This window comes from Pseudomonas sp. 21, assembly GCF_000955805.1.
GTDB lineage: Bacteria > Pseudomonadota > Gammaproteobacteria > Pseudomonadales > Pseudomonadaceae > Pseudomonas.
In genome coordinates this window covers 1-54,764 of record NZ_JYOA01000004.1, presented here as the reverse complement: position 1 = coordinate 54,764, position 54,764 = coordinate 1, and the positions used below count along the sequence as shown (strand labels likewise).

Here is a 54,764-nt window from a genome sequence, read left to right as displayed (position 1 = left end):
CAGGGTCAGCGGGTTGGCGTGGCGAGCCTGGCGGATCTTCTGCTCGGTGATCAGCTTGAGTACGTCGATCACCCGGCCCAGGCCAAGGTAGCGGCCGTTCAGGGTGATGATGAAATCTTCCTCGATGCGCTGCCGCGCGCGGCTGGTGAGCAGGCGGCTGACCTGTTGCAGCGTCTGGCTGCGCTCCACCGCGAGGAAGTCATCGCTCATCAACCGGCTGATCGGCTTGCGCGCATACAGCTCCGGCGCGAAGGGCTTGAGCAGGGCGTCGGACAGTGCGTGCCGGTGGACGATACCCACCGGCTGGTCGTCGCGGTCCAGCACTGCCAGGGAGTTGAGGTTGGCCTGGGCACGGAAGGCTTCCAGCACATCGCCGATAGGCGTGCTGTCGCGCACGGCCGGTTGTTCCAGCAGTAGCGGTTCGAGGTCGGATTGATCCTCGGCGAGCAGCGTGCCGGCGTTGTCGACTTCCGGCAGCAGGGCGCGGGCGTCACGCGGAGGCGTCTCGTTGGGGCGGCCGAGCAGGTAGCCCTGCACCAGGTCCACGCCCATCTCCGAGAGCACGGCCAGCTCTTCCGGAATCTCGATGCCTTCGGCGATCACCTGGGCGCGGGAGGCGTGGGCCATCTTCAGGATCGAGCCGACGAACTCGCGCTTCACCGCGTCCAGGTGGATACCTTCGATGAAGTGGCGGTCGATCTTCACGTAGTCGGGGCGTAGCTCGGACCACAGGCGCAGGCTGGAATAGCCGGCTCCCAGATCGTCCAGCGCGATGGAGAAGCCCATGGCACGGTAGTGGTGCAGCGCGGTGTCGAGGAGGGTGAAGTCCTCGATGGGCGTCTGCTCGGTCAGTTCGATCACCACGTCGCTGGGCGAGATGCCGAAGGTCTGCAGCAACTGCAACGTGCGGCCGGGCTGGTGGGTCGGCTCCAGGAGGGATTCCGGGGACACGTTAAGGAACAGCTTGCCCTCGAGTTTCAGGTCGCGGAAGCGTGCGCAGGCCTTGCGCCGACACAGCAATTCGAGCTGGCTGAGACGGCCGCTGCTGCGGGCGATGCTGAACAGCGGCAGGGGCGAGTGCAGGGGGCCATTGGACGGGCCGCGGGTGAGGGCTTCGTAGCCCACCAGACGCCTTTCCGAAAGCGACAGGATGGGCTGGAACAGGCAGTGCAGGTCGCCGTGAGCGAGGATCTGATCCAGTGCGCTCAACTGCTCGGTGACGGTCATGACGGTTCTCGGTGGCTGTAAAAAGCAAAAGGGCCGGTTTCCCGGCCCTGTGCATTTCACGACAGCGTCATGACTGTTTGATTACATCCGATCAGTGTTTGGCGACCTGGGAGTCCAGATTCAGGTAGTCGATCAGGATGTGCCCGGACTCGGTGAGGTAGGCGTCGTCCTGCGGCTTGGTCTTGTCCTCTTCCGGCAGGGCGTTCTCGTCTTCCTTCTTCAGCTCCTTGAGCGGCTCCTGGCCCTTGGATTTGCGCAGGGCATTCTCCATGGCCAGCTGGCGGTTCTCGATGCTGGTCTGCTGGGCGCGACGCTTGGCTTCGTTGAGGCTGACGGTCTTTTCCTTCATCAGCTCCTGGGCCAGGGCGAGACGCTCGCGGGCATAGACGAAGTCCGCGTTGTGCTCGGTGCGCGCGTCATGACGGGTGCGCAACTGGTCGAGGAACGGCTTGAACGGATCGGCCTGGGCCTTCAGCGCGGGCTTGATGGTGTCCCACGGCATGGAGTCGGGCAGGGCGCTCTCGCCGATTTCCTTGTCGTCGACGATGGACGGGTAGGCGATGTCCGGGATCACGCCCTGGTGCTGGGTGCTCTGGCCGGATACGCGGTAGAACTTGGCCAGGGTCAGCTTCAGCTCGCCGTGGTTGAGCGGCTGGATGGTCTGCACGGTGCCCTTGCCGAAGGTCTGGCCGCCGACGATGAGCGCGCGGTGGTAGTCCTGCATGGCGCCAGCGAAGATCTCCGAAGCCGAGGCGGACAGGCGGTTGACCAGCACGGTCATCGGGCCGGTGTAGAACGCCTTGCCTTCGTCATCGTTGAGCACGTCGACACGGCCGTCGCTGTTGCGTACCAGCACGGTCGGGCCCTGGTCGATGAACAGGCCGGTCAGCTCGGTGGCTTCCTGGAGGGAGCCGCCGCCGTTGTTGCGCAGGTCGATGACGATGCCGTCGACCTTGTCCTTCTGCAGCTCGGCGATGAGCTTCTTCACGTCGCGGGTGGTGGACTTGTAGTCCGGGTCGCCAGCGCGATAGGCCTTGAAGTCGAGGTAGAACGCGGGCACGTCGATGATGCCCAGCTTGTAGTTCTTGCCTTCGTGGTCGATGGTGATTTCCGACTTCTTCGCTGCCTGGTCTTCCAGCTTCACCGCCTCACGGGTGATGGTGACGATCTTGCTGGTCTGGTCGTTTGGCGCGTTGGTCGACGGGATCACTTCCAGGCGGACCTGCGAGCCTTTCGGGCCGCGGATCAGCTTGACCACTTCATCCAGGCGCCAGCCGACCACGTCGACCATCTCGCCCTTGCCCTGGGCGACGCCGATGATCTTGTCGGAGGTGGCGATCTGCTTGCTCTTCTCGGCGGGGCCGGCCGGTACCAGGCGCACGACCTTCACGTAGTCGTTGTCGCTCTGCAGTACGGCGCCGATGCCTTCCAGCGAGAGGCTCATGTTGATGTCGAAGTTTTCCGCGCTGTCCGGCGACAGGTACTGGGTGTGCGGGTCGTAGGTCTGGGCGAAGGCGTTGATGTAGGCCTGGAAGATGTCTTCGCTGCGGGTCTGCTCCAGGCGCATCAGCTGGTTCTTGTAGCGCTTGGTCAGCTGTTCCTGGATGGCCTTGTTGTCCTTGCCGGCGATCTTCAGGCGCAGGACTTCGTCCTTCACCTTCTTGCGCCACAGGTCGTCGAGTGCGGCGCTGTCCTTGGCCCAGGGCGATTTCTCGCGGTCGATCTCCAGCGATTCGTCGGTCTTGAAGTCCATCTTGTCGACGCCCTTGTTCAGGGTGGCCAGGGCGAAGTCCAGGCGTTCCTTCAGGCGGTCGAGGTGACGCTTGTAGATGGTGAAGCCGGGCTCCAGTTCGCCGCTTTTCAGGAAGTCGTCGAACTGGGTGCGCCAGGGCGCGAACTGGTCGATGTCGGCGGCGGTGAAGTACATGCGCGCCGGGTCGAGAGTCTTCAGGTAGCTGTCATAGATTTTCGCCGAGCGCTCGTCGTTCAGCGGCGGCTTGTTGTAGTGATGGCGCTTGAGCAACTCAACGATGTTGAGGCTGGCGATCACCTGATCCCGGTCGGGTTGCAGGCCGTCCCAGACGTTCGGGCTGGTGGTCGCCGCGAACGAGGAAAAGGCAGTTGCGCCGAGGATGAACAACAGGGCGGTACGGGGCAAAAATCGCTTCATGCTGATTCGACTGATCGCGGAGTTATGACGCATATTAGGCCTTAATTGGCGGCGCCGGGTTCAATCGCAGGTGAATTCGGCGCGAAGAAAGGGCCCGACCTTACGGATCGGGCCCTGCGAAGTCACTATGGAGGCAGCGTGAACGCATTGCAAGGCATCGAAGGGCGAGTGGAGTGGGCTGAGCGTCCGAACCCGACTTGCACACAGGGACAGATCCGCATCCAGGTCGCCGCCGCGGGACTCAACCGCGCCGACCTGTTGCAGGTGGCCGGTCTCTACCCGCCGCCGCCGGGGGCGAGCGACATCATCGGCCTGGAGTGTTCCGGCGTGGTGACCGAGGTCGGCGCCGGCAGCACCTGGCAGGTGGGCGACCGCGTCTGCGCGCTGCTGGCCGGTGGCGGCATGGCAGAGGAAGTGGTGGTGGACGAGCGCCATGCGCTGCCGGTGCCCGCCGGCCTGAGCCTTGCTGAAGCCGCCGCGCTGCCCGAGGTTTACGCCACCGCGTGGCTGAACCTGTTCATGCTCGGCGCGCTGCAGCCGGGGGAGAAGGTGCTGCTGCACGCGGGCGCCAGCGGCGTCGGCTCGGCCGGTATCCAGCTGTGCAAGGCCTTCGGCAGCCCTTGCTGGGTCAGCGTCGGCTCCGCTGATCGCCTGGCCTACTGCGAGGCTTTGGGCGCCGAGGGCGGCGCGCTGCGTGGCGAGAGCCTCGAATCGCTTCGGGATTTCGCTCCCTTCGATGTGATCCTCGACCCGGTGGGCGCCAACTACGCCAAGCTGGACCTGGAAATCCTCGGCCGTGACGGTCGATGGGTGGTTATCGGCCTGATGGGCGGTCGCAAGGCCGAACTGGACCTGGCCCTGCTGCTGGGCAAGCGCATCCAGCTGATCGGCTCGACCCTGCGTTCGCGGGATGCCGACTTCAAGGCGCAGCTGATCGCCGAGCTCGGGCAGAAGGTCTGGCCATTGTTCGAAACCGGCAAGCTGAGCCCGCAACTGGAGCGCACCTTCCCGGTCCGCGATGCGCAGAGCGCATTCGATGCCCTGGCGAGCAACCAGGTGCAGGGCAAGGTGGTGGTGCTGATCGACGAAAGCCTGAGCTGATCAGGCGCTGGGCGCAGGGAGCGGCCATGAGCGAGACAGGGATGTCGCAAGGCAGAATCGGCAATGCTGCCGGCCTCTGGTCACTGCCCGAGTGGCTCAACACGCCACTACGAATGCTGATGATCGTCCTCGGCGGCGCGACGGGCGCACTGGGCATGGCCCTGAGCATGCTCGCGATGCCCGCCGAACCGGTGTGGATCGTCCCCGGTCTGTTGCTGGGCTTCGTGGCCATCTACCAGTCCATTTTCGTGCATGAGTTCGGGCATCTCCTGGGCGCGCGCCTGGGGGGCATGACGGTGATGCGCCTGCGCGTCGGCCGCTGGGATTTCCGCATGCGGCGCCGAGGCTGGACATTCAGCCGCCAGCCGAAGCACCCGCAGAAGCTCGCTGGCTATGTAATGGCGTTCGCCGACCCGAGAGGTCCCTGGCGGCGCCAGCATGTCTGGTTCAATGCCGGCGGGCCGCTGACGAACCTGGTCGTGGCAGGGCTCGCGGGGCTGGTTTCGCTGGCGCTGGAGGACGGCCCTGGGCAGGGCCTCCTGCTCGCGGTGGCGGCGACCAATGCCTGCATGGGCGTCGCCAACCTGTTGCCGGTGCAGGGCAAGCTCAAGCAGGTCAGCGACGGCCTGTGGATGCTGCGCTGGTGGCGTGGGATGGATGCTGGGCATCCGCAACTGGCCTTCGCCCGCCTGATGGGGCTGTCCTGCTCGGGGCTGTGTGCGGACCAGGTGCCCGAGGCGGACCTGTTGCTGCTGGAGTCCCAGGAGTCACCGATGCCGCTGGTGGCACTGTACATCCGCTTGCGTGCGCTGCAGGTCCAGGGCCGCTGGCAGGAGGCCGCCGCGCTGGACTCATCCTTCCAGGTGCAGCGCAACGCACTTCCTGAAGCCCTGCAGAAGGTGCTGTACGACATGCTCCGGTTGATCGGCGCCGAGCTGGCGTTCGCTCAGGCGGTGGCGTCCCGAAGTGCGCTCGGGCTGTTCGACGAGCTGTTGCCGCAGCGCCTGCAGCGCGAGTACACGAGCATCTGGGCGCGCTGTCTGGCGATGCGTGCGGCAGCGGCGGGGGATCAACAGGAATGTCGCCGCCAGCTCGATCGAGCGGTGGCTTTTGCCCGGCTATCACCGGACCTCTCCCAGGAGACGGAAGAGCTGCGCATGCAGAAGCATCTGCTGGAGCGGTTGCCGGCCTGACGGTTCAGGCAGACCGGCACGCGGGGCTTACTTCCAGTTCAGCACGTCCCAGCCCATCTTCTGTGCATGCTCCAGCAGCACCGGATCGGCGTTCACCACGTGCGGCTCGCCCACCAGCTTGAGCAGCGGCAGGTCGTTGCGCGAGTCGGAGTAGAAGTGCGCGTCAGCCAGCGGGCTGTCATTGCCTTCCAGCAGGTCGAGCAGGCGCAGGACCTTGCCTTCGCGGTAGGTCAGCACGCCCACGGTGCGACCGGTGTAGTGGCCGTTGACGACTTCCAGGTCGATGGCCAGCACTTCGTCGATGCCGATGCGTTCAGCGATGGGCTTCACGAGGTGCACGCCCGAGGCGGAGATCACCAGCGGGCGGTCGCCGGCTTCGCGGTGGCGGGCGAGGGTGGCGCACGCGTCGCTGTGGATCAGCGGCTCGATCACGTCCTCGACGAAGGCTTCCACGTCGCGTTCGATTTCTTCCACGCTGCGCCCGGCCATCGGTTCCAGGGCGAAGGCCATGTAGTCCTCCATGGGCAGCTTGCCCTGCGCGTAGAGCGCCATCAGTTCGGCGTCGCGCTTGAGGAACGACTCCGCGTCGACCCAGCCGAGATCGGCCATGCGCTTGCTCCACAGGCTTGCGCAGTCGCCGTCGATCAGGGTGTCGTCGAGGTCGAATATCACCAGGGCCATCAGGCCACCTCCCGAATGCTTTCAAGGTCGATTTGCAGGCCGAGCTGGGTGCCGGCCGGGTACAGGCGCTCGGCGCTGCGATTGAGGACGTCCACGGTCAGCTCGACGCCGCTGGCGTCGACCCGGTAGCGGATCACGTTGCCCAGCAGGCTGTGGGAGAGTACCCGAACCGGGATGCCTTCGCCCGGCTCCACGCTCAGGCGCAGGGATTCGGGGCGGATCGCCACCTGCTGGCGGAACGGGCGATCCAGCAGGCGGGTCGCCTGGGCCGCGTCGAGGAGGTTGTAGTTGCCGATGAAGCCGGCGGCGAAGGCGTTCTCCGGCGCGGTGTAGAGCGTCTCGGCGTCGCCGCTCTGGACGATGCGCCCGGCGTTCATCAGCACGATGCGATCGGACAGCGTCAGTGCCTCTTCCTGGTCATGGGTGACGAAGACCGTGGTCAGTTTCAGTTCCTGCTGGATGCGGCGGATCTGCTCGCGCAGGTGCTTGCGGATGCGCGCGTCCAGCGCCGACAGCGGCTCGTCGAGCAGCAGCAGGCGCGGGCGGGTGACCAGCGAGCGGGCGAGGGCGACGCGCTGGCACTGGCCGCCGGACAGCTGGTGCGGATAGCGTGCGGCGAGCGGGCCGAGTTCGACCATTTCCAGCACTTCGGCCACGCGCTGGGCGGATTCCGCTGCCGGCACCTTGTGCATGCGCAAACCGAAGCCGACGTTCTGCTCAACGGTCATGTTGGGGAACAGCGCGTAGCTCTGGAACACCATGGCGATGCCGCGCTTTTGCGGGCTCCTGGGCACGATGTCCTCGCCATCCAGCAGGATGCGCCCGCTGTCCACCGCGGTCAGGCCGGCGATGCAACGCAGCAGGGTGGATTTGCCGCAGCCGCTGGGGCCGAGCAGGGTGACGAACTCGCCGCGCTCGGCGGCGAAGTCGATGTCCTGGAATACCGTGGTGCTGCCGTAGCTCTTGTTCAGTGTCTCGACGCTGAGGAAGCTCATGTCAGGTCTTGTCCTTGTTCAAGCGATTTGCCGCCCAGGTGAGCAGCAGGACGAAGAGGAAGTAGGAGACCACCACTGCGCTGGTGTAGTGGCCGCTGCTGTTGCGCATGTTGTTGAGGAACACCTGCAGCGTCTCGTAGCGGGTGCCCACCAGCAGGTTGGCGAAGACGAATTCGCCGATGAGGAAGCTGAAGGACAGGAACAGCGCCACCATCAGGCCCTTGCGCAGGTTCGGCAGCACCACCAGCAGCGCGGCCTGCCAGGTGCTGGCGCCGAGCAGGTGGGCGGCGTCCATCAGGTCGTGCAGGTTGATGGCCTGCAGGTTGTTGCTGATCGCCCGGTACATGAAGGGCAGGGCGATGGTGAAGTAGCAGCCGATCAGGATCCACGGCGTACCGACGATGGGCACCGGGCCCGAGGCGTAGAGCTGCAGCAGGCCGACCGACGACACCACCGGCGGCACCGCGAAGGGCAGCAGGATCAGCACGTTCATCAGCGCATCCAGGCGCGGGAAGTAGTAGTGGATGACGAACATCAGCGGCAGCACCAGCACCACGCTGAGGATCAGCGCGCCGAAACACACCAGCAGCGACTGGCCGAAGGCGACGAGGAAACGCGGATCGCTCCACAGGGTCAGGAACCACTTCAGGGTCAGGCCGTCCGGCAGCACGCTGGCGCTCCACGAGGTGGCCAGCGAGTAGAGAAGGGTGGCGGCCAGCGGCACCAGCAGGATCAGGAACAGCGCATAGACCACCACGCGGTGGTACAGCGGACTAGCGTTTCTCGACATGGTAGCTCCGGCGCAGCAGCCACTGGTGGGCCAGGGTAATGATGCTCATCAGGCCGACCAGCACCATCGCCAGGGCGCTGGCCATGTTCGGGTCGAGGAACACGTCGCCCGAGACCAGCCCGGCGATGCGGATCGGCACCACGTTGAAGTTGCCGGTGGTCAGCGAGTAGACCGTGGCGTAGGCGCCCAGCGCGTTGGCCAGCAGGATGACGAAGGTGCCCAGCAGCGCGGGTGTCAGCACCGGGATGCCGATGTGCCGCCAGAACGCCCACTGGCTGGCGCCCAGCAGCGCGGCGGATTCGCGCCAGTCTTCGCGCAGGGCGTCGAAGGCCGGGTAGAGCAGCATCACGCCCAGCGGAATCTGGAAGTAGGTGTAGAGGATGATCAGGCCGGTCTTCGAATAGAGGTTGAAGTCCTCGATGATCCCCGCCTGTTTCAGCAGCAGCGTGATGGCGCCGTTGAAGCCCAGGATGATGATGAAGGCGAAGGCCAGCGGCACCCCGGCGAAGTTGCTGGTCATGTTGGCGAAGGCCATCACGAAGTCGCGCAGCTTGCTGTCCACCTGGCGCAGCGAGTAGCTGCCGAGGATGGCGATGGCCAGCCCGATCAGGCTCGACCACAGCGAGATTTCCAGGCTGTAGCGGATCGCCTGCAGGTAGAAGGGCGAGCCGAAGATTTCGCTGAAATTGCCCAGGCCCCAGCCGTCGCCGGTGCGCACGCTGTTGATCATCACCCACAGCAGTGGGGCGAGCTGGAAGGCGAAGAAGAACAGTGCGAAGGGCAGCAGGCAGAGCAGGGCGAAGAGTTTTCCGGTGTTCGATCTCATGCCTTGAGCAACTCCCGGCAGAGCGGTTTGTCGTGGGCGGCGCCGAGGATCTCGCACAGCGTGCCGCAGAGTTCGACCTGGCGCGGGCGCGCCTGGTCATCGAGGCTGAACGCCTCGCCGAAGACGAACAGCGGCACTTCGCGCTCCTCCGGGAGGATGCCGCCGTGGCTGCGGTCGTCATTCATGCCGTGGTCGGCGGTGACCATCACCTGGTAGCCGGCGGCCAGCCACTGGTGCAGGTACTCGGAAAGGATGATGTCGACGTGCCGCGCGCTGTTGCGGTACTGCGGCGTGCCCAGGCCGTGCTTGTGACCGGTGTCGTCGATGTTCATCGGGTGCACCAGCAGGCAGTTGGGCGCGTGCCGGCGGCGCAGCGACTCGGCGTCGGTGAACAGGTGCGAGTCGGGGTAGTGGTCCGTCCAGTAGAAGTGGCCGTGCTGGATCGGCAGGGATTCGTCGTCGGTATGACGATCGCGCGCCGGGTCGAAGGGCGTGCGGTTGTACAGCTCGCTGACCCAGTTGTACGCCGCTGCGGCGGTCGTCAGGCCGGCATCGCGGGCGTAGTGGAACAGGCTGCGCTGGTTGGACAGGCGCGACACGTCGTTGTGCAGGATGCCGCTGTCGATGGGGCGCACGCCGGTGAGGATGCATTCGTAAAGCGGGCGCGACAGCGACGGCAGCTCGCATTCGAGCCGGTACAACTGGCCGCGGCCGGCGTTGCACAGCGCTTGCAGGTGGCCCATGCAGTCGTGGGCGACGCTGTAGTTGAGGCCGTCGAGGACGACCAGGATGACGTCGTGGCGCATGGGCTGGGGCCTTCGTCGAAACGCGGCCGCCCCGGCGCGAACCGGGGCGGCTGGGCGTCATTGCATGTTGATGATGACGTTTTCCTGCCACAGGCGCGGCAGGCGCTTGGAGGTCTCTTCCCAGGCCTTGGGGTCCTTGATCGGCTGGGCCTTGGCGTACTGCTCGTTGGGCAGCAGCTTGGCCTTCACCTCGGCCGGCAGGGTCAGGTGCTCGGCGCGGATCGGGCGGGCGTTGCCCTTGGCCAGGTTGATCTGTCCGGCATCGCTGAAGATGTACTCGCGGGCCAGCTTGGCGGCGTTCGGGTTCTTCGCGTACTTGTTGATGATGGTGGTGTAGCCGGAGATCACCGAGCCGTCGGAGGGGATCAGCACCTCGAAGCGCGACGGGTCGATCTGGTCGCGGTAGCTCAGGCCGTTGAAGTCCCAGACGATGCCGACTTCCACTTCACCCTTCTCCAGGGTGTTGATCACCGGGTTGGTCAGCGACAGGCGACCCTGCTTGGCCAGTTGGGCGAAGAACTCCAGGCCCGGCTTGATGTTCTTCTCGTCGCCGCCGTTGGCAATGCTGGCGGCCAGCACGCCGTTGACGGCCTGGGCAGCGGCGCTGACGTCACCGATGGTGACCTTGTACTTGCCCTTGAGCAGGTCGGCCCAGCTGTGCGGAACGTCCTTCACCAGCTGCTTGTTGACGATGAAGGCGATGGTGCCGGTGTAGGCGAGCGCCCAGTGGCCGTCCTTGTCCTTGGCCCATTCCGGGACCTGGTCCCAGGTGCTGGGCTTGTAGGGCTGGCTGACGTCCATCTGCAGCGCGATGGGTCCGAAGGCGGCGCCGACGTCGCCGATGTCGGCGCTGGCGTTTTCCTTCTCGGCCTTGAACTTGGCCAGCTCCTGGGCCGAGCTCATGTCGGTGTCCATGTGCTTGAGGCCGTACTTGCTCTCCAGGTCCTTCCAGGTGTCTTTCCAGTTCGCCCAGCTGTCGGGCATGCCCACGCTGTTGACCTGGCCCTCCTTGCGGGCGGCGGCTTCCAGCGATTGCAGATCGGCGTTGGCCGCCATGGCGAGGCCGCTGCCCAAGGCAATGGCCGATCCCAGCAGTGAAGCAAGCAAGCGTTTCATTCGGTGCTCCTTCGGTTCAGTGTTTTCAAGCGTGGTCTAGATCAGCAAGACGCAGGCCAATCTAAGCGGGACGGATGACAGTTTGATGTAAGCCCCAGGTGCGCCGGCCCGGCCTTGAGCGCCCTGCGGGTCGTAGGGGAAAAGCGTAGACCATCGCCAATGCCCTGATCCGCCTGGTCTACGCTGGTGTCGTTAACTGGCATGGGCGCTGCTTGCAAAGGCATTGTCACGGGACGGTCATGGGGCTTTCCTAGGATGACCGCACCCCGTCGAGGGAAAGAAATGCCCTGTTCTGGGGCTGGACTAGTCCAAAAGAGGGAATCGAATGCGCGATACGGCGCTACCCACGGTCACGGCGATCTGCCGCGCACTCATCGAGCAGATCGACAGCGGCCTGCTCAGCCCCGGCGGCAAGCTGCCGGCCGAACGCAAGCTGAGCGAGCTGTTCGACACCACGCGGATCACCCTGCGCGAGGCGTTGGGGCAACTGGAAGCCCAGGGGCTGATCTACCGCGAGGAGCGCCGCGGCTGGTTCGTCTCGCCGCCGCGCCTGCTGTACAACCCTCTGGTGCGCAGCCACTACCACGCCATGGTGGAAGGGCAGGGCCGGGCGCCGGCAACCGAGGTGCTGTCGGCCCGGCAGATTCCCGCCAGTGCGGCGATCTGCGAGCTGCTGGAGCTGCCGGCGCTGTCCAGCGTCTACCAGATCCGCCGGGTGCGGCGGGTCGACGGGCGGCTGGTGCTCTACGTCGAGCACTACCTCAACCCGGCGTACTTCCCCGGCATTCTCGACAGCGACCTGACCTGCTCACTCACCGAGCTGTATGCCAGCCGCTATGACATCCGCTACGGCCGCGTGCGCTTCGACATGGTGCCCACGGCCCTGCACGGCGAGGCGGCCAGCGTGCTGCGTGTCGCCGAGGGCAGCCCGGCGCTGCGCATCACCCGCATCAACGGCGACCAGCATGGGCGCATCATCGATTGCGACCTGGAGTTCTGGCGGCACGATGCCATCCACGTGAGCGTGGAAGTGCCGGATTGATCGCCTGCCGCCGTGCCTGCCTTGTGGGAGCGAGCTTGCTCGCGAACGGAGTCAGCCAATGGCACCGGGATTGGGTGGTTCGCGAGCAAGCTCGCTCCTACGAAAAACAGGCCGAGGTGACGGGCCTCAGCGGTCCGGGTTCCACTCCGGATAGGCTGGAATCCCATCCTGCGCCAGCCAGGGGCGGTCGTGGGACACCCAGATATGTCGCGCCGGACGTGATCCTGGATCGTCGTCCAGGCTGGCAACGCGGACGATGACGTGAGGCTGGCCGTCGCGTTCGGCAATCAGCTGCGTCCCACAGCGCGGGCAGAACTTGCGCAGCTTGCCGGGCGAGGATTCATACGCGGCAACCCTCTCTGCGCCACGGGTCCAGCGGAAGTGTTCGCGCATCACCCCGGCGGTACTGGCGAAGGCCGCAGCGTGTGCCTTCTGGCAGGTCCGGCAGTGGCAATGGCCGATAGGCATGTCCAGGCCGTCGATCTCGTAGGCAATGTCGCCGCAAAGGCAGCTTCCGTTGAAGGACATGGCTGGCTCTCCTCGAAGACTCTTCATACAAAAACGCCCGGCAGGTGCCGGGCGTTCGGGTCAGGGCAGGTCGGCGCTGTCGTAGAAGGCGCTGAGGACCTTGGCCAGGTAGTGCAGGTCTTGGCTGCCGGCCAGCTCGCGGATGGAGTGCATGGCGAAGGTCGGCAGGCCGATGTCCACGGTGCGCACGCCGATCTGGCTGGCGGTGATCGGGCCGATGGTGGAGCCGCAACCCATGTCGCTGCGGGTCACGAAGCTCTGTACCGGCACTTCGTTCTCCAGGCACAGGTGGCGGAAGAAACCGGCGGTCTCGCTGTTGGTGGCGTAGCGCTGGTTGCTGTTGATCTTGATCACCGGGCCGCCGTTGAGCTTCGGGCCGTGGTTGCCGTCGTGCTTGTCGGCGTAGTTGGGGTGTACGCCGTGGGCGTTGTCGGCGGAGACCAGCAGCGAGCGCTGTACGGTACGGGTGAAGGCGTCCCCGTCGGGCATCAGTCGGCGCAGTACCTGCTCCAGGAACGGGCCGTCGGCGCCGCAGGCGGAGCAGGAGCCCACTTCTTCATGATCGGTGCAGACCAGCACGCCGCTCTGCTCGTCACTGCTGCCCAGCAGCGCCTGCAGGCCGGCGTAGCAGGACAGCAGGTTGTCCAGGCGGGCACCGGCGATGAAGGCCTGGTCGAGGCCGATCACGGCTGCGCGCTGGGTATCGTAGAAGCTCAGCTCGTAGTCGAGGATGGCGTCGGCAGTGATGCCGTGCTCCAGCTGCAGCTGTTCGCCGAGCAGGTCGCGGAAGTCGCGGGTCTCGCCGGCGGCGACCTGGGCGAGGATCGGCGGCAGTTCGGTCTGCGCGTTGATCGACCAGCCGAGGTTGGCTTCGCGGTTGAGGTGGATCGCCAGGTTGGGGATTACGGCGATGGGCGCCCTGAAGTCGATCAGCTTGCTTTCCACCTTGCCGGCCAGGCGGAAGGTGACGCGGCCGGCCAGGGACAGGTCGCGGTCGAACCAGGGCGCGAACAGCGCGCCGCCGTAGACCTCGACGCCCAGCTGCCAGTAGCCGTTGCGCACCAGCTCGGGGTTCGGCTTGACGCGCAGGCAGGGGCTGTCGGTGTGGGCGCCCACCAGACGCAGGCCGTTTTCCAGCAGCGGCACGGTGCCGAGCTTGAAGGCGATCAGCGAGGAGTCGTTGCGGGTGACGTAATAGCGGCCACCAGCCTCGGTGCGCCAGGCGTCGCGCTCGTCCAGGCGCTGGTAGCCGGCTTCTTCAAGACGAAGGGCAAGGGCCTGGGTGGCGTGGAAGGGGGTGGGGGAGGCCGCGAGGAAATCGATCAGGCCCTGGTTGAGTTCTGTACGCATGGGTAACTCCGGACAGCGAATGGCCGGAAGTTTAACGTAAATGGGCAAATCTGCGGCCTGGGGCGCGGGTTCTTCGTAGGAGCGAGCTTGCTCGCGAATCGCCCATCATCGGTGTCGCCAGCTGAATCCGTTCGCGAGCAAGCTCGCTCCTACAGGTGCAGGCCTGCAAAACGGAGTCCGCTCCTACGAAAAAGGACTCAGAACGGCGCGGGCGACTCGAAGCGCAGGCGCTCGCCGGTCTGCGGGTGGGTCAGGGCCAGCATGCTGGCGTGCAGGCACAGGCGGTCGCGCAGTTCCAGGGCCTCGCCCTCGGCATACAGGCGGTCGCCGAGCAGCGGGTGGCCGATGGTCAGCATGTGTACTCGCAACTGGTGCGAGCGGCCGGTGATCGGCGTGAGTTCGACGCGGCTCCAGTTGCCGTGGCGCTCCTTGACGCTCCAGAAGGTCAGCGCATGGCGTCCCTGCTCGAAATCCACCACGTGGCGCGGCTTGGTCGGCGGGTCGTAGCGCAGCGGCGCTTCGATGCGGCCGCTGTCCAGTTCCGGCTCGCCCCAGCAAAGCGCGGTGTAGGCCTTCTCGGTCTCGCGGTCGTGGAACTGGCGGGACAGCTCGCGGTGGCTGTCGGCGTCACGGGCCAGCACGATCAGGCCGGAGGTTTCCCAGTCCAGGCGGTGGACGATGCGCGCCTCCGGGTAGCCGTTCTCCTGCAGGCGGGTGATCAGGCAGTCCTTGTTGTCGTCCGCGCGGCCGGGCACGGAGAGCAGCAGGGTGGGCTTGTTCACCACCAGGAGGGCGGCGTCCTCATGGACGAATTCGATCTGGGAAAGCGGCATGGAAGCTCTTGCGCGAATAAGAATGACGAAAACGACTGCGGCGGCCGAAGCCGCCGCAGGTTCACCAAAGCCGGATCAACGCTCCGGCAGGGTGATGTTGAGTTCCAGGATCGAACAGCTGCCCTGGTTGGCCAGCTCGACCTGGACTTGTTCCTGGTCGATGGGCACGTATTTGCGGATCACTTCCAGCAGGTCTTTCTGCAGCTGCGGGAGGTAGTCCGGTTGCGAACGGTTGCCGCGCTCGTGGGCGACGATGATCTGGAGTCTTTCTTTCGCGATGGATGCGCTGTTTTGCGCCTTCCGGCTGCGGAAGAAATCTAAAAGGCTCATTCACGTCCTCCGAACAGTCGTTGCAGGAATCCTTTCTTCTGCACGTCGAGGAAACGGTGGGGCATTTCTTTGCCCAGCAGTCGCTCGACGGCGTCGCTGTACGCCTGGCCGGCATCGCTTTCTTCGTCGAGGATGACCGGTACGCCCTGGTTGGATGCCTTGAGCACCGCCTGGGATTCCGGGATCACGCCGAGCAGACGGATGGCCAGGATTTCCTCGACGTCTTCGACGCCGAGCATTTCGCCCTTGGTGACGCGCTCGGGGTTGTAGCGGGTCAGCAGCAGGTGTTCCTTGATCGCGTCCTCGCCTTTCTCGGCGCGGGCGGATTTGCTGGCAAGCAGGCCGAGCATGCGGTCGGAGTCACGGACCGAGGAAACTTCCGGGTTGGTCACGACAATCGCCTCGTCGGCGTAGTACATGGCCAGGTGGGCACCTTTCTCGATGCCGGCCGGGGAGTCGCAGATCACATAGTCGAAGGACTGCTTGAGTTCTTCGATGACCTTGCCGACGCCTTCCTGGGTGAGTGCGTCCTTGTCGCGGGTCTGGCTGGCGGCCAGCACGAACAGGTTCTCGAGGCGCTTGTCCTTGATCAGGGCCTGGGTGAGGGTCGCTTCGCCGTTGATGACGTTGACGAAGTCGTAAACCACGCGGCGTTCGCAGCCCATGATCAGGTCGAGGTTACGCAGGCCTACGTCGAAGTCGACGATGACGGTCTTGTGGCCGCGCAGGGCCAGGCCGGTGCCGATGGCTGCGCTGGTGGTGGTTTTACCGACGCCACCCTTACCGGAAGTGACTACGAGGATCTTGGCCAAGGTGATTCACCCCAAAGAAAAAACGAAGAATTCTGGTCCCTGAAAGTCGCGGCAGTATCCGTTAAAGGCGGGTGATGTTCAACACGTCACCCGACAGGCTGACGTGCACCGCCTGCCCCCATTGCGGACTGCGTCGAAGGTCTTCGGCGACCTTGTAATTACCAGCGATGGACACGAGTTCCGCGGCCAGTTGCTGGCAGAAAATCCGCGCGCTGGTGTCGCCCTTGACACCGGCCAGGGCACGACCGCGCATCGGACCGTACACATGGATATTTCCGTCGGCGAGAAGTTCCGCACCCGGGCTGACGGGAGCGAGCACGATCAAGTCGCCGCCGGCTGCATAGATCTGCACGCCGCCGCGTACCGGGGTGGTCACCAGCTTGGTCGGTCGGACGACCGGCGCCGGCGGCTCGGCAGGCTTTTCCGCAGCCGCTTCCGGAGCGGCTTCCTGGGCGTCGGCGGTAGCCTCGGCGGCGACTTCGGCCGGTTTTCCCGGTTGGCTTTCAGCGGGCTGCTCGGCCGGCTTCTCCACGCTGTTGTCGGCCTGCACGCCAGCGCCGGCGGCCTGCTCGACCACCTTCTCGGAGAGCTTCTCGCCACGCGGGCGACGTACCGGCACGGCGCCAGTCACCTGCGGGACAGCGTCCCTGGGCTCGACCGCGCGCTCGCGGGAGGAGCCCGACGGTGGCAGCACGGGAATGTCGAACATGGTGGCCAGGCGGATGTCTTCCTCGCGGCTGGCGCGAATGGCCAGGGTACGCAGGCCATGGCGGCGGCAGATGTCCAGCACGCCTTGCAGGTCGAGCTGGCCTTCGCCGTCGGGCAGCTTGTCCAGCGCCAGCACCAGCGGGGTGTCGCGGAAGAAGTTGGGGGCCTGGGCGACCTTGTCGGCGAGCTGGCGATCCAGGCGCGGCAGGTCATTGTGGGCCAGTTCCAGAACGGTGACGGCCAGCATGCTGCCCTTGAGCTGGAATACGGGATCGTGGTCGAGAAGGTCGGCTTGGCTCATGGTCAGGCTGCATCACTAAATGGTGTGGACTTATAACGGAGCGCCCCGGCAGCCGCAAGCGTGGCGCACGGCCAGGGCGTGAAGGCGGGCGCGGTGTGCGCCGGCAAGGTAGAATGTCGGGCTTTGACCTTGCCGGAAAGTTCCATGGACCGCCCCACCTTTCGCCGTGAGTTCCTCCATCCCCGCCACTGGCCGCTCTGGCTCGGCCTCGGTGTGCTGTGGCTGGTGGTGCAGCTGCCGTACCCGGCGCTGCTGGGCCTGGGCCGCGGACTGGGGGCGCTGATGTACCGCGTGGTCGGCAGCCGCCGGGCGATTGCCGCGCGCAACCTGGAATTGTGCTTCCCCGAATTGTCCGCCGCCGAGCGCAAGCGCCTGCTCAAGGAAAACTTCGCCTCCACCGGCATCGCCTTCTTCGAGATGGCCATGAGTTGGTGGTGGCCCAAGGCCCGCCTGGCCAGGCTGGCCCACATCGAAGGTATCGAGCACCTGAAGAAGGCCGAGGCCGAAGGCAAGGGCGTGATCCTCATGGCCATGCACTTCACCACCCTGGAAATCGGCGCGGCGCTGCTGGGCCAGGTGCAGACCATCGACGGCATGTACCGCGAGCACGACAACCCGGTGTTCGACTTCGTCCAGCGTACCGGCCGCGAGCGGCACAACGCCGACGCGACCGCCATCGAGCGCGAGGACGTGCGCGCCATGCTCAAGGTGCTGCGCGCCGGCCGCGCCATCTGGTACGCGCCGGACCAGGACTATGGCGCCAAGCAGAGCCTGTTCGTGCCGCTGTTCGGCATCCAGGCCGCTACCGTCACTGCCACCACCAAGTTCGCTCGCCTGGGTCGTGCGCTGGTACTGCCCTTTACCCAGTCGCGCCTGGCTGATGGCTCCGGCTATCGACTGACCATCCACCCGCCGCTGGAGGATTTCCCCGGCGAGAGCGAAGAGGCCGACTGCATTCGCATCAACCAGTGGGTGGAGAGCGAGATTCGCCGCCAGCCCGAGCAGTACCTCTGGGCGCATCGGCGCTTCAAGAGCCGCCCCGAGGGCGAGCCCAAGCTCTACGACAAGAAGTAGGCCGGGGCGGTCTACGCTGGTAACGACGCGACAAGGACTTCAGCTGTGACCGACTCCGCCACTGCACCGACTTCCCCGGCCGTCACCGGCCTCATACTTTCCGGCGGCGGCGCGCGGGCGGCCTACCAGGTCGGCGTGCTGGCCGCCATCGCCGAGCTGCTGCCCGAGGGTGCAGAGAATCCCTTTCCGGTCATCGTCGGCACCTCCGCCGGCGCCATCAATGCCGTCGGGCTGGCCTGCGGGGCGTTGTCCTTCACCGGCGCGGTGGAACGCCTGACCAAGGTCTGGAAGGGTTTTCGCACCGGGCAGGTATATCGCGCCGACTGGCCCGGCGTGTGCAGCCAGGCCTTCAAGTTCCTCGGCCACAGCCTGTTGGGGCTGGGCAAGCGCGAGCCGGTGGCGCTGCTGGACAGCACGCCGCTGCGCTATCTCCTCGAACGTGAGCTGGACCTCTCCGGTATCGCCGCCGCCGTACGCCGGCGCAACCTTCGCGCGGTGGCGGTCACTGCGTTCGGCTATGAATCCGGGCAGGCGGTGACCTTCTACCAGGGCCGCGCGACCATCGATCCCTGGCTGCGCCACCGCCGCATCGGCGTGCCGACGCGCCTGCAGATCGAGCACCTGCTGGCCAGCTCGGCGATCCCGCTGCTGTTTCGCCCGGTGAAGATTCTCCGCGAGTTTTTCGGCGACGGTGCGGTGCGCCAGCAGGCGCCGATCAGCCCGGCGCTGCACCTGGGCGCCAACCGGGTGCTGGTGATCGGTGTCAGCGGCAACCCCACGGTGGGCAGCGCCAACGAGCAGGTGGCCAATTACCGCACAGGGCAACCACCGAGCCTGGCGCAGGTGGGTATCCACCTGTTGAACAGCACTTTCATCGACAGCCTCGAAGGCGACATTGAGCTGCTGCACCGCATCAACTTCCTCAGCTCGCTGGTGCCCGAACAGGCACGCCGCGCCACGCTGGGGCTGGCGCCGGTGGATGTGCTGCTGATTTCACCCAGTCGTCCGCTGGACGAAATCGCCGCGCAGTACCGCCACGAACTGCCCAAGCCGCTGCGCCTGTTCCTGCGCGGACCGGGGGCGACCAAGGCGAGCGGAGCGGGCGTGCTCAGCTACCTGCTGTTCGAGCCGGGCTACTGCAATGCGCTGATCGATCTGGGGTATCGCGATGCCATGGAAAAGCGCGCGGAGATCGCGCGCTTTCTGGGGATGGAGGATTGGTCGCTGTAGGCCCGCGGCGGTGTTTCCATGAGCGTAGGAGCGGACTCCGTCCGCGATTGGCATCAGGCGCGTGGGGAAACCATCGCGGACGGAGTCCGCTCCTACGTGTAGCCAGCCCTGTGCGTCTCGGTCAGACCGCGAAAACGCCGTCGCGGTAATCGCGCAGGGCCTGCTCGATCTCCTCGCGGCTGTTCATCACGAATGGGCCGTACTGCACGATGGGCTCATTGAGCGGCTTGCCGGCCAGCAGCAGGACGCGCGCGCCCTGGTCGCTGGACAGCCGGATCTCGTCGCCCTGGTCCAGGCGCACCAGGCGGTTGGTGGCGACGGTCTCGTCAGCACGTTCGCCCGGCACCTGCAGCGAACCTTCGTAGACGTACAGCATCACCCGATGGCCTGCCGGAATGCGCGGAGCCACGGAGGCGCCCGCCGGCAGCACCAGGTCGTAATAGTGCGGCTCGGTGCCCGGACGCTGCACGGCACCATCGATAGCGGTCTCGCCGTCGTCGAAGCGCCCGGCGATCACCGTCACGCCCACACCTTGCCCGGTGGTCACGCGCGGCACGTCTTTCGGCTCGATATCGCGGTAGCCGGCCGGGGACAGCTTGTCCTTCGCCGGCAGGTTCAGCCATAGCTGGAAGCCGCGCATGGCGCCTTCCACCTGCTCGGGCATCTCGCTGTGGATGATGCCGTGGGCCGCCGTCATCCACTGCACGCCGCCGGGTTTGAGCAGGCCGGTGTTGCCCAGGTGGTCTTCGTGGCGCATGCGCCCTTCGAGCATGTAGGTGACGGTCTCGAAGCCACGGTGCGGGTGGGCCGGGAAGCCGGCGATGTAGTCGTCGGGGTTCTGCGTGTCGAACTGGTCGAGCATCAGGAACGGATCGAATCGTTCGATGCCGGGGCCGCCGATCACGCGGGTCAGGCGCACGCCGGCGCCGTCGGAGGCCGGGTGGCCGATGTGCTGGTCGATCACGGTACGTAAGCGGGTCATGGGGACCTCCTTGATCTGTGAATGGAGATCATCCTAGTCCCAATTGATGGATGAATGGTTGCGAGTTTTTCAGTTTAACTATCGATGAATTCGATGTTTGTGTCGAAAGAAAACCGCCGCCCGAAGGCGGCGGTTCCGGCTCACTCCTGGATCTGCAGGCGCCGGGCTTCGGTGTAGAAGTAGCGCAGCTTCTCGTACTCGAAGGGCGTGTTCATCTGCCCGTAGCGGAAGCTGTTGCTGTAGCGCTTGTTGACGATCTCCAGCACCGGCAGCTCCCAGTACTCGCGACTGATGTCGGAGTAGTCCAGGTAATTCACTTCGCGGGCAGCGATGAAGTCGGTGACCAGGCCGCCGGTGTCGCGCAGGTTGGACGGGCCGAGGATCGGCAGCATCAGGTACGGGCCGTCCGGCACGCCCCAGTAGCCCAGGGTCTGGCCGAAATCCTCGCTGAGCCTGGGCAGGCCCATGGCGGTGGCCGGGTCCCACAGGCCGCCGATGCCGAAGATGGTGTTGAACAGCAGCCGCGCGGTGCTGTTCGCCGCGCGCTGGGGCTTGAGCTGGGCAACGCTGTTGAGCAGCGTCGGCACTTCGCCCAGGTTGCTGAAGAAGTTGCTTACGCCAGTACGCACGAAGTGCGGGGTGACGTATTCGTAGCCGTGCACCACGGGCAGGAAGACCCACTCGTCGAAGCGGTAGTTGAAGTGATAGACCCGGCGGTTCCACGACTCCCAGGGGTCGTAGACATTGAGGGCGTCGAAGGTGGCGCGCTCGAACTCGCGCTGGTCCAGGCCGGGGTTGAACTTCAGCGCGTCCAGCGGGTGCTTGAAGCCGTCTTCGTCCGGGACCATGTCGAACTTGGTGGTGATGGGCGTCTGTACCGGTTGTGCGGTCTCGGCCTGGGCGATGCCGCAGGCCAGCAGCAGGGCAAGAGTCCAGGAATGGCGGAATGGCATGGAGTCAGTTCCCTGTCTGCGCGGTGGCCAGGCCGTCGGCCGGGGCACCCTGTCCCTTGAAGAAGCCCAGCATGTCCTGGGCGTTCACGCGGTAGTTGAGGTTGCCGCAGTGGCCGCCGCGCGGGTAGAGCGTCAGGCGGTCGCCGAAGGTGCGGCGCAGGAAGCCGATGTCGCCCGGGCCGAGGATGACATCGTCGGCGTTGTGCATGACGGCGATCTTCGGGCTTTCCTTCAGGTAATCCTGAATGCCGTACAGGCTGACCTGGTCGATCAGCTGCGGCAGGCTGCCGCCGTCGTACTTGGCGCGCCATAGCGGCATCAGCTGGTCGGTCATGTAGCACTCGAAGTCGCATTGCATGGCGCGCTTGAAGAACGGCGTCAGGCTGGTGCCTTCGGTGATCGGGTACTTGGGCGGGGTGATCAGGCCGCGGCGGTTGATCAGGTCGGAGGTGAAGGCGATGTCGGCGGAGGAGAAGCGGAACACCGCGCCGATCAGCATGGCCATCTCTTCATTGGAGAGGTGCTGCTTGGATTGCTGCAGGTCGAAGAGGAAGGCGTCGTTGAGGTCGACATAGCCTTTCTGCTCGAAGTAGCGCGTCAGTTTGGCCAGCACCACCTGGTAGAAGGTGTTGGTGTCGTTGATGCCCTTGACGTGGGTCTGCACCAGCTTGTCGAGGTTGCTCACCGAGGTGTAGAGGTTCACTGGCGGGTTGAGCAGCAGCACGCGCTTGAAGTTGAAGCTGCGGCGGGATTCGTCGAGCTTGCTGACGAAGGCCGCGTGCAGCGCGCCGAGGCTGTAGCCGGTCAGGTAGTAGTCGCTGACGGGCAGGTCCGGATGCTGCGCGCGTACGGCCTGCATCACCCGGTACAGGTCATCGGCGTCGTCGGGGGTGTAGCCGGGCGTGGCGACGCGGGATGCGCCGACCATGAAGTCCCAGCTGGTGGGCGAGGACAGTTGCACCACGTGGTAGCCGGCGTTGTAGAACAGGCGCTTGAGGTACTCCGGCGTGGTGCTGGCGTAGTTGGCGCCGGTGCCGGCGATGATGAAGACCAGCGGCGCCTTGTGCTTCTGCCAGGCCAGGCGGTAGTGCAGCTTCTTCACCGGCCAGAAGTTGCTCGGCAGTTCGTGCTCGCGCTCCGGGCGCAGCTTGAGCGCGTAGTCCGACTGGCGGATGTCGTCGTCCGACGGCAGCTGGGGGCGCAGCTCCGGCGGGGTGGTGGCGATGGTCGCCTCGAACGGGTTGATCAATGGGTAGCCGTAACTGGCCTGATCCACATCGCGGGCAAATGCCGACCCGCCGAGTCCCAGTGCGAGGCAACCGATCAGGGCTGCCACGCGGTCAAGAAATGTCATGCTTCGGAGTCCTTTCAAGAGGAGGCCAACTCTAGGGTGACCGGCGATTAAGACCAGCACATTTCCGACAAGTGCAACTCGCTTGTCAGCCTTTGCGCGCGAGGTCCCTGAGTGCGTCACCGGTTAGACGATAGACGGTCCATTCGTCCTGTGGGCGCGCGCCCAGGCTGCGATAGAAGCCAATGGCCGGTTCGTTCCAGTCCAGCACCGACCATTCCAGTCGGCCACAGCCACGCTCCACTGCCAGTCGCGCCAGCTCCGTGAGCAACGCCTTGCCCAGGCCGGCGCCGCGCGCGGCGGGGCGTACGTAGAGGTCTTCGAGGTAGATGCCGGGCTGGCTCAGCCAGGTGGAGTAGTTGTGGAAGAACAGCGCAAACCCCTGGGGCACGCCGTCCACCTCGCCGATCAGCACCTCGGCATAGGGGCGCGGGCCGAACAGGTGATCGTGCATGCGCTGGGCGTCGGCCTTCACTTCGTGGACCAGCTTTTCGTAGTCGGCCAGTTCGCGGATCAGCTCGAGGATCAGCGGGATGTCGTCGGGGGCGGCGGGGCGCAGGGTAACGCGGGGCATGAAGATATCCTTGTGCTGCGAATGCTCCGGAGCATGCCCAAAGCCCCGCGCCGCTGGCAACAGGGCGCTTCAGTAACGCTCCAGGCTTTCCAGCCAGACCAGCTCGCAGGCGCCGGCGCCGGTGTCCTCGCGGGTCAGCGAGCTGACCCAGCGCCAGCCGTCGTCGCCTTCCACGCGCACCAGCTTGCCGGACAGGCGCACATGTTCCCCGGCGCTGACCTGGGCCAGGGCGCGCGCCACGTCGTCATTGGCGGGGATCATGTGCATGTTGGCGGCATGGGTCTCCAGCTCGCGGCGAGGGATCGGCAACTGGTCGGCGTGCCAGTAGAACCAGCGGTTGCCCTGGCTGATGCGGATATCGGCGAGCACGCGCGGGTCATCCATCGGACCCCAGCCCAGCGCGAGGTCGGTGGGCGAGAGTTCGGTCTCGCGCCCCAGACGGTAATCCTCGCGGCCCAGCACACGGGCCTCGATGCTGAAGTCCTGCAGTGGATAGATGGAATAGCGCTCCAGGCGGAAGCCGCCATTGGCCAGTGTCTGGCTGTGTTGCTGCGGCGCCTGGGGACGCTCGGTCGGCCATAGCCACCAGAAGCTGCCTGCCAGGCAGGCCAGCAGGAACAGGGTCGATCGTTTCATCGAAGGCTCCATTGCTGGGCGAAGTCTAGGCTGCAACCGGCCCCGCTTGCATCGGCCCTGGCGCTGGTTATGCTGGGCGCCGATTTCCCGCCTCCCGGAGTAGTGGCGCCATGTCCCGTCGTTTGCCCCTGATCTTCCTGCTGCTCGCCCTGGCGCTCTGGCTGGCCGCCAGCTACGGCTTGCGTTTCGGGCTGATGGAGGACAGTCGCTGGGTGGGTATCTGCGCCGACGAGGCCACGCGCTGGGAGTGCAGCGCGCGCTCGCAACTGGGCTGGGCAATTCATTTCGGCGTGTTCGGCAAGCTGGCGCTGGGGCTTTCGCTGCTGGCCTTCTTCGTGCCGCGCCGGGCGGGCTGGTGGCTGGCGGTGCTGGCAATGCTGGTCACGCTGCCGGCGCTGGTGCTCTACAACGCCGGGCTCGCCGTCTTCGCCGTGGTGCTGGCCGGGCTTCGCCTGGTACGCGCGCCGGCCCGCTGAGTCAGGCCTTTCGTTCTGCCGGGCGCAGCCCGCGCACCAGCGCACCCAGCAGGAGCAGGCTTACCGCCGCCCACCCCAGTGCCTGAAGATTGCTCAGGCCTTCCATTGCCAGCTGTGCGGGAATCCCGACGGCGATGATCAGTGCCAGCAGCAGCGCTTCGCGGCGCGGTGCATCAACCGGTCGGCACAGGTAGACCAGCGCCGGGAACAGCAGGGCCGCGCTGGGGAAGCTGCGGTAGCGCGCATCGAAGACCATCCCGAGCATCAGCACCGCGCCAGCGAAGCCGGCGGCTGCCAGCCACAGGCCGGCGTGGCGCTGCAGCCAATCGAATGCCTTCGCGCGCCAGCCGGCCCGAGCCGACAGCGCCAGGCTGATGTGCAGCAGTACCAGCAGATTCAAGCCAACCAGTGCCGCCGCCCAGAGCCACTCGCCCCAGAAGCGGCTGGTGATCACTGACAGCTCCAGCCACAGGCCGATGCAGCCGGCGCCGAGGGCGCCAACCAGCGGCAACAGGAAGGCACTGCGGGCAGCGGCGGGGCGGCCGGCGACCAGCAATCCACCGAGCAGGATCACGCCGGAAAGTCCCAGCCACAGCGGCCAGCCCGGCAGGTTGCTGACCGGCCCGGCGAGCACGCCTTTTTCCTCGCGGTCGGCGCTGAACAGGCCCCAGTAACCCCCCACCGCGCCTTCGCTCTGGCGCTTCCAGGGCTGGTCGAAGGCTTCGATCAGGTTGTAGTGCCAGCCTTTCTCCTCGGCCATGTGCACGAAGCCACGGATGAAGCGCGCCTCGTTGACCCGGCTGGGCAGGGCGGTTTCGCGCTGGCGGCCCTCGCTGGGCCAGCCGGTCTCGCCAATGAGGATGTCCTTGGGGGCGAACTCGCGACCGAAGTCCTCGCGGATCTTCGCCACGTGGGCGAGGGCATCGTCGATGCCGCTGGGGTTGTCTTCCCAGTAGGGCAGCAGGTGGATGGTGATGAAGTCCACCGCTGGGGCGATTTCCGGGTGCTGGTGCCAGAACTCCCAGACATCGGCGTAGGTCACCGGCTGGCGCACCTGGGCTTTCACCCTGTGGATAAGTCCGGCCAGGTAGCGCCCGGTGACTTCCTTGCGCAGCAGGGTCTCGTTGCCGACGATCACCGCCTGCACCACGTCCGGGTACTGGTTGGCGGCTTGGATCAGCGCCTCCAGTTCACGCTCGGTGTCCGCCGGGTTGGCGTTGACCCAGGCGCCGAGTATCAGCTTCAGGCCGTGCTTGCGCGCCAGCGCCGGGATGCCTTCCAGGCCGGTCATGGAATAGGTGCGCACGCACTCGAAGCGCGTCGCCAGCAGCGCCAGGTCGGCGTCCATCTGTTCCGGGCGCAGGACGAAGGGCTGGTCGAAGGGCGACTGGTCCTTGGCGAAAGGGCTGTAGGACGCGCACTGAAGTTTGTGCGTGGGCGTCGCTGCGTCGGGCAGGACCACCGGTTTTCCCAGGCCGTACCAGAGCCCGCAGAGGGCGATCAGGGCAAGCAGCAGCGCGAGGCAATAAGGGAGGAGAGGAAAGCGCGAGGACTGGGGCATGAGGGCACGCGAACCGTGGCGAGGCGCGCATCTTAGCAACGCCGCTCGCCGCCGTCAGTGCCCGCGCGGGACGCTCACGCGTGACGGTGAATCCAGTTGTGCGTCGGCTGGGCCGCGTTGCCCTCCAGGCGCTTCCAGAACTTCTCGTGGAAGTGGAAGCCCACCGCGTTGCACAGCGGCTCGACGATCGCCACCAGGCCGCCCACGGTGATGCTGCCGGTCAGCGCGTAGGCGACGCTGAAGGCGATCATGAAGTGCATCAGGGTGAAGGTGACGGTCTTGAGCATGGTGGCGATCCTCCAGTCGAGAATGATTCTCCGTTGCTGAAAGACTACTGCGGGGGAACCCCTGCGGGTAATCGAGCCTCTGTATGGAGGCGATAGGCCGGCAGCGGGGTCGTGGTTGGAATGGCGCGGTCGTGGATGGACGGGTTCTGTCGCGGATCGGACCGTTTGGCGTCGTTCTCAGAGCAGTTCGCCAGCAGCGGGCGCCGATCATGAAAGGGCGGCCAAGACCGCGAATGGCGCCGGGTCCACCGGACGCCGCAACGAAAAATCACGGGGAGAAAACCATGTCTATGATGCGACGCCTGTTGGGCCTGGGCGCAGGGCTGGTGCTGTCGGCTGCGGCCGGGCTGGCCGGTGCGGCGGCCAAGCCGGAAATCACCATCGGTTACGTGGACGGCTGGTCGGACAGCGTGGCCACCACGCACGTCGCCGCCGAGATCATGCGCGAGAAGCTCGGCTACCAGGTCAAGCTGATGCCGGTCGCCGCCGGGATCATGTGGCAGGGGGTGGCGCGCGGCAAGCTTGACGCCATGCTCTCGGCCTGGCTGCCGGTAACCCACGGCGCCTACTACGAGAAGATGAAGGACAAGGTGGTCAACCTGGGCGTGAACTACCCGGGCGCGAAGATCGGCCTGATCGTGCCGGAGTACGTGAAAGCCAACAGCATCGAAGACCTCAATGCGCAGAAGGATGACTTCGGCGGCCGCATCGTCGGCATCGACGCCGGCGCCGGGGTGATGCTCAAGACCGACCAGGCGATCAAGGACTACGGCCTGGACTACAAGCTGGTGGCCAGCTCCGGCAGCGGCATGATCTCCGAGCTGACCCGCGCGGAGAACGACAAGAAGGCCGTTGCGGTGACCGGCTGGATTCCGCACTGGATGTTCGCCAAGTGGAAACTGAAATTCCTCGAAGACCCGAAAAAGGTCTACGGCGACGAGGAACACGTGGACAGCGTGGCGAACCCGGCACTGGAGAAGAAGGCACCGGAAGTCTGGGCCTTCCTGAAGAAATTCCAGTGGAAGGACGGCCAGGAAATCGGCGAGGTGATGCTCGCCGTGCAGAACGGCGAGAAGCCGGAAGTGGCTGCCAAAAAGTGGGTCGAGGCGCATCCTGATCGGGTGAAGGAATGGCTGTAAGCAGCTAGACCGAACTCACACGCGATACAGAAAAATCCCCCGCGAACTGAACAGTTCGCGGGGGATTTTTTTATGCCGAAGCGTCTATTCCGGGCTTGTTCGCAAGAGAGGGCAAATCGCTACGACTAAAGTCGTCTGGAGCCCTTGCAGCGCTCCAATAAATTAGGGATCGACGACATCCGCGTCATCCCCGCTGTGAGGACAAGAACAAAATGAACGACAGCATCTACCAGCGGATTGATACCAATCCGCGCTTCAAAGAGCTGGTGGCCAAGCGCGAGCGATTCGCCTGGCTGCTCTCCCTGATCATGTTGGGCCTGTACGTGCTCTTCATCCTGCTCATCGCCTTCCAGCCGCAACTGCTCGGCGCGAAGATCAGTGCCGATTCGTCCGTCACCTGGGGCATCCCCATGGGTGTCGGGCTGATTCTCTCGGCCTTCGTGCTCACCGGCATCTACGTGCGCCGCGCGAACGGCGAATTCGACCGCATGAATCAGGAAATCCTCAAGGAGGCCCAGCAATGAAAGGCCGAAATTCTGCGGCCCTCGCGCTGGCCGCCCTCGTTCCCGCGCTCTGGGCCCCCGCACTCTGGGCTGACGCCCTCACCGGCGAGGTGCAGCGCCAGCCGCTGAACGTCTCCGCCATCGTCATGTTCGTCGCCTTCGTCGGCCTGACCCTGTGCATCACCTACTGGGCCTCCAAGCGCAGCAAATCCGCCGCCGACTTCTACACCGCCGGTGGCAGCATCACTGGCTTCCAGAATGGTCTGGCGATCGCCGGCGACTACATGTCCGCCGCGTCCTTCCTGGGTATTTCCGCGCTGGTGTTCACCTCCGGCTACGACGGCCTGATCTACTCCATCGGCTTCCTGGTCGGCTGGCCGATCATCCTCTTCCTGATCGCCGAACGCCTGCGCAACCTGGGCAAGTACACCTTCGCCGACGTGGCGTCCTACCGCCTCAAGCAGAAGGACATCCGCACCTTGTCCGCCTGCGGGTCGCTGGTGGTCGTGGCCTTCTACCTGATCGCGCAGATGGTCGGCGCCGGCAAGCTGATCGAGCTGCTGTTCGGCCTGAACTACCACGTCGCGGTTGTGCTGGTCGGCATCCTGATGGTGCTGTACGTGCTGTTCGGCGGCATGCTCGCCACCACCTGGGTACAGATCATCAAGGCCGTGCTGCTGCTCTCGGGCGCCACCTTCATGGCGATCATGGTGCTCAAGCACGTCAACTTCGACATCAGCACCCTGTTCTCCGAAGCCATCAAGGTCCACCCCAAGGGCGAGGCCATCATGAGCCCCGGCGGCCTGGTGAAGGACCCGATCTCGGCGTTCTCCCTGGGCTTCGCGCTGATGTTCGGCACCGCTGGCCTGCCGCACATCCTGATGCGCTTCTTCACCGTCAGTGACGCCAAGGAAGCCCGCAAGTCGGTGTTCTTCGCCACTGGCTTCATCGGCTACTTCTACATCCTGACCTTCATCATCGGCTTTGGCGCGATCCTGCTGGTCAGCACCAACCCGGACTTCAAGGACGCCACCGGCGCGCTGCTGGGCGGCAACAACATGGCCGCCGTGCACCTGGCCGACGCCGTGGGCGGCAGCCTGTTCCTGGGCTTCATCTCCGCCGTGGCCTTCGCCACCATCCTTGCGGTGGTTGCCGGCCTGACCCTGGCCGGTGCCTCGGCCGTCTCCCATGACCTGTATGCCAGCGTGCTGAAGGGCGGCAAGGCCAACGAGAAGGATGAACTGCGCGTCTCGAAGATCACCACCGTCTGCCTCGGCGTGGTCGCGATCGTGCTCGGCATCCTGTTCGAGAAGCAGAACATCGCCTTCATGGTCGGCCTGGCCTTCTCCATCGCCGCCAGCTGCAACTTCCCGGTACTGCTGCTCTCCATGTACTGGAAGAAGCTGACCACCCGTGGCGCGAAGATCGGCGGCTGGCTCGGCCTGATCACCGCGGTGACCCTGATGATCCTCGGCCCGACCATCTGGGTACAGATCCTCGGCCACGAGAAAGCCATCTACCCGTACGAGTACCCGGCGCTGTTCTCCATGGCCGTGGCCTTCATCGGCATCTGGTTCTTCTCCATCACCGACAAGTCGACCGCTGCCGACGAAGAGCGCGCGCGTTTCTTCCCGCAGTTCATCCGTTCGCAGACCGGCCTGGGTGCCAGTGGCGCAGCTGCCCACTGATAGCCTGAGCTAACCTGCCGGGGCCGGAGATGGAAACACCTCCGGCCCCGCTTTTTTGACAGGGAAGGATTACGGATGTCCGACGATTTCAATTTCGCCTCGCCTCCCTTCGACCAGTTGCGCCCGCTGGAGCGCGAGCAACTGCGCGACGCGCTGAGCGTGGGTTACTACACCGTCGACGAAGTGCTGCTCGAAGCCGGGGCGCCGGTGCCTTGCCTGTTCGTGCTGATGAAGGGCGTGATCGAGGAGTGCGGCGAGGACGGCAAGCTGTTCGCCCAGTACGGCGCCGAGGACCTGTTCGACGTGCGCGGGCTGTTCTCCGGCAGCAGCAAGCACCGCTACCGGGCGGTGGAGGAGAGCATCGTCTACGAACTGCCGGCGGCGGTGTTCCACCAGCTGTGCACGGATAACCCGCAGTTCGCCCGCTTCTTCCGCGCGGACCTGGCCAGCAAGCGCCAGCTGGAACGCCGCGACGGGCAGAACCTTGCCGAATTCATCCTGACCCGCATTGCCATCGAGCACCTGCTGCCCGCCATCGAAGTCGAGCCCGGCCTGTCGCTGGGTGACGCGGCGCGCCTGCAACTCAGCCGCGGCGCGGACGCGCTGCTGGTGCGCGAGGACGGCGCGCTGGGCATCGTCACCCGCACCGACCTGATGACCGCGCACTTCCGCGACGGCTTCAGCGAGGCGCAACCCATCGGCCCGCTGGCGCACCGGCCGCTGAGCCACGTCGAGCTGGGCGATTTTCTTTTCGACGCGATGATCCTCATGACCCGCCAGCGCATCGAACGCGTGGCGGTGTGCGAAGAGGGCAGGGTGGTCGGCCTGCTGCACCTGACCCAGGTGCTCAGCCTGTTCTCCACGCACTCCCACGTGCTGGCGTTGCGCATTGCCCGCGCCGAAAGCGAGGCCGAGCTGCGCGCCGCCGCCGAGACCCTGCACACGCTGATCGCGACCCTGGCGGGTAATGGCATCCGCCTGCGCTTCATCATGCAACTGGTCAGCGCACTCAACGAGCAACTGCTCGAGCGCCTCTTCGAACTGCAGGTCCCGCCGGTGTTGCGCGGCCGCTGCTGCCTGCTGGTGATGGGCAGCGAAGGACGCGCGGAGCAACTGCTCAAGACCGACCAGGACAACGCGCTGATCCTCGACGACGGCCTGCCGGTGGAGCAGGGCCTGTTGCTGATGCAGCGCTTCTCCGCCGCGTTGCTGGAGTTCGGCTACCCGACGTGTCCCGGCGGCGTGATGGCCAGCCGGCCGGAGTGGTGCAAACCCTTGTCGGAATGGCAGCGCGAGTTGCGCGAGCTGCCGCTGCAGGGGCGCCCCGAACAACTGATGCGCCTGTCGATCCTCGCCGATGCCTGGCCGGTGGCGGGCAACCGGAGGCTGTTCGACAGCCTGCGCGAATGCCAGTACGAGCTGGCCGGCGACAGTAGCCGCTGGATGAGCGACCTGGCGCTGCCGGCCCTGCAGTTCGACACGCCGCTGACCTTCCTCGGCCAACTGAAAACCCAGGACGCGCAGCTGGACGTGAAGCGTGGCGGCATCTTTCCCATCGTCCACGGCGCCCGCGTGCTGGCCGTGCGCGAAGGGCTGGACGAGCGCGGCACACTTGGCCGCCTCGCCGCCCTGAAGGCGCTTGGCGTGCTGGATGAGTCGCTGGTCGACAACCTGGTCGAAGCCTTCGAGCTGTTTCTCCAGCTGCGCCTGCGTCAGCAACTGGACGGCCAGCGCGACGGCCGCGAACAGGGGCTCGATGTTTCCCGTCTCAGCCGCCACGAGCGCGACCTGCTGCGCTTCGGGCTGCACACCGTGAAGAAGTTCAAGCAGAGCCTGAGCCGCCAATTCCACCTGGAGACCCGATGAACGCCTGCGTCGTTGCCCCCGATCCGCACTGGTCCGCCTGGCGTCGCCGCCTCTATTGGTGGCGGCATGATCCGGCGGAAGCGGAAGAGCTGGTGTCGCTGGACCTGGAAACCACCAGCCTCGACCCGCGCAAGGCCGACATCCTCAGCATCGGCGCGGTGGTGATCCGCCGTGGCAAGCTGATCCTCGGCGAGCGCCTGGAACTGCTGGTGGAGCCGCCGTCGTCGCTGGACGGCGAGTCGATCCGCATCCACAAGCTGCGCCGCGCCGACCTCGAAGGCCAGCTGCCGCTGGTGGAGGCGCTGCGCCGGGTGCAGGCCTTCATCGGCGAACGTCCGCTGCTGGGTTACTACCTGTCCTTCGACGTCGCCGTGCTGCGCCGGCACCTGCGTGAGCAACTCGCTGCACGGCTGGACAACCCCCGCGTGGAGGTCTCGGAGATCTACCACCGCAAGATGAGCCGGCGCTTTCCCGACCTGCACCTGGACCTGCGCTTCGACACCCTGGCGCGCAATCTGGATATCCCCATCGAAGGCCGTCACACCGCTATCGGTGATGCGCGCACCGCCGCGCTGATGTTCCTGCGCCTGCGCAAGGGCTCATTACCCCGCGATTTGAGCTGATCCCGAGTCCGTGCAGATTCTTTGAATCTTCCGCGCGTCCTCCCAGTCGGAAACCATAAGCGCTGGCCTATCGCACCACCGCGAGCCATCGCCCCTCGTCGACTGAAAGAGGAGAGACGATATGGGACTCGGGACCATTCTGTTGATCATCCTGATCTTGATGCTGATCGGTGGCCTGCCGGTCTTCCCCCACTCGCGCAACTGGGGTTACGGCCCCTCGGGCGTCATCGGTGTCGTACTGGTCGTCCTGCTGGTGCTGTTGTTGCTCGGACATATCTGACCGGGCACTGGCAAGAGCGTCGCGGACGGAGTCCGCTCCTACGTCGGCCACGGACCTCATCGCCGCGCAGGAGCGGACTCCGTCCGCGATGATTCGATCCTCGCTCCATTGGCAATGCCCGCTCCATTGCCAATGGCTGTCCTCGCTGCAACTGTCAGCGCGCCGATACGTCACAGGGTGATTCGTCGCACAGCCCTCGCGGGGCTCCTGTACTAACATACTGGGCCTTTGCCATCAGGGAGTTGTAGGGATGCTGGGCGTCGTACTGGTTGTGCTCGGCGTGGTGTGGTTGCTCGTCCAGTGCGGGCTGGGCCTGCCGCCGTTGGCCGAAGCCATGACCCTGGACCCGGTGGTCAACCCGGACCGCTATTGGCAATTCGCCTTCCTCGGCCCGGCGCTTCCCGTGGCGCTGGGCAGCTTCCTGTTGCGCTACCGCATCCGGCAATTCGCCCAGCTCAAGCGCGAGCGCATCAACTGCGCCGCCCACCTCCTTGTCTCCGCCGGTATCGCCCTGGTACTGGGCAAGCTCTGCGTGCTCCTCCAGGCCTGACCGCGCAACCCGCGAAGCGCTAGTGCGCCGGCGGTTTGCCAGGGGCATTCAGCGCCCTGATTTCGCCGCTGATAGCGGAAAGCCTTGGTTACACTTCGGGCCACAGTCGTCGACAAACCCTGTCGATCACCCGTCCCGAACAAGACAAGAAAAGGCAGACCTCCCCTATGCAAAATCGCATCATGATCACCGGCGCCGGTTCCGGCCTCGGACGCGAAATCGCCCTGCGCTGGGCCCGCGAGGGCTGGAAGCTGGCGCTGGCCGACGTCAACGAAGCAGGCCTGCAGGAAACCCTCAAGCTGGTGCGCGAGGCCGGCGGTGACGGCTTCACCCAGCGCTGCGACGTGCGCGACTACAGCCAGCTGACCCAGCTGGCGCAGTCCTGCGAAGAGAAATTCGGCGGCATCGACATCATCGTCAACAACGCCGGGGTCGCTTCCGGCGGCTTCTTCAGCGAACTGTCGCTGGAAGACTGGGACTGGCAGATCTCGATCAACCTGATGGGCGTGGTCAAGGGCTGCAAGGCCTTCCTGCCGCTGCTGGAGAAGAGCAAGGGGCGCATCGTCAACATCGCCTCCATGGCTGCCCTGATGCAGGGCCCGGCGATGAGCAACTACAACGTGGCCAAGGCCGGCGTGGTGGCGCTCTCGGAAAGCCTGCTGGCCGACCTCAGCCTGGTGGACGTGAAGGTCCACGTGGTCTGCCCGTCGTTCTTCCAGACCAACCTGCTGGATTCCTTCCGCGGCCCGAGCCCGGAAATGAAGACCCAGGTCGGCAAGTTGCTGGAAAGCTCGCCCATCAGCGCCGCCGACATCGCCGACTACATCCACCAGGAAGTGGCCCGCGATGTCTTCATGATCCTGCCCCACGAGCAGGGCCGCATGGCCTGGCAGATCAAGCAGCAGAACCCGCAGGCGATCTACGACGAGATGGCGAAGATGGCCGAGAAGATGCAGGCCAAGCGCCGCAGTCTTTCGTAATCGCAGGGTTTTCGCCCCCTTTCGGTGCAATGAAAGACAGGGCTTGCCCAGGCCGGTGCAAAGGGTTAGTTTTAGTCACCGGCCTGCCTGGCTGATGTACGTTGGACCCCGGTGAAAGCCCCGCTCATTTCGCGGGGCTTTTGCTTTTTCGGGCGACTGCCCAACGCTTGGGATTCGTGCTTTGCGCATCGTCAGGCCTGTGTTAGAAGGCTCCGGTGTCATTGAAGGAAGAACCCGCTTGCACTCTGAATCCATCGTCTATGGCTGCATCCGCGACTGGCCCGGCGACTCGATGGAGCGCCGCCTGCGCCGCGCCGCCAACCGCAAGGTGCTCGACAGCCTGCCCATGGGCGAGGCCTGGCCGTTCCTCGGCCGCGAGATGTTCAGCCGCTGCGAGACCGAAGGCGCGGGCCTGTACCAGTCCCAGGTGATCCATTTCGGCGCCAGCTACCAGACCATCGAGTACGAGTGGAAACTCTGGGTCGAACAGTTCGAAGCCCTGCTGCGCCGCCTCTACTGGGCCAGCGCGGTGGTGCACCTGGAAACCGAAGTCAACGGCAGCCACACCTTCCGCTGGGAGTCCGAGAACGGCTTCCACAGCCCCCGCGAAGGCGAGCTGAAAGTGCGCTGCGCCTGGGAACGCGAGGGCGGCCTGCGCGGCTGACCGGCGCACTGCCCGCCACGGAAAGTACCCCATGATCAACTACCTCTGGTTCGTCCTTGCCGCGTTCTGCGAGATCGCCGGCTGCTACGCCTTCTACCTCTGGCTGCGCCTGGACAAGAGCGCTCTGTGGGTCATTCCCGGGTTGCTCAGCCTGACGGTATTTGCCCTGCTGCTCACCCGTGTCGAGGCAAACTACGCCGGGCGTGCGTATGCCGCGTACGGCGGCATTTACGTCGCCGCGTCGCTGTTCTGGCTGGCTTTCGTCGAGAAGAGTCGCCCGCTGTGGAGCGACTGGGTCGGCGTGGCGCTCTGCGTGATCGGCGCCAGCGTGGTGCTGCTCGGGCCTCGCCTCGCGCCCTGATCTGCCGTCCATCGGCAGAGGACCGGACGTTGTAGGAGCGAGCTTGCTCGCGAACGGAGTAACCGTCAGCGCTGGTGTGTTCGGTGAGCGTAGGGTTCGCGAGCAAGCTCGCTCCTACGAAAAGCCGTCACTCAGTCTTCCAGCCACTCTTTGGGCACTTCGCTTTTCAGCATCAGCTGGCACTGCTGGCTTTCCGGATCGAAGACGATCACCGCCTCGCCGCGCTTGAGCGCATGGCGCGCGCGCTCCACGCGCACGTCCAGCGGCGTGTCGTCGCCGTTGTCGGTGCCTTCGCGGGTGACGAAGTCTTCCAGCAGGTTGTCGAGGGTGTCGGCTTCGATCAGGTCGTAAGGAATCAGCATGGCGGGGTACTCGAAATCGCAGCGCGGGATTGTAGTCCCGCGCCGCGCCGAGTGCAGCTTCAGTTCTTTTTCCTGTCCGGGTCCTTGCCTTTGTCGCTGCTCCTTTCGGAGGCGTCACCGCTGTCGATCAGGTCGTCCACCGGCGGCACATGGGTGGTGCTTTCCATGTGTACCGGGTGCTCCAGCTGCTTGCTGAAGCGCTCCAGCGTGCCCTCGCTGGGTTCCGCGTCGCTGTCGAATACCGGCGGGCTGAGCATGTACGCCGTGAGCAGCTTCGCCAGGGCGGCGAGGCTGTCGATATGGGTGCGTTCGTAGCCGTGGGTGGCGTCGCAGCCGAAGGCCAGCAGGGCGGTACGGATGTCATGGCCGGCGGTGATCGCCGACTGCGCATCGCTGTGGTAGTAGCGGAACAGGTCGCGCAGTACGGCAACTTCATGGCGTTCGCCCAGGCGCAGCAGGTGGCGCGAGAGGTGGAAGTCGTACGGCCCGCCAGAGTCCTGCAGCGCCACACTCACCGCGTGTTCGCTGGAGTTCTGCCCCTCGGCCACCGGGGCGATGTCGATGCCGACGAACTCGCTGACATCCCAGGGCAGCGCGCCGGCTGCGCCGGAACCGATCTCCTCGGTGATGGTGAACAGCGGGTGGCAGTCGATGGGGGGCACCTGGCCGCTTTCCACGATGGCTTTCAGCGAAGCCAACAGCGCGGCAACGCCGGCCTTGTCGTCGAGGTGGCGGGCGCTGATGTGGCCGCTCTCGGTGAATTCGGGCAGCGGGTCGAAGGCGACGAAATCGCCGATGGCGATGCCGATCGATTCGCTGTCGGCGCGGCTGGCGGTGTAGGTGTCCAGGCGCAATTCGACGTGGTCCCAACTGATCGGCAGGGTATCCACGGCGGTGTTGAAGGCATGCCCGGAGGCCAGCAGCGGCAGCACGCTGCCACGGAACACGCCGTTCTCGCAGAACACCGTGACCCGGCTGCCCTCGGCGAAGCGGCTCGACCAGCAGCCTACCGGCGCCAGGGCCAGGCGGCCGTTGGGCTTGATCTCGCGGACGATGGCGCCAATGGTATCCAGGTGCGCCGAGACGGCGCGGTCAGGGCTTTTGCGCCGGCCCAGCAGGGTGGCGCGGATGGTCCCGCGGCGGGTCATCTCGAAGGGTACGCCGATCTCCTCCAGCCGCTCGGCGACGTATCGCACGATGGTGTCGGTGAAGCCGGTGGGGCTGGGGATGGCGAGCATTTCCAGCAGCACGCGCTGCAGGTAGTTGAGGTCGGGTTGTGGCAATTGGGTCATGCCGGGGCCTCCACGTTGGGGTGTGGCTGGTCACGGTTGTCGCGGTGCAGCAGTTCGCGGCTCAGCGGGAAGAGCAGGTCGACGAAGCGCTCGGCGGTGGGCTGTGGCTCATGGTTGGCCAGGCCGGGGCGCTCGTTGGCTTCGATGATGACGTAGTCCGCCTGGTCGGCCTCGGTGACCAGCAGATCGAGGCCGGTGACGGGAATCTCCAGCGCTCGCGCCGCGCGGATGGCGGCGTCGGCCAGTGCCGGGTGCAGGCGCTCGGTGACGTCTTCCAGGGTGCCGCCGGTGTGCAGGTTGGCGGTTCGGCGCACCGCAAGGCGCTGGCCGCTGGGCAGCACATCGTCGTAGCTGAATCCGGCGGCGGCCAGGGTGCGTTCGGTCTCGCCGTCCAGCGGAATGCGGCTCTCGCCGCCGGTGGCCGCCATGCGCCGGCGGCTCTGCGCCTCGATCAGCTTGCGGATGCTGTGCCGGCCGTCGCCGATCACCTCGGCAGGGCGACGGAGGGCGGCGGCTACCACTTCGTAGCCGATCACCACGATGCGCAGGTCCTGGCCGGGGTGGTAGCTTTCGAGGATCACGCGGGTGTCGAACTGCTTCGCGTGGGCGATGGCGTCCTGCACTTCCTCCGGTGTGCGCAGGTCCACGGCGACGCCCTGGCCCTGTTCGCCGTCCACCGGCTTGACCACCAGCGCGCCGTGTTCTTCGAGGAACACGGCGTTGTCTTTCGCGCTGCCCGCCAGGCGCTGCTGCGGCTGGCGCAGGCCGGCGCGGTCGAGGGCGCGGTGGGTGAGTGTCTTGTCCTGGCACAGGCTCATGCTCACGGCGCTGGTGAGGTCGCACAGCGACTCGCGGCAGCGGATGCGCCGGCCGCCCTGGGTGAGGGTGAAGAGGCCGGCGTCGGCGTCCTGCACCTGCACCTCGATGCCGCGCCGATGGGATTCGTCGACGATGATCCTGGCGTAGGGGTTGAGTCCTTCCTCCGGGCCGGGGCCGAGGAACAGCGACTGGTTGATGCCGTTCTTGCACTTCACCGCAAAGGTCGGCAGCTCGCGGAAGCGCAGCTTGTGGTACAGCGACTTGGCTTGCTGGTTGCCATGCAGCACCGACAGGTCCAGATAGGCCAGCCCGCGGCTCATGAAGTGTTCGATCAGGTGGCGCACCAGCGCCTCGCCGACTCCCGGCCGGCTGGACTGCGGGTCCACCGCCAGGCACCAGAGGCTGGAGCCGCCTTCCGGGTCGCGGAAGGCCTTGGCGTGGTTGATGCCCATGACGGTGCCGATCACCGTGCCGGTCTCGGCATCTTCGGCCAGCCAGTAGGCCGGGCCGCCCTGGTGGCGCGGCGTGACGTTGGAAGGATCGACCGGCAGCATGCCGCGCGACAGGTAGAGGCGGTTGATCGCCGTCCAGTCGTCGTCGCTGTGCACGCGGCGGATGCGGAAGCCACGGAAGGGCCGGCGCGCCGGGCGGTAGTCGGTGAACCACAGGCGCAGCGCGTCCGACGGGTCGAGGAAGAGTTGCTGCGGGGCGTGGGACAGCACTTGCTGTGGCGCGGCGACGTAGAGGGCAATGTCGCGCTCGCCGGGTTGTTCGTTGAGCAACTCGGCGGCCAGCTTGTCCGGGCTGGAGAAGGTATGGCCGATCAGCAGGCGGCCCCAGCCGCATTGCAGGATCAGCGGGCCGTGGCTTTCCGCGTGGTCGCCGGCGAAGCGCGCCTGCAGGCGCTCGTAGGTCGGCGTCTGGCCGCGCAGCAGCCTCTGGTTGTGGGGATGGGGCAGGTTGGAATGGGGTTTCATCTTGCGCTCCCTGATAAGGCTTCTGTCCTGGGCTGGTGGAAAGGACGACGCCGCGCAGGCGCGGCGTCTTCCGGCTCTACAGGCCTTGTTCCGTCAGCCAGAGGTTGAGGGCCGCCAACTGCCACAACTTGGAACCGCGCAGCGGAGTGAGGTCGCTCGCCGGGTCGCTGAGCAGGCGGTCGAACATCGCCGTCTCGAACAGTCCACGGTCCTGGCTCGGGTCCAGCAGCAATTCGCTGACCCAGGCGCGGGTATTGCCTTGCAGGTGCTTGAGGCCGGGCACCGGGAAGTAACCCTTGGGCCGGTCGATCACCTCGCTGGGGATGACCTTGCGCGCGGCGGCCTTGAGCACCTGCTTGCCACCGTCGCCAAGCTTGAAGCGCGACGGGATGCGCGCCGACAGTTCCGCGACGCGGTAGTCGAGGAACGGCACGCGGGCTTCCAGGCCCCAGGCCATGGTCATGTTGTCCACGCGCTTGACCGGGTCGTCCACCAGCATGATGGTGCTGTCCAGGCGCAACGCCTTGTCCACCGGGTCTTCCGCGCCGGGCTGGGCGAAGTGCTCGCGGACGAACTCGCTGGCCACGTCTTCCACCTGCAGGGCTTCGCGCACGGTATCCAGGTACTCGCCGTGGCTGCGGTCGAAGAAGGCAGCGCGGTACGCCTGCAGCGGGTCCTTCGCGCCGGCCACTTTCGGGTACCAGTGGTAGCCGGCGAACAGCTCGTCGGCGCCCTGGCCGCTCTGCACCACCTTGCAGTGTTTCGAGACCTCCCGCGAGAGCAGGTAGAAGGCGATGCAGTCGTGGCTGACCATCGGTTCGCTCATGGCGCGGAAGGCCGCCGGCAGCTGCGAGATGACTTCGTTCTCGTCGATGCGCAGCTGGTGGTGGCGGGTGCCATAGCGTTTCGCGATCAGGTCCGAGTACTGGAACTCGTCGCCACGCTCGCCGCCGGCATCCTCGAAGCCGATGGAGAAGGTCAGCAGGTCCTCGACGCCGGCTTCGTGCAGCAGGCCGACCAGCAGGCTGGAGTCCACCCCGCCGGAGAGCAGCACGCCAACTTCGCGGGCAGCCCGCTGGCGCACGCTCACGGCGTCGCGCAGGCTGCTCAGCAGGCGGTCTTCCCAATCGTCCAGGGTCAGCTCACGCTCATCCGGCAGCGGGCCGTAGTCCAGGGTCCACCAGCGCTGGCGCTCGGTGTGGCCGTCGGCGTCGATGGTCATCCAGGTGGCCGGCGGCAGCTTCTGCACTTCGGCCAGCAGGGTGCGTGGCGCGGGCACCACGGCGTGGAAGTTCAGGTAATGGTTGAGCGCCACCGGGTCCAGCGCCGGGTCGATGTCGCCGCCCTTGAGCAACGCCGGCAGGCTGGAAGCGAAGCGCAGGCGCTTGCCGGTCTGCGACAGGTACAGCGGCTTGATGCCGAGGCGGTCGCGGGCGATGAACAGGCGCCGTTTGTCGCGCTCCCAGATGGCGAAAGCGAACATGCCATTGAGGCGTGGCAATAGTTGTTCACCCCAGGCGTGGTATCCCTTCAGGAGTACTTCGGTGTCGCCTCCGGAAAAGAAGCGGTACCCAAGGGCTTCCAGCTCGCCGCGCAGTTCGGGGTAGTTGTAGATTGCCCCGTTGAACACCAGCGACAGGCCCAGCGAGGTGTCGATCATCGGCTGACCGGATGCTTCGGCCAGGTCCATGATCTTCAGCCGCCGGTGTCCCAGGGCCACCGGCCCTTCGCTGTGAAAACCCCAGGCATCGGGGCCTCGCGGGGCGAGGTGATGGGTGATGCGTTCGACTGCGGCAAGGTCCGCAGCCTGGTTATCGAAACGTAGTTCTCCTGCTAGTCCGCACATGTCCTTACCGGATCTCCGTTGGGGATGAAGTGGGTGGCGCCTCAGGGACGCCTTAGGGGATGACCCATCGATCCGGCGAGAGTTCTATTTGATTTCATTGAGGAAAAATGACGGAGCAGCAGGTGGACTGAGATGACCGACAGCAAGGCTTCGATGCGCAACGCCCATGCACTCTCCATGCTGCAGGCCCTGAGACGGCTGCAGCAGGCGGCGGAAGTGCACTCCAAGAGCCTGGGCCGCGACGGCGAACTGACGCCGCTGCAGCTGTTGATCCTGCAGGTGGTGGAGCTGGAGGGGGAAATGACCGCCGGTCAGTTGGCGCGGCAGGTGGCGCTGTCGCAGTCGTCCATCTCCAGTGCGCTGACCCGCCTGGAAAGCAAGGGGTTGCTCAGCCGCCGGCGCGACGAAGATGATCGGCGCAAGCAGTGGCTGAGCCTGGACGCGAACGGCCGCACGGCGCTCAAGCATGGCCCGGCGTTGCTGCCTGAACACGCCCTGGAGCGTTTCGCCGGGCTGCCCGAGTGGGAGCAGCACGCCATCCTCGCCGGGTTGTTGCGTGCCGCCGAGCTGTTCGAGACGCCGGGATCCGGTGCCGAGGAAGAAGAGTCCTAGGGCTTTCCGGGGACTATGAGGGCATCAGCTTCTGCGCAGCCAGCGACAGGCTGACCGCCACCAGCATCAGCGCGAACAGGCGCTGTAGCGTCGCGCCGCCCAGGCGCACCGCCAGGCGATTGCCGAACAGCACGCCGAGCGCGCCGCCCGCCGCCAGGCACGCCAGCAGCGGCAGCGGCGGCTGTGCGTGGGTGAGGTAAAGCAGGAAGCCGCCACCGGACACCAGCGCGATCACGGCCATGGAGGTTGCCGTTGCCGCCAGCATCGACAGCGGCGTGAACCACAGCAGCCCCGGCACGATCAGGAAGCCGCCGCCCACGCCCATCAGGCCGGACAGCAAGCCCACCGCCAAACCAACGCCCAGCAGCGGCCCGTTGCGCATCGGCTTTTCGCAGGTGCGTGGCTGGCTGGAGCCCTGCCACATGCGCCAGGCCGACCACAGTACCAGCAGGCAGAAGCCGACGATCAGCCAGGCGTCCGGCACGTACTTGCCCAGCCACTGGCCGACGGCGTTGCCCGGCCAGCCGGTGATCACCAGCCAGAACAGCGGCTTCCACGCCACCTGGCCTTGCCGCGCGCGCGGTACCGCGCCGATGGCTGCCGACAGCGCTACGGCGCCGAGGCTGACGCCGATGGCATCGTGCAGCGGCAGGTGCAGGCTGAGCAGCAGGGGCAGGGCCACCAGCGAGCCGCCAGCGCCGGTCAGGCCCAGCAGCAGCCCGAGGATCAGGCCGATGGCGGAAGATTCAAGCAGCAGTGCATCCATGTCGGTGGTCCGCTCTGGAAGCTGGTCGCGGTCCTGTCGCTGGACCGCGAGGTGTTCAGGAGTTCTTCTGGCCGCGCACTACGTCGCGCAGGAAGAACCGGTTCGGGTGGCAGGCCTCGGCCACGGCGCGGGGCAAGGGCAGCGGTTCATCGCCGATCCAGGCCGCCAGCAGTTCGCCGGCCAGCGGCGCGGTGACCAGCCCGCGTGAGCCATGGGCGCTGTTCAGGTACAGGCCGTCGAGCCACGGGCAGGGCGTCTCCGGTACCTGGCGCGCATCCTTGCCAAGCACCGCGTAAGACTGGGCGAAGGCTTCGCGGTCCGCCAGCGGCCCCACCAGCGGCAGGTAATCCGGGGTGGTGCAGCGGAAGGCGGCGCGGCCCTGCAGTGTTGTCGGGTCGAGCTGGGCGATGTGCAGGCGCTCGCTCAGATCGGTGGATATCTCCGCCAGCAGGTCGAGGTTGCCCAGGTGTTCTTCCAATGATGGCTCAGTGTCGTCTCGCTTGAATTCGAAACTGGCGCCCAGGGTGTGCTCGCCGTGACGCGGCGGGGCGACGTAGCCCTCGGCGCAGACCACGGTACTCAGCGCGGCGCTGTCGACGGTCGCGGGGATGCGGGTGATCTGCCCGCGTATGCGCTTCATCGGCAGGCTCGATGCGCCTTCGAAGCGACGCACTTCGGCGGCGGTGGCAAGGATGGCGATGGGCGCGCTGGCCAGTTTCGCGTCGCCGCTCCAGGCGCTCCAGCCATCGGCTTCGCGTTGCAGGCGGACTTCCTCGCCGGCCAGCACGCGGATGTTCGGATGCTGGGCCAGGTGCCGGCACAGGGCCGGCGGATGTACCCAGCCACCTTCGGGATAGAACAGCCCGCCTGCGGGCAGGCCGACACCGGCGACGCTCTCCGCCTCGGCCTTGTCCAGCAGGCGCAGCAGCGAGTCGGGGAAGGCTTCGGCGAGCTTCGCCTGGCGCTCGGCCTCGGCTTCATCGAAGCCCAGTTGCAGCACGCCGCAGTCGGACCACTCCTCACCCTTCTGCAGACGCTGGATCAGCCGCCGGGTATGGCCGAAACCGCTGACGATCAGTCGTGACAGCGCGGTGCCGTGGGCGGACAGCTTGAGGTAGAGCACGCCCTGGGGATTGCCCGAGGCTTCCTCGGCAAGGCCGGAATGACGCTCGATCAGGGTCACCTGCCAGCCGCGTGCGGCGAGACTCGCGGCGCTGGCGCAACCGGCCATGCCGCCGCCGATCACCAGGGCTTCGCGAGCTCCTTTCGAGCGAGCGGGGCGGGCGTACCAGGGCTTGCCGGTGGGCTGTTCGAGGCCGATGAATTCGCCCTGGGACATCTCCCATTTCTTGCCGAAGCCCAGGGTACGGCGAATCTTGAAGCCGGCCGCGCCCAGCCCGCGGCGGACGAAACCGGCGCTGGTGAAGGTGGCGAGGGTCGTGCCCGGCGCCGAAAGACGGGCCAGCTGGGCGTAGAGCGCGTCGTTCCACATCTGCGGGTTCTTCGCCGGAGAGAAACCGTCGAGGAACCAGGCATCGATGCGTGCGTCCAGCTCCGGCAGCGTGTCCAGTACGTCGCCCACCAGCAGGCTCAGCACCACGCGGCCACCCGCGAAGACGAAGCGCTGGAAGCCGGGATTGATCGCCACGTACTGCTCCAGCACCTGCCCCGACAGGTGCGCCAGCTCCGGCCAGAGGGCGAAGGCGCGGCGCAGGTCTTCAGGGGCTACCGGGTACTTCTCGGTGCTGACGAAGTGCAGCCGTGCATCGCCAGGTGCCAGCGCCTCGAACAATTGCCAGGCGCAGAGGAAGTTCAGCCCGGTGCCGAAGCCTGTCTCGCCAATGCACAGGCGCCCGCCCGCTGGCAGCGCCGCGAAGCGCTCGGGCAGGCGGTTGCCGTCGATGAACACGTGGTGGGTCTCGGCAATGCCCGAGTCGCGGGAGAAATACACGTCGCCGTAGACGCGTGAAGTGGGCTGGCCGTTCTCGTCCCAGTCGATCTGGGCGCTGCTGATGTCTGGCATGTGAGGGCAGGGCAGGGAAACGAAGGCGGCAGTTTAGCCGATCCATTCCGAGGACAGGCTGCGTCACTTCCGCTACCTTCTATTCACTTCGAAACAAGGAGAGCTGCATGTTCGAATCCGCCGAGATCGGTCATTCCATCGACAAGGAAACCTACGAGAAGGAAGTCGCGGTGCTGCGCGAGGCCCTGCTCGAGGCGCAGTACGAGCTCAAGCAGCAGGCGCGCTTCCCGGTGATCATCCTGATCAACGGCATCGAGGGCGCCGGCAAGGGCGAGACGGTGAAGCTGCTCAACGAGTGGATGGACCCGCGGCTGATCCGGGTGGAAAGCTTCCTCCTGCCCACCGACGAGGAACTCTCGCGGCCACCGCAGTGGCGCTTCTGGCGCCGCCTGCCACCCAAGGGCACGACCGGCATCTTCTTCGGCAACTGGTACAGCCAGATGCTCTATGCGCGGGTCACCGGCGAGATCAAGGACAGCCAGCTCGACGGCCTGATCAACGATGCCGAGCGCTTCGAGCGGATGTACTCCGACGAGGGCGCGCTGATCTTCAAGTTCTGGTTCCACCTCTCCAAGAAGCAGCTCAAGGAGCGCCTCAAGGCGCTGGAGAACGACCCGACCCGCAGCTGGCAGCTGAGCGAGATCGACTGGAAGCAGAGCGAGGTCTACGACAAGTTCGTGCGCTACGGCGAGCGCGTGCTGCGCCGCACCAGCCGCGACTACGCGCCCTGGTATGTGGTGGAGGGCTCCGATGAGCGCTACCGCAGCCTGACGGTCGGCCGCACCATCCTCGAAAGCCTGCAGGCCGCGCTCAAGCGCAAGGACCGCCCGACTCCGCAGCCCCACGCCGCGCCGCTGGTCTCCAGCCTGGACAACAAGGGCCTGCTGGATGCGCTGGACCTGAGCCTGTCGCTGGACAAGGACCAGTACAAGGAACAGCTGGCCAAGGAGCAGGCGCGGCTGGCCACGCTGATGCGCGACAAGCGTTTCCGCAGCCACTCGCTGATTGCCGTGTTCGAGGGCAACGACGCGGCCGGCAAGGGCGGCGCGATCCGCCGTGTCACCGACGCGCTGGACCCGCGCCAGTACCGCATCGTGCCGATCGCCGCGCCCACCGAGGAGGAGCGTGCGCAGCCCTACCTGTGGCGCTTCTGGCGGCACATCCCGGCGCGCCGGCAGTTCACCATCTTCGACCGCTCCTGGTATGGCCGCGTGCTGGTGGAGCGGGTCGAGGGCTTCGCCAGCGACGCCGACTGGCTGCGTGCCTATGCGGAGATCAACGACTTCGAGGAGCAGTTGGCGAACTACAACATCGTGCTGGTGAAGTTCTGGCTGTCCATCGACCAGGAGACCCAGCTGGAGCGCTTCAAGGAGCGTGAGTCGATCCCGTTCAAGCGCTTCAAGATCACCGAGGAGGATTGGCGCAACCGCGACAAGTGGGACCAGTACGTGGACGCGGTGGGGGACATGGTCGACCGCACCAGCACGGAGATCGCGCCGTGGACGCTGATCGAGGCCAACGACAAGCGTTATGCGCGGGTGAAGGTGCTCAAGACCATCAACGATGCGTTGGAGGCGGCTTACGCGAGTACGAAGAAGGGCAAGAAGGACTGACTTTTCCTGCAGGAGCGAGCTCGCGAATGCGGCCTTCAAGGCCTGCTCCGGCGTTTGCCCTTGTGTAGGAGCGGGCTTTGTCCGCGATGTGTCTGCTTCGCGCTGGGCTTTCCTGCGCCGCTTCGGCGCGCGCGGCGAGACTTTGTTTCGCCCCCTCGGGCGAGTCCCTTTTGTCAAACGCCACAAAAGGAACCAAAAAGTCTTGCCCCGGACATCCGGTTTTTCGCTTGAGGCGAAAAATTCCCTCGTTGAAGCGAAGTTTCAGGGGCACGCCACGACGGGCCATCCCTGGCCCATCGTGGCTCTCGCGGCATCCATGCCGCTCAACCCCTGAAACTCCGCTTCAACGAGGCCTCCTGAACGGGGCGGTTCGGAGTGCTCGGATGTTTTTCTGGAAGTCTTTAAGAGCCGGAGCCGGAGCCGGAGCCGGAGCCGGAGCCGGAGCCGGAGCCGGATCGAGGGATTGAGGGCTTTTGTAGGAGCGAGCTTGCTCGCGAACAGGCCCCGTCGCGGAGTCGGTTCGCGAGCAAGGGCTAGGCGCCCCTCGGTCCTGCAAGGACATCAGGAACCGTTCTTCTGCGACGGCTTCGGCGCACCAATCAGCCGGCCCATGGCCCCGGCAATCCCCATCTCCCGCAATACCTGCAGCTCGCCTTCGGTCTCGACCATTTCCGCGATCAGCGGCAGGTCGATGCTGTTGGACGCGCGGTACATGGCCTCGATGAACAGGCGCTTGTCGTTGTCCTGGTCAATGGAGCGGATGTAGCTGCCGTCGATCTTCAGGTAGGCCAGGCCGAGGCGGGTCAGGTTGCCGATCAGGCTGAAGCGCCCGCCGAAGTGTTGCAGGCCGAGCTTGGCGCCGACTTCCTGGACCGACTGGGCGAGCTTCTCCAGCTCGGCCGGCGGGGGCAGGTAGCGTTCGTCCACTTCCAGGGTCATCAGCTGCGCTTCCTGCGGGTGGCCACGCAGGATTTCGAAGAGTTGGCGCAGGGGCTCGGCGCTGCGCACGGTTTCCGCCGAGAGCGACAGGGCCAGCGGTGCCGGTTGCTGGGCGAGGTGGGCGAGGGCGTGTTCGAGCATCGCCAGGTCGAAGCGCGCCGACCAGCCGAAGCGTTCGATCCATGGCAGGAATTGCCCGGCGGCCACGGCCTCGCCCTTGGGGTCGAGCAGCCGCGCGAGGACTTTCTGGTGCAGCAACTCGCCATTCTCGACGCAGGCGCGTACGGGCTGGAACCACAGCTGCAGCTTGCCCTTCAGCAGGGCATCGTCGAGCCAGTCGCGCCAGGCGCGGGAGTCCTGGGCGGGCTGGCTGCCGGAGCTGTCCAGGCGTTGCCAGGGACGATCGGGCGAGGATTGCGATTGCGCCAGTGCCTGGTCCGCGCGGGACAGCACGCTGGCCGCGGATTCGCCGGGGCGGAAGGCCGCGAGGCCAAGGTGCGCCACCGGCTTGCAGTCGCTGGCGCCGGTGCCGCGGAGGTTTTCCAGGGCGGCGCTGAGCTGGTCGGCCAGCAGTTCGGCGCTGGCGCTGTCGACGCCGGGGGCGAGCAGGGTGAACTCGCCGCCACGGCTGCGCGCGGCCAGCCAGTCCGGGGTGCCATGGGTCTCGCGCTCACGCTCCAGCAGCTCGGCGACGTCGCGGATCAGTGCGTCGGTGCGTTGTCCGCCCAGGCGCTGGTTGAGCCCGGCCAGGTCGTTCAGGCGCAGCAGCAGCAGATAGCCGGCGGCGTTCTGTTCGCTGGGCGAGAGTTGCGCGTCCAGCCGCGCATCGAACAGGCGACGGTTGGCCAGCCCGGAAAGGCTGTCCTGGTAGGCTTCCTCGCGCAGTTTCTCGCTGCGGCTGGCTTCCTCGGCGAACAGGGCCTTGAGCTTGTCGACCATCTGGTTCATCGCCTGTACCACGCGCCGCAGCTCCGGGGTGCGCGGTTCCTTGGGCAGGGTGAGGAATTCGCGGCGGGTGATGGCGTGGGCTTGCTGCACCATCTGGTCCAGCGGCTTCAACTGGGTGCGCAGCAGCCAGCCGCCGAGGATGGCGCTGACCAGCCCGCAGGCCAGCAGCCAGGCGAGGCTGCCCAGCGCGCCGTCCCACAGCTTGGCCAGGGCGAACTGCGGATGGCTGACCACCTCGACCCGCGCGGCCTGCTCCCAGCCGCGCATGATCAGCGCGTCGCCGCCCTGGGCCTTGAGGTTGACCAGCTTGGCGAACCAGGCCGGCACCTGCTGGTTCTGCGTGTCGCTGTCGCGCTCGACGATGACCTTGCCTTCGGGAATGCTCACCACGCGGATGGTGGCGAAGTAGCCGGAGTCGAAGATCGAGCTGACCATCAGCTTGATCATCGCCGGGTCGTCCACGTGCGGGGTGAGCGACAGGCCCAGGGCGGTGGCCGCGTCCTGGGCATGGGAGCGCAACTGGCCGATCAGCTGCTCGCGGGAGCTTTCCAGGCTGGCGGCGAAGCTGCCGGCGAAGGCGACCACGAGGAACAGGCAGATCGCCAGGAACAGTTGCTTGAGCAATGACATGCCGGGTTCTCCTATCGAGTCTCGTCGAGGTCCAGGCCCTCGGCGCGCATCTTGGTCAACAGGTCCTGCCAGCGCGACAGCTTCTTGCTGTCGCCGGTGCGCTTGCCGCCGCCGGGGCCGGGCAGCCACAGCCCCTCGGCGTTGAAGGCGTAGACGGGCAGGAGGTCCTTGCGCTGGGAGGCGGGCTTGATCTGCGGGATCAGGTTGTCCAGCACCAGCGGTTCGGCAGTGGGGGAGGCGTAGTAGGTGAGCACCATGTGCGCCTGGTTCTGCTGCAGCGCCTTGACGTAGGTGATGCGCAGCTTGTCGCTGGCGACCCCGAGGCGGCGCAGGGTGACGAACTTGGCGATGGAATAGTCCTCGCAGTCGCCGGCGCCCTTGTAGAGCGATTCCACCGGGGTCGCCCAGTAGTCCTCCTGGTGCCAGACGGTGCGGTCGTCGGTGAACACCAGCGCGCCGTTGAAGAAGGCGTTGACGGCCTTGAGCTTGGCCATCTCGTCGAGATTCTCGCTGTCGGCGATCAGGCGGCCCCAGGATTCGATGCGGGTCTTGGCGGTGCCGAGGTTGCCATAGCGCTGCTCGGCGTTCTTCAGGATGGTGTCGAAGTTCCAGGCGGCACCGGCGCTCAGCGCAAGGAGCGCGAGCAGCAGCACGCCGGCCCGCAGACGCAGCGGGCTGGCGAACAGCCAGAGGGCTCCTCGGGGTGGCTGCATCGCCAGCGCTCCATGTGGGATGTGTGGAGTCTAGGCGCTCTTCGAGAACTTGCGCTGGCGTATCGCCATTGAGCGCAAAGCCCCGTCCTACGGGCCTTCAAGGCGAATCTGACAGGATTGTCATTTAAGGGTCAGCCTCCGGTCCCGACGGCGGGCTTATAACCCCAGGATGCGGCCGCTGTGGCCGAACCAGACGCAGGAGAGCGGGATGCAGGGGCAACGGCGGGTTTGGCTGGCGGCAGGATTGCTGGGGGTGACGGCGCTGGGAGCGGGCATCTGGGGCTTTGCCGGCCGGCACGAGGCGCCGCAGGCCGCAGCCCAGCCCGCCGGTATACCGGTAACCCTGGCGCGCGTGGCCCGCGAGGACCTGGCGCAGAACCTCGACGGTGTCGGCACCGTCACCTCGCTGGCCAGCGTGCTGGTCCGCCCGCAAGTGGAAGGCCAGCTCACCGCGCTGCTCGTCGAGGAAGGGCAGATGGTCAAGCAGGGCGAACTGCTGGCGACCATCGATGACCGCGCGATCAAGGCCGCACTGGAGCAGGCCGAGGCCACCAAGCAGAGCAACCAGGCGCAGCTGCGCATCGTCGAGCAGGACCTGGCGCGCTATCAGACGCTGATCCAGCGCGGCTCGATTTCCCGGCAGACGGTGGAGCAGAGCGAAGCGGAAGCTGCCCGCCTGCGCGCCACCCTGCGCGGCAACGACGCCACCATCGATGCTGAACGCGTGCGCCTGTCCTATACCCGTATCACCTCACCTGTCGCCGGCCGTGTCGGCATTCGTAATGTCGACGTTGGCAATCTGCTGCGCACCAATGACAGCAATGGCCTGTTCAGCGTGACCCAGATGTCGCCGATCTCGGTGGTCTTCGCCCTGCCGCAGGAAAGCCTGCCCAAGTTGCAACCGCTGATGAGCAGCGATTCCCCGGTAGTGGCGCGCAGCCGCGACGGCGGCCAGTTGCTCGGCGAGGGCCACCTGCGCAGCATCGATAACCAGGTAGCCGCCAGCACCGGGACCATCCGGGTGCGCGCCGTATTCGACAACAAGGACGGCCAGCTCTGGCCGGGGCAGTTCGTCGCCATCGACCTGCAGTCCGGCGTACTGCACAACGGCCTGGTGCTGGACAGCCGCGCCGTGCGCCGTGGCCTCGACGGCGCCTTCGTGTTCCGCATCGAGGACGGCAAGGCGCAGAAGGTGCCGGTGCGCATTGTTGCGGAAGTGGACGGGCGCACCATTGTCGAGGGCCTGGCGGTGGACGATGAGGTGGTGCTCGACGGCCATTCCCGCCTGACGCCCGGCGCACGCGTGGAGGTGCAGGGCGACGTGCAGGCCCTGGCCCGCCGGAGCGAGCCATGAGCGTGCGCGCCGGCATGTCCGGCTGGTGCGTGCGCCACCTCATCGCCACCTGCCTGCTGACCATCGCCTCGCTGTTTCTCGGGCTGCTGGCGTTCTTCCGGCTCGGCGTCGCGCCGTTGCCGCAGGTGGACTTCCCGACCATCCAGGTCCAGGCGCTGCTGCCCGGCGGCAGCCCGGAGACCATGGCGTCGTCGGTGGCGACTCCGCTGGAAGTGCAGTTCAGCGCCATTCCCGGTATCACCCAGATGCTTTCCACCAGCGCCCTGGGCTCGACCACCCTGACCCTGCAGTTCGACCTGGACAAGAACATCGACGTCGCCGCCCAGGAGGTCACCGCCGCGATCAACGCCGCCGCCGGCCGGCTGCCGGCGGACATGCCGAACCTGCCGACCTGGCGCAAGATCAACCCGGCGGACAGCCCGATCATGATCGTGCGGGTGAACTCCGAGCTGATGCCGCTGATCGAGCTGAGCGACCTGGCCGAAGTGCTGCTGTCGCGCCAGCTCAGCCAGATCGCCGGGGTGGGGCAGATCTTCGTGGTCGGCCAGCAGCGCCCGGCGATCCGCATCCAGGCACAGCCGGAGAAGCTCGCGGCGTACCGCCTGACCCTGGCCGACCTGCGCCAGTCGCTGCAATCGGCGAGCATCAACCTGGCCAAGGGCGCGCTGTTCGGTGACGGCCGCGTGTCCACCCTGGCGGCCAACGACCAGTTGTTCAGCCCCGACGAATACGGCGACCTCGTCGTCGCTTACCGAGCGGGCGCGCCGGTGTTCCTGCGCGACCTGGCGAAGGTGGTGAAGGCGCCGGAAGACGACTACGTGCAGGCCTGGCCGGATGGCCGGCCGGGCGTTGCGCTGGTGATCCTGCGCCAGCCCGGCGCGAACATCGTCGAGACCTCCGATGCCATCCAGGCCGAGTTGCCGCGCCTGCGCGAGATGCTGCCGGCGGGCGTCGAGGTGGAAGTGCTCAACGACCGCACCCGCACCATCCGGGCCTCGCTGCACGAAGTCGAACTGACCCTGCTGCTGACCATGGGCCTGGTGGTGCTGGTGATGGGGCTGTTCCTGCGCCAGCTGTCGGCGACCCTGATCGTTGCCACGGTGCTGGCGGTGTCGCTCAGCGCCAGCTTTGCGGCGATGTACCTGCTGGGCTTCACGCTGAACAACCTGACCCTGGTGGCGCTGATCATCGCGGTGGGCTTCATCGTCGATGACGCCATCGTCGTGGTGGAAAACATCCACCGCCACCTGGAGCAGGGCAAGGACCGGGTCGAGGCGGCGCTGGCCGGCGCCTCGGAGATCAGCTTCACCGTGGTCTCGATCAGCTTCTCGCTGATCGCTGCGTTCATTCCCCTGCTGTTCATGGGCGGCATCGTCGGTCGGCTGTTCCGTGAGTTCGCCGTCAGCGTCACGGCGGCCATCCTGATCTCGGTGCTGGCCTCGCTGACGGTGGCGCCGATGCTCGCCTCGCGCTTCATGGGCAAGCCGAAGCATGGACATGATGACGGCGGCATCGCCGGCTGGCTGCTGGCGCGCTACGCCAGGGGACTGGATTGGTCGCTAAAGCACCAGCGTACGGTGCTCGCCGGCTTCGTGGTCTGCGTGGCCATCGCGGTGGCCGGCTATGTCGGGATTCCCAAGGGCTTCTTCCCGTCCCAGGACACTGCCTTCATCTTCGGTACCACCCAGGCCGCCGAGGATATTTCCTATGCCGACATGGCCGAGAAGCACAAGCAACTGGCGGACATCATTGCCGCCGACCCTGCCGTGCAGAGCTACAACCACGCCATCGGCATCACCGGTGGCAGCCAGAGCCTGTCCAACGGGCGCTTCTGGATCGTGCTCAAGGACCGCGGCGACCGCGACGTGTCGGTGGACGAGTTCATCAACCGCATCCGGCCCAAGCTGGCCAAGGTGCCGGGCATCGTTCTCTACCTGCGTTCGGCCCAGGACATCAACCTTGCCACCGGCCCGGTGCGCACCCAGTACCAGTACGCCCTGCGCAGCAACGATAGCGCGGCGCTGGCACTCTGGGCGGATCGGCTGACCCAGCGGCTGAAGGAGGAGGGCGGCCTGCAGGATGTCTCCAACGACCTGCAGATGGGCGCCAGTGTGACCTCGCTGCAGATCGACCGCGTGGCGGCGGCGCGCTTCGGGTTGTCCGCCGAGGACGTCAGCCAGACCCTGTATGACGCCTTCGGTCAGCGCCAGGTCGGCGAGTTCCAGACCGAGGTCAACCAGTACAAGGTCATCCTCGAACTGGACTCGCGGCAGCGCGGTCGTGCCGACAGCCTGGCGTGGTTCCACCTGCGCTCTCCGCTGACCGGCGAGATGGTCCCGCTGGCGGCGCTGGCGCGGGTCGTGCCGGACAAGTCCGGGCCGTTGCAGATCAACCACAACGGCATGTTCCCGGCGGTGACCCTGTCCTTCAACCTGTCACCGGGCGTGGCGCTGGGCGATGCCGTGAGTCTCGTCCAGCGCGCGCAGCAGGAGATCGGCATGCCGTCGAGCATCAGCGGCGAATTCCAGGGCGCCGCGGCGGCCTTCCAGAGCTCGCTGGCCAGCCAGCCGTTGCTGATCCTGGCCGCGCTGTTCGCGGTCTACGTGATCCTCGGCGTGCTCTACGAGAGCTTCGTGCACCCGCTGACGATCCTCTCGACGCTGCCTTCGGCGGGCATCGGCGCGGTGTTCCTGCTCTGGGGCTGGGGCCTGGAGTTTTCGGTGATGGCGCTGATCGGCCTGGTGCTGCTGATCGGCATCGTCAAGAAGAACGGCATCCTGATGGTCGACTTCGCCCTGGCTGCGCAACGCCAGCGCGGGCTGTCGCCTTACGATGCGATCCGCGAGGCGTGCCTGGCGCGCTTCCGGCCGATCATGATGACCACGCTGGCCGCGCTGCTCGGCGCGATCCCGCTGATGATCGGCTTCGGCACCGGCTCGGAGCTGCGCCAGCCGCTGGGCGTGGCGGTGGTGGGCGGGCTGATCTTCAGCCAGGCGCTGACCCTGTTCAGTACGCCGGTGGTCTACCTGGCGCTGGACCGCGTCTTCCACCGCCCGCAGCCTGCGCCGGTAATCGCCGGAGGTGCGGCATGAAGCGCGGCTGGGTAGCATGGCTGGACGCTGCGAACGGAGGGCAGGCATGCGCGTACTGATTGTCGAAGACGAGAGCAAGACCGCCGATTACCTGCAGCGCGGCCTGAGCGAGCAGGGCTTCACCGTGGACGTCGCGGCCAACGGCATCGATGGTCGGCACCTGGCGCTCAACGGCGAGTACGACGTCATCGTGCTCGACGTGATGCTTCCCGGTATCGACGGCTACGGCGTACTGCGCGCGTTGCGCGAACAGCGGCAGACGCCGGTGATCATGCTCACCGCCCGCGAGCGCGTGGAAGACCGCGTGCGCGGCCTGCGCGAGGGCGCCGACGACTACCTGATCAAGCCGTTCTCCTTCCTCGAACTGGTGGCGCGCCTGCAAGCGTTGACCCGCCGTGGCGCACACCTGGAAAGCGCCACGCAGATGCGCATCGCCGACCTGGCCATCGACCTCGTCAGCCGCCGCGTACAGCGCGGCGGCACGCGCCTGGAACTGACCGCCAAGGAGTACTCGCTGCTCTGCGTGCTGGCCCAGCGCAGCGGCGAAATCCTCTCCAAGACGGCCATCGCCGAGCTGGTCTGGGATATCAATTTCGACACCGATACCAATGTCGTCGAGGTCGCCATCAAGCGCCTGCGGGCCAAGCTCGACGGGCCGTTCGACACCAAGCTGCTGCACACCATCCGCGGCATGGGCTACGTGCTGGAGAGCCGCACCGTGCAGGAGCGCGAAGCGTGAAAGGCCTGTCGCTGTCGACCCGTCTGGCCGGCATGTTCGCCGTCGCCGCGCTGGGCATCTTCCTGCTCATCGGTTCGGCCATCTATTGCGTGCTCGACGCGCAGATCGAGCGCCTGCAACGCTCGGAGCTGGACACCCGCTTCAACATGGTCGCGCGCATGCTCGACAAGCCCGACCTCGCCGAGCGCTGGCCGCACATGCAGCTCAAGCTCAACACCCTGAGCCAGGAATACCAGCTGATCCGCTTCTGGATCGACAGCGACGACGCACGCTTCCGCTACGGCAAACCCAACGAGACGGTCAACCGGATGCTCAGCGCCGGAAGCGGCTATGCCGAGCTTGAACTGCCCGAACACGACGCGCCGCTCTCCGCCCGTGTCGGCCGCCTGCCGGCCAGCGATGGACGACCGGCGCTGGTGCTGCTGGCGGCGATCGACAGCGTGGCATTCAAGCACGCCCGCGAGGCGACGCTGATGACGCTGTTCGTGCTCTCCGCGCTGGGGATTGCGCTGGCAACCCTGTGCGGCCACTGGATTGCCCGCGTTGGTTTGCGGCCGCTGCACGAACTGTCCGCCGAAGCGAGGCAGATCAGCCCCCGCCAGCTGTCCCAGCGGTTGCGCCTGGCCGGCTTGCCGGCGGAGCTGTCGGCGTTGGCCGGCGCCTTCAACGAAGCACTGGACCGGCTGGAGCAGGCTTATCTGCGTCTGGAGTCGTTCAACGCCGACGTCGCCCACGAGCTGCGCACGCCCTTGGCCAACCTGATTGGCCAGAGCCAGGTCGCACTGTCCCGCGAGCGCAGCGCACAGGATTACGAGGAGGTGCTGCAGTCCAACCTGGAGGAGCTGGAGCGCCTGCGCGCCATCATCAACGACATGCTGTTCCTCGCCCGCGTCGACCAGGGCGGGCTGGCTGCGGAAAGGGTGGAAACCTCTCTGGCGGCCGAGGTGGCGACGACGCTGGACTTCCTCGAGGTGATCTTCGACGAACAGGGCGTGCAGGTGAACCTGCGCGGCGATGCGCGGGCCTGCGTCGAGCGCGCGCTGTTCCAGCGCGCGGTGACCAACTTGCTCTACAACGCCGCCCAGCACACCGCACCGGGCGGGCGCATCGACGTACGCCTGAGCGGCGAGCGCGGCGCCGCGCTGGTGGAAGTCAGCAACCCTGGCGAGCCGATCACGGCCGAGCAACGCGCGCGGCTGTTCGAGCGCTTCTATCGCGCCGACATGGCCCGCGCCAACAGCCAGAGCAACCATGGGCTGGGGTTGTCCATCGTCAAGGCGGTGGCGAGCATGCACGGCGGCTCGGTGTTCGTGCGCAGCGAGGGCGGGGTGAATACCTTCGGCTTTACCGTGGATGCGGTGGGGCCAGTTGGGCCGGCGCAGGATGGTCAGCAGGACGTGAAGGGCGAAGTGGTGCCAGTCTGAGGGCTGCAGTGCTCGGGCAACACCCCCC

The 54,764-nt window shown here is 66.3% G+C and carries 51 protein-coding genes (1 of these 51 running past the window's edge); 22 read left to right on the top strand and 29 right to left on the bottom strand.

Annotation, left to right across the window (positions count from 1 at the left end; all coding sequences use genetic code 11):
* Together UB43_RS09800 and UB43_RS09795 are read right to left on the bottom strand one after the other, a co-directional pair.
* On the bottom strand, window positions 1-1,227 hold the 5' portion of the coding sequence (locus tag UB43_RS09800; RefSeq protein ID WP_045210314.1) for a bifunctional diguanylate cyclase/phosphodiesterase. The gene continues 522 nt to the left of window position 1, outside the view; only the first 1,227 of its 1,749 coding nucleotides appear in the window; it begins with the start codon at window positions 1,225-1,227; its stop codon lies off the left edge, out of view.
* A gap of 91 nt (window positions 1,228-1,318) precedes the next feature.
* Entirely contained in the window at window positions 1,319-3,397 is a 2,079-nt protein-coding gene (locus tag UB43_RS09795; protein WP_082085812.1) for a carboxy terminal-processing peptidase, read from the bottom strand.
* A 138-nt stretch (window positions 3,398-3,535) separates the two neighbouring features.
* Between UB43_RS09795 and UB43_RS09790 the strand changes: the two genes are divergently transcribed.
* Entirely contained in the window at window positions 3,536-4,498 is a 963-nt protein-coding gene (locus UB43_RS09790) for an NAD(P)H-quinone oxidoreductase (RefSeq protein ID WP_045210312.1), read from the top strand.
* Between the two features lie 41 nt (window positions 4,499-4,539).
* Window positions 4,540-5,691 (top strand): site-2 protease family protein, encoded by a 1,152-nt coding sequence (locus UB43_RS09785; protein WP_177329787.1) that lies wholly within the window; start codon window positions 4,540-4,542, stop codon window positions 5,689-5,691.
* A 27-nt stretch (window positions 5,692-5,718) separates the two neighbouring features.
* On the opposite strand, the gene UB43_RS09780 is transcribed toward UB43_RS09785, so the two are convergent.
* From UB43_RS09780 to UB43_RS09755, 6 genes are read right to left on the bottom strand one after another with little or no spacing between them, the layout of a single operon-like run.
* On the bottom strand, window positions 5,719-6,372 hold the full coding sequence (locus UB43_RS09780; protein WP_045210310.1) for an HAD family phosphatase: 654 nt from the start codon (window positions 6,370-6,372) through the stop codon (window positions 5,719-5,721).
* Window positions 6,372-7,367, bottom strand: a complete 996-nt coding sequence (locus tag UB43_RS09775; protein ID WP_045210309.1) for an ABC transporter ATP-binding protein — start codon at window positions 7,365-7,367, stop codon at window positions 6,372-6,374. Before UB43_RS09775 ends, UB43_RS09780 begins: the two co-directional genes overlap by 1 nt.
* A 1-nt stretch (window position 7,368) precedes the next feature.
* Window positions 7,369-8,157, bottom strand: a complete 789-nt coding sequence (locus UB43_RS09770) for an ABC transporter permease (RefSeq protein ID WP_045210308.1) — start codon at window positions 8,155-8,157, stop codon at window positions 7,369-7,371.
* The gene (locus UB43_RS09765) at window positions 8,141-8,983 is read right to left on the bottom strand and encodes an ABC transporter permease subunit (protein ID WP_045210307.1); all 843 of its coding nucleotides are present in this window, start codon (window positions 8,981-8,983) and stop codon (window positions 8,141-8,143) included. Before UB43_RS09765 ends, UB43_RS09770 begins: the two co-directional genes overlap by 17 nt.
* A complete protein-coding gene (locus UB43_RS09760) occupies window positions 8,980-9,789 on the bottom strand; it encodes an alkaline phosphatase family protein (RefSeq protein WP_045210306.1) in 810 nt (269 codons plus the stop codon). The genes UB43_RS09765 and UB43_RS09760 overlap by 4 nt, the downstream gene beginning before the upstream one ends.
* A 57-nt stretch (window positions 9,790-9,846) precedes the next feature.
* Window positions 9,847-10,905 carry an ABC transporter substrate-binding protein gene (locus UB43_RS09755; RefSeq protein ID WP_045210305.1) on the bottom strand — a complete coding sequence of 353 codons (1,059 nt, stop codon included), beginning with the start codon at window positions 10,903-10,905 and terminating at the stop codon, window positions 9,847-9,849.
* Window positions 10,906-11,230: 325 nt separating this feature from the next.
* Between UB43_RS09755 and UB43_RS09750 the strand changes: the two genes are divergently transcribed.
* The gene (locus UB43_RS09750; RefSeq protein WP_045210304.1) at window positions 11,231-11,947 is read left to right on the top strand and encodes a UTRA domain-containing protein; all 717 of its coding nucleotides are present in this window, start codon (window positions 11,231-11,233) and stop codon (window positions 11,945-11,947) included.
* A gap of 126 nt (window positions 11,948-12,073) precedes the next feature.
* Here UB43_RS09750 and UB43_RS09745 read toward each other — a convergent pair whose 3' ends face one another.
* From UB43_RS09745 to minC, 6 genes are all read right to left on the bottom strand, one after another.
* Window positions 12,074-12,475 carry a GFA family protein gene (locus UB43_RS09745; RefSeq protein WP_045210303.1) on the bottom strand — a complete coding sequence of 134 codons (402 nt, stop codon included), beginning with the start codon at window positions 12,473-12,475 and terminating at the stop codon, window positions 12,074-12,076.
* Between the two features lie 60 nt (window positions 12,476-12,535).
* Window positions 12,536-13,825, bottom strand: coding sequence for a M18 family aminopeptidase (locus tag UB43_RS09740; protein ID WP_045210302.1), 1,290 nt, complete (start codon window positions 13,823-13,825; stop codon window positions 12,536-12,538).
* A gap of 197 nt (window positions 13,826-14,022) precedes the next feature.
* Entirely contained in the window at window positions 14,023-14,658 is a 636-nt protein-coding gene (locus UB43_RS09735) for an RluA family pseudouridine synthase (RefSeq protein WP_045210301.1), read from the bottom strand.
* 75 nt (window positions 14,659-14,733) lie between these two features.
* Window positions 14,734-14,988 (bottom strand): cell division topological specificity factor MinE, encoded by a 255-nt coding sequence (minE, locus tag UB43_RS09730; protein ID WP_045210300.1) that lies wholly within the window; start codon window positions 14,986-14,988, stop codon window positions 14,734-14,736.
* Window positions 14,985-15,800: a septum site-determining protein MinD gene (gene minD, locus UB43_RS09725; RefSeq protein WP_017522034.1), complete on the bottom strand. Its 816-nt coding sequence runs from the start codon at window positions 15,798-15,800 to the stop codon at window positions 14,985-14,987. The genes minE and minD overlap by 4 nt, the downstream gene beginning before the upstream one ends.
* A 61-nt stretch (window positions 15,801-15,861) precedes the next feature.
* Entirely contained in the window at window positions 15,862-16,809 is a 948-nt protein-coding gene (gene minC, locus UB43_RS09720; RefSeq protein ID WP_045210299.1) for a septum site-determining protein MinC, read from the bottom strand.
* Between the two features lie 144 nt (window positions 16,810-16,953).
* Here minC and UB43_RS09715 point away from each other — a divergent pair, with 144 nt between their 5' ends.
* Window positions 16,954-17,883: a lipid A biosynthesis lauroyl acyltransferase gene (locus UB43_RS09715; RefSeq protein WP_045210297.1), complete on the top strand. Its 930-nt coding sequence runs from the start codon at window positions 16,954-16,956 to the stop codon at window positions 17,881-17,883.
* Between the two features lie 45 nt (window positions 17,884-17,928).
* Window positions 17,929-19,113: a patatin-like phospholipase family protein gene (locus UB43_RS09710; protein WP_045210296.1), complete on the top strand. Its 1,185-nt coding sequence runs from the start codon at window positions 17,929-17,931 to the stop codon at window positions 19,111-19,113.
* Between the two features lie 121 nt (window positions 19,114-19,234).
* On the opposite strand, the gene UB43_RS09705 is transcribed toward UB43_RS09710, so the two are convergent.
* The 5 genes from UB43_RS09705 to UB43_RS09685 form a co-directional block, all read right to left on the bottom strand.
* The gene (locus tag UB43_RS09705) at window positions 19,235-20,095 is read right to left on the bottom strand and encodes a pirin family protein (protein ID WP_045210294.1); all 861 of its coding nucleotides are present in this window, start codon (window positions 20,093-20,095) and stop codon (window positions 19,235-19,237) included.
* A 140-nt stretch (window positions 20,096-20,235) separates the two neighbouring features.
* Window positions 20,236-21,048 (bottom strand): VacJ family lipoprotein, encoded by an 813-nt coding sequence (locus UB43_RS09700; protein ID WP_052969528.1) that lies wholly within the window; start codon window positions 21,046-21,048, stop codon window positions 20,236-20,238.
* Window positions 21,049-21,052: 4 nt separating this feature from the next.
* A complete protein-coding gene (locus UB43_RS09695; RefSeq protein WP_045210293.1) occupies window positions 21,053-22,402 on the bottom strand; it encodes a serine/threonine protein kinase in 1,350 nt (449 codons plus the stop codon).
* A gap of 85 nt (window positions 22,403-22,487) precedes the next feature.
* Window positions 22,488-22,973 (bottom strand): GNAT family N-acetyltransferase, encoded by a 486-nt coding sequence (locus UB43_RS09690; RefSeq protein ID WP_045210292.1) that lies wholly within the window; start codon window positions 22,971-22,973, stop codon window positions 22,488-22,490.
* A 69-nt stretch (window positions 22,974-23,042) separates the two neighbouring features.
* The gene (locus UB43_RS09685; RefSeq protein ID WP_045210291.1) at window positions 23,043-23,609 is read right to left on the bottom strand and encodes a hypothetical protein; all 567 of its coding nucleotides are present in this window, start codon (window positions 23,607-23,609) and stop codon (window positions 23,043-23,045) included.
* A 110-nt stretch (window positions 23,610-23,719) separates the two neighbouring features.
* On the opposite strand from UB43_RS09685, the gene UB43_RS09680 reads away from it, so the two are divergent.
* Entirely contained in the window at window positions 23,720-24,085 is a 366-nt protein-coding gene (locus UB43_RS09680) for a hypothetical protein (RefSeq protein WP_045210290.1), read from the top strand.
* Window position 24,086: 1 nt separating this feature from the next.
* Here the strand turns inward: UB43_RS09680 and UB43_RS09675 are convergent, their stop codons facing one another.
* Together UB43_RS09675 and UB43_RS09670 are read right to left on the bottom strand one after the other, a co-directional pair.
* Window positions 24,087-25,646, bottom strand: a complete 1,560-nt coding sequence (locus UB43_RS09675) for a beta-1,6-glucan synthase (RefSeq protein ID WP_045210288.1) — start codon at window positions 25,644-25,646, stop codon at window positions 24,087-24,089.
* A 74-nt stretch (window positions 25,647-25,720) separates the two neighbouring features.
* Window positions 25,721-25,933, bottom strand: a complete 213-nt coding sequence (locus UB43_RS09670) for a DUF2061 domain-containing protein (RefSeq protein WP_045210287.1) — start codon at window positions 25,931-25,933, stop codon at window positions 25,721-25,723.
* A 284-nt stretch (window positions 25,934-26,217) separates the two neighbouring features.
* Between UB43_RS09670 and UB43_RS09665 the strand changes: the two genes are divergently transcribed.
* The 10 genes from UB43_RS09665 (at window position 26,218) to UB43_RS09620 (ending at window position 34,587) form a co-directional block, all read left to right on the top strand.
* A complete protein-coding gene (locus UB43_RS09665) occupies window positions 26,218-27,072 on the top strand; it encodes a glycine betaine ABC transporter substrate-binding protein (RefSeq protein WP_045210286.1) in 855 nt (284 codons plus the stop codon).
* Window positions 27,073-27,284: 212 nt separating this feature from the next.
* Complete coding sequence (locus tag UB43_RS09660; RefSeq protein ID WP_045210285.1) at window positions 27,285-27,596, top strand: DUF485 domain-containing protein; 312 nt, start codon at window positions 27,285-27,287, stop codon at window positions 27,594-27,596.
* Window positions 27,593-29,263: a cation acetate symporter gene (locus tag UB43_RS09655; protein ID WP_045210284.1), complete on the top strand. Its 1,671-nt coding sequence runs from the start codon at window positions 27,593-27,595 to the stop codon at window positions 29,261-29,263. The genes UB43_RS09660 and UB43_RS09655 overlap by 4 nt, the downstream gene beginning before the upstream one ends.
* Window positions 29,264-29,338: 75 nt before the next feature.
* Window positions 29,339-31,129 (top strand): putative nucleotidyltransferase substrate binding domain-containing protein, encoded by a 1,791-nt coding sequence (locus UB43_RS09650; RefSeq protein WP_045210283.1) that lies wholly within the window; start codon window positions 29,339-29,341, stop codon window positions 31,127-31,129.
* Window positions 31,126-31,752 carry a 3'-5' exonuclease gene (locus tag UB43_RS09645; protein WP_045210282.1) on the top strand — a complete coding sequence of 209 codons (627 nt, stop codon included), beginning with the start codon at window positions 31,126-31,128 and terminating at the stop codon, window positions 31,750-31,752. Before UB43_RS09650 ends, UB43_RS09645 begins: the two co-directional genes overlap by 4 nt.
* Before the next feature lie 121 nt (window positions 31,753-31,873).
* Window positions 31,874-32,032 carry a DUF3309 family protein gene (locus UB43_RS29150; protein WP_045210281.1) on the top strand — a complete coding sequence of 53 codons (159 nt, stop codon included), beginning with the start codon at window positions 31,874-31,876 and terminating at the stop codon, window positions 32,030-32,032.
* Window positions 32,033-32,282: 250 nt separating this feature from the next.
* Window positions 32,283-32,582, top strand: coding sequence for a hypothetical protein (locus UB43_RS09635; protein WP_052969527.1), 300 nt, complete (start codon window positions 32,283-32,285; stop codon window positions 32,580-32,582).
* 167 nt (window positions 32,583-32,749) lie between these two features.
* Window positions 32,750-33,562 carry an SDR family oxidoreductase gene (locus UB43_RS09630; RefSeq protein ID WP_045210280.1) on the top strand — a complete coding sequence of 271 codons (813 nt, stop codon included), beginning with the start codon at window positions 32,750-32,752 and terminating at the stop codon, window positions 33,560-33,562.
* A gap of 238 nt (window positions 33,563-33,800) precedes the next feature.
* Window positions 33,801-34,226, top strand: coding sequence for a hypothetical protein (locus UB43_RS09625; protein WP_017522014.1), 426 nt, complete (start codon window positions 33,801-33,803; stop codon window positions 34,224-34,226).
* A gap of 31 nt (window positions 34,227-34,257) precedes the next feature.
* The gene (locus UB43_RS09620; protein WP_045210279.1) at window positions 34,258-34,587 is read left to right on the top strand and encodes a YnfA family protein; all 330 of its coding nucleotides are present in this window, start codon (window positions 34,258-34,260) and stop codon (window positions 34,585-34,587) included.
* 131 nt (window positions 34,588-34,718) lie between these two features.
* On the opposite strand, the gene UB43_RS09615 is transcribed toward UB43_RS09620, so the two are convergent.
* The 4 genes from UB43_RS09615 to UB43_RS09600 all read right to left on the bottom strand — a co-directional run bounded on the left by UB43_RS09615 (window position 34,719) and on the right by UB43_RS09600 (window position 39,883).
* Window positions 34,719-34,949 (bottom strand): YheU family protein, encoded by a 231-nt coding sequence (locus UB43_RS09615; protein WP_045210278.1) that lies wholly within the window; start codon window positions 34,947-34,949, stop codon window positions 34,719-34,721.
* A 59-nt stretch (window positions 34,950-35,008) separates the two neighbouring features.
* Window positions 35,009-36,241, bottom strand: coding sequence for an osmoprotectant NAGGN system M42 family peptidase (locus tag UB43_RS09610; RefSeq protein ID WP_045210277.1), 1,233 nt, complete (start codon window positions 36,239-36,241; stop codon window positions 35,009-35,011).
* Window positions 36,238-38,037 (bottom strand): N-acetylglutaminylglutamine synthetase, encoded by a 1,800-nt coding sequence (ngg, locus tag UB43_RS09605; RefSeq protein ID WP_045210276.1) that lies wholly within the window; start codon window positions 38,035-38,037, stop codon window positions 36,238-36,240. The genes UB43_RS09610 and ngg overlap by 4 nt, the downstream gene beginning before the upstream one ends.
* Before the next feature lie 76 nt (window positions 38,038-38,113).
* On the bottom strand, window positions 38,114-39,883 hold the full coding sequence (locus UB43_RS09600; protein WP_045210275.1) for an N-acetylglutaminylglutamine amidotransferase: 1,770 nt from the start codon (window positions 39,881-39,883) through the stop codon (window positions 38,114-38,116).
* A gap of 132 nt (window positions 39,884-40,015) precedes the next feature.
* Here UB43_RS09600 and UB43_RS09595 point away from each other — a divergent pair, with 132 nt between their 5' ends.
* The gene (locus UB43_RS09595; protein ID WP_045210274.1) at window positions 40,016-40,495 is read left to right on the top strand and encodes a MarR family winged helix-turn-helix transcriptional regulator; all 480 of its coding nucleotides are present in this window, start codon (window positions 40,016-40,018) and stop codon (window positions 40,493-40,495) included.
* Window positions 40,496-40,508: 13 nt separating this feature from the next.
* On the opposite strand, the gene UB43_RS09590 is transcribed toward UB43_RS09595, so the two are convergent.
* Together UB43_RS09590 and mnmC are read right to left on the bottom strand one after the other, a co-directional pair.
* The gene (locus UB43_RS09590; protein ID WP_045210273.1) at window positions 40,509-41,261 is read right to left on the bottom strand and encodes a sulfite exporter TauE/SafE family protein; all 753 of its coding nucleotides are present in this window, start codon (window positions 41,259-41,261) and stop codon (window positions 40,509-40,511) included.
* Window positions 41,262-41,316: 55 nt separating this feature from the next.
* The gene (gene mnmC / locus UB43_RS09585) at window positions 41,317-43,284 is read right to left on the bottom strand and encodes a bifunctional tRNA (5-methylaminomethyl-2-thiouridine)(34)-methyltransferase MnmD/FAD-dependent 5-carboxymethylaminomethyl-2-thiouridine(34) oxidoreductase MnmC (protein WP_045210272.1); all 1,968 of its coding nucleotides are present in this window, start codon (window positions 43,282-43,284) and stop codon (window positions 41,317-41,319) included.
* A gap of 107 nt (window positions 43,285-43,391) precedes the next feature.
* On the opposite strand from mnmC, the gene pap reads away from it, so the two are divergent.
* On the top strand, window positions 43,392-44,897 hold the full coding sequence (pap, locus tag UB43_RS09580) for a polyphosphate:AMP phosphotransferase (RefSeq protein WP_045210271.1): 1,506 nt from the start codon (window positions 43,392-43,394) through the stop codon (window positions 44,895-44,897).
* A gap of 561 nt (window positions 44,898-45,458) precedes the next feature.
* Here the strand turns inward: pap and lapD are convergent.
* Together lapD and lapG are read right to left on the bottom strand one after the other, a co-directional pair.
* The gene (gene lapD / locus UB43_RS09575; protein ID WP_045210268.1) at window positions 45,459-47,414 is read right to left on the bottom strand and encodes a cyclic di-GMP receptor LapD; all 1,956 of its coding nucleotides are present in this window, start codon (window positions 47,412-47,414) and stop codon (window positions 45,459-45,461) included.
* Window positions 47,415-47,425: 11 nt separating this feature from the next.
* Window positions 47,426-48,127, bottom strand: a complete 702-nt coding sequence (gene lapG / locus UB43_RS09570; RefSeq protein WP_045210266.1) for a cysteine protease LapG — start codon at window positions 48,125-48,127, stop codon at window positions 47,426-47,428.
* 208 nt (window positions 48,128-48,335) lie between these two features.
* On the opposite strand from lapG, the gene UB43_RS09565 reads away from it, so the two are divergent.
* From UB43_RS09565 to UB43_RS09550, 4 genes are read left to right on the top strand one after another with little or no spacing between them, the layout of a single operon-like run.
* Complete coding sequence (locus UB43_RS09565; RefSeq protein WP_045210264.1) at window positions 48,336-49,481, top strand: efflux RND transporter periplasmic adaptor subunit; 1,146 nt, start codon at window positions 48,336-48,338, stop codon at window positions 49,479-49,481.
* Entirely contained in the window at window positions 49,478-52,573 is a 3,096-nt protein-coding gene (locus UB43_RS09560; RefSeq protein WP_045210263.1) for a multidrug efflux RND transporter permease subunit, read from the top strand. The genes UB43_RS09565 and UB43_RS09560 overlap by 4 nt, the downstream gene beginning before the upstream one ends.
* 46 nt (window positions 52,574-52,619) lie before the next feature.
* Window positions 52,620-53,312: a heavy metal response regulator transcription factor gene (locus UB43_RS09555; RefSeq protein WP_024766145.1), complete on the top strand. Its 693-nt coding sequence runs from the start codon at window positions 52,620-52,622 to the stop codon at window positions 53,310-53,312.
* On the top strand, window positions 53,309-54,736 hold the full coding sequence (locus UB43_RS09550) for a heavy metal sensor histidine kinase (RefSeq protein ID WP_052969526.1): 1,428 nt from the start codon (window positions 53,309-53,311) through the stop codon (window positions 54,734-54,736). The genes UB43_RS09555 and UB43_RS09550 overlap by 4 nt, the downstream gene beginning before the upstream one ends.
* The last annotated feature ends 28 nt before the right edge of the window (window positions 54,737-54,764 follow it).

Excerpts from the sequence above, each read along its gene's own strand:
- minE (WP_045210300.1), bottom strand. The coding sequence starts at position 14,988 with ATGAGCCTTTTAGATTTCTTCCGCAGCCGGAAGGCGCAAAACAGCGCA.
- UB43_RS29150 (WP_045210281.1), top strand. The coding sequence starts at position 31,874 with ATGGGACTCGGGACCATTCTGTTGATCATCCTGATCTTGATGCTGATC.
- UB43_RS09765 (WP_045210307.1), bottom strand. The coding sequence starts at position 8,983 with ATGAGATCGAACACCGGAAAACTCTTCGCCCTGCTCTGCCTGCTGCCC.
- UB43_RS09555 (WP_024766145.1), top strand. The coding sequence starts at position 52,620 with ATGCGCGTACTGATTGTCGAAGACGAGAGCAAGACCGCCGATTACCTG.
- UB43_RS09650 (WP_045210283.1), top strand. The coding sequence starts at position 29,339 with ATGTCCGACGATTTCAATTTCGCCTCGCCTCCCTTCGACCAGTTGCGC.
- UB43_RS09755 (WP_045210305.1), bottom strand. The coding sequence starts at position 10,905 with ATGAAACGCTTGCTTGCTTCACTGCTGGGATCGGCCATTGCCTTGGGC.
- UB43_RS09680 (WP_045210290.1), top strand. The coding sequence starts at position 23,720 with ATGTCCCGTCGTTTGCCCCTGATCTTCCTGCTGCTCGCCCTGGCGCTC.
- UB43_RS09610 (WP_045210277.1), bottom strand. The coding sequence starts at position 36,241 with ATGACCCAATTGCCACAACCCGACCTCAACTACCTGCAGCGCGTGCTG.
- pap (WP_045210271.1), top strand. The coding sequence starts at position 43,392 with ATGTTCGAATCCGCCGAGATCGGTCATTCCATCGACAAGGAAACCTAC.
- UB43_RS09645 (WP_045210282.1), top strand. The coding sequence starts at position 31,126 with ATGAACGCCTGCGTCGTTGCCCCCGATCCGCACTGGTCCGCCTGGCGT.
- UB43_RS09795 (WP_082085812.1), bottom strand. The coding sequence starts at position 3,397 with ATGAAGCGATTTTTGCCCCGTACCGCCCTGTTGTTCATCCTCGGCGCA.
- UB43_RS09620 (WP_045210279.1), top strand. The coding sequence starts at position 34,258 with ATGATCAACTACCTCTGGTTCGTCCTTGCCGCGTTCTGCGAGATCGCC.
- UB43_RS09670 (WP_045210287.1), bottom strand. The coding sequence starts at position 25,933 with ATGCTCAAGACCGTCACCTTCACCCTGATGCACTTCATGATCGCCTTC.
- UB43_RS09595 (WP_045210274.1), top strand. The coding sequence starts at position 40,016 with ATGACCGACAGCAAGGCTTCGATGCGCAACGCCCATGCACTCTCCATG.
- UB43_RS09745 (WP_045210303.1), bottom strand. The coding sequence starts at position 12,475 with ATGTCCTTCAACGGAAGCTGCCTTTGCGGCGACATTGCCTACGAGATC.
- UB43_RS09565 (WP_045210264.1), top strand. The coding sequence starts at position 48,336 with ATGCAGGGGCAACGGCGGGTTTGGCTGGCGGCAGGATTGCTGGGGGTG.
- lapD (WP_045210268.1), bottom strand. The coding sequence starts at position 47,414 with ATGTCATTGCTCAAGCAACTGTTCCTGGCGATCTGCCTGTTCCTCGTG.
- minC (WP_045210299.1), bottom strand. The coding sequence starts at position 16,809 with ATGAGCCAAGCCGACCTTCTCGACCACGATCCCGTATTCCAGCTCAAG.
- UB43_RS09770 (WP_045210308.1), bottom strand. The coding sequence starts at position 8,157 with ATGTCGAGAAACGCTAGTCCGCTGTACCACCGCGTGGTGGTCTATGCG.
- ngg (WP_045210276.1), bottom strand. The coding sequence starts at position 38,037 with ATGAAACCCCATTCCAACCTGCCCCATCCCCACAACCAGAGGCTGCTG.
- UB43_RS09775 (WP_045210309.1), bottom strand. The coding sequence starts at position 7,367 with ATGAGCTTCCTCAGCGTCGAGACACTGAACAAGAGCTACGGCAGCACC.
- UB43_RS09785 (WP_177329787.1), top strand. The coding sequence starts at position 4,540 with ATGTCGCAAGGCAGAATCGGCAATGCTGCCGGCCTCTGGTCACTGCCC.
- UB43_RS09590 (WP_045210273.1), bottom strand. The coding sequence starts at position 41,261 with ATGGATGCACTGCTGCTTGAATCTTCCGCCATCGGCCTGATCCTCGGG.
- UB43_RS09600 (WP_045210275.1), bottom strand. The coding sequence starts at position 39,883 with ATGTGCGGACTAGCAGGAGAACTACGTTTCGATAACCAGGCTGCGGAC.
- UB43_RS09695 (WP_045210293.1), bottom strand. The coding sequence starts at position 22,402 with ATGACATTTCTTGACCGCGTGGCAGCCCTGATCGGTTGCCTCGCACTG.
- UB43_RS09635 (WP_052969527.1), top strand. The coding sequence starts at position 32,283 with ATGCTGGGCGTCGTACTGGTTGTGCTCGGCGTGGTGTGGTTGCTCGTC.
- UB43_RS09750 (WP_045210304.1), top strand. The coding sequence starts at position 11,231 with ATGCGCGATACGGCGCTACCCACGGTCACGGCGATCTGCCGCGCACTC.
- UB43_RS09615 (WP_045210278.1), bottom strand. The coding sequence starts at position 34,949 with ATGCTGATTCCTTACGACCTGATCGAAGCCGACACCCTCGACAACCTG.
- UB43_RS09760 (WP_045210306.1), bottom strand. The coding sequence starts at position 9,789 with ATGCGCCACGACGTCATCCTGGTCGTCCTCGACGGCCTCAACTACAGC.
- UB43_RS09700 (WP_052969528.1), bottom strand. The coding sequence starts at position 21,048 with ATGCCATTCCGCCATTCCTGGACTCTTGCCCTGCTGCTGGCCTGCGGC.
- UB43_RS09675 (WP_045210288.1), bottom strand. The coding sequence starts at position 25,646 with ATGCCCCAGTCCTCGCGCTTTCCTCTCCTCCCTTATTGCCTCGCGCTG.
- UB43_RS09735 (WP_045210301.1), bottom strand. The coding sequence starts at position 14,658 with ATGCCGCTTTCCCAGATCGAATTCGTCCATGAGGACGCCGCCCTCCTG.
- UB43_RS09740 (WP_045210302.1), bottom strand. The coding sequence starts at position 13,825 with ATGCGTACAGAACTCAACCAGGGCCTGATCGATTTCCTCGCGGCCTCC.
- UB43_RS09665 (WP_045210286.1), top strand. The coding sequence starts at position 26,218 with ATGTCTATGATGCGACGCCTGTTGGGCCTGGGCGCAGGGCTGGTGCTG.
- UB43_RS09690 (WP_045210292.1), bottom strand. The coding sequence starts at position 22,973 with ATGCCCCGCGTTACCCTGCGCCCCGCCGCCCCCGACGACATCCCGCTG.
- UB43_RS09715 (WP_045210297.1), top strand. The coding sequence starts at position 16,954 with ATGGACCGCCCCACCTTTCGCCGTGAGTTCCTCCATCCCCGCCACTGG.
- UB43_RS09630 (WP_045210280.1), top strand. The coding sequence starts at position 32,750 with ATGCAAAATCGCATCATGATCACCGGCGCCGGTTCCGGCCTCGGACGC.
- UB43_RS09780 (WP_045210310.1), bottom strand. The coding sequence starts at position 6,372 with ATGGCCCTGGTGATATTCGACCTCGACGACACCCTGATCGACGGCGAC.
- mnmC (WP_045210272.1), bottom strand. The coding sequence starts at position 43,284 with ATGCCAGACATCAGCAGCGCCCAGATCGACTGGGACGAGAACGGCCAG.
- UB43_RS09685 (WP_045210291.1), bottom strand. The coding sequence starts at position 23,609 with ATGAAACGATCGACCCTGTTCCTGCTGGCCTGCCTGGCAGGCAGCTTC.
- UB43_RS09560 (WP_045210263.1), top strand. The coding sequence starts at position 49,478 with ATGAGCGTGCGCGCCGGCATGTCCGGCTGGTGCGTGCGCCACCTCATC.
- lapG (WP_045210266.1), bottom strand. The coding sequence starts at position 48,127 with ATGCAGCCACCCCGAGGAGCCCTCTGGCTGTTCGCCAGCCCGCTGCGT.
- UB43_RS09655 (WP_045210284.1), top strand. The coding sequence starts at position 27,593 with ATGAAAGGCCGAAATTCTGCGGCCCTCGCGCTGGCCGCCCTCGTTCCC.
- UB43_RS09705 (WP_045210294.1), bottom strand. The coding sequence starts at position 20,095 with ATGACCCGCTTACGTACCGTGATCGACCAGCACATCGGCCACCCGGCC.
- UB43_RS09660 (WP_045210285.1), top strand. The coding sequence starts at position 27,285 with ATGAACGACAGCATCTACCAGCGGATTGATACCAATCCGCGCTTCAAA.